38 protein-coding genes (1 of these 38 running past the window's edge) are annotated in these 57,671 nt (G+C 55.1%); 22 read left to right on the top strand and 16 right to left on the bottom strand.

The window, feature by feature from the left end; translation table 11 throughout:
• The 3 genes from CLV44_RS07885 to CLV44_RS07875 all read left to right on the top strand — a co-directional run.
• Nucleotides 1-946: the final stretch of a DUF4347 domain-containing protein gene (locus CLV44_RS07885; protein WP_106591571.1), read on the top strand. The gene continues 11,849 nt to the left of window position 1, outside the view; the window shows 946 of its 12,795 coding nt (coding positions 11,850-12,795); the start codon falls outside the window, past its left edge; it ends in the stop codon at nucleotides 944-946.
• A 303-nt stretch (nucleotides 947-1,249) separates the two neighbouring features.
• Nucleotides 1,250-2,227 (top strand): AraC family transcriptional regulator, encoded by a 978-nt coding sequence (locus tag CLV44_RS07880; protein ID WP_170069298.1) that lies wholly within the window; start codon nucleotides 1,250-1,252, stop codon nucleotides 2,225-2,227.
• Nucleotides 2,228-2,513: 286 nt separating this feature from the next.
• Entirely contained in the window at nucleotides 2,514-3,791 is a 1,278-nt protein-coding gene (locus tag CLV44_RS07875) for an O-acetylhomoserine aminocarboxypropyltransferase/cysteine synthase family protein (RefSeq protein ID WP_106591569.1), read from the top strand.
• 3 nt (nucleotides 3,792-3,794) lie between these two features.
• On the opposite strand, the gene CLV44_RS07870 is transcribed toward CLV44_RS07875, so the two are convergent.
• On the bottom strand, nucleotides 3,795-4,634 hold the full coding sequence (locus CLV44_RS07870; protein ID WP_106591568.1) for a LysR family transcriptional regulator: 840 nt from the start codon (nucleotides 4,632-4,634) through the stop codon (nucleotides 3,795-3,797).
• Between the two features lie 122 nt (nucleotides 4,635-4,756).
• Here CLV44_RS07870 and CLV44_RS07865 point away from each other — a divergent pair, with 122 nt between their 5' ends.
• Nucleotides 4,757-5,791 carry a YeiH family protein gene (locus tag CLV44_RS07865; protein ID WP_106591567.1) on the top strand — a complete coding sequence of 345 codons (1,035 nt, stop codon included), beginning with the start codon at nucleotides 4,757-4,759 and terminating at the stop codon, nucleotides 5,789-5,791.
• A gap of 78 nt (nucleotides 5,792-5,869) precedes the next feature.
• On the opposite strand, the gene can is transcribed toward CLV44_RS07865, so the two are convergent.
• Both can and hemE read right to left on the bottom strand, forming a co-directional pair.
• Nucleotides 5,870-6,532 (bottom strand): carbonate dehydratase, encoded by a 663-nt coding sequence (gene can, locus CLV44_RS07860; RefSeq protein WP_106591566.1) that lies wholly within the window; start codon nucleotides 6,530-6,532, stop codon nucleotides 5,870-5,872.
• 78 nt (nucleotides 6,533-6,610) lie between these two features.
• Nucleotides 6,611-7,675 (bottom strand): uroporphyrinogen decarboxylase, encoded by a 1,065-nt coding sequence (gene hemE, locus CLV44_RS07855; protein ID WP_106591565.1) that lies wholly within the window; start codon nucleotides 7,673-7,675, stop codon nucleotides 6,611-6,613.
• A 154-nt stretch (nucleotides 7,676-7,829) separates the two neighbouring features.
• Between hemE and CLV44_RS07850 the strand changes: the two genes are divergently transcribed.
• The 5 genes from CLV44_RS07850 (at nucleotide 7,830) to CLV44_RS07830 (ending at nucleotide 16,692) form a co-directional block, all read left to right on the top strand.
• Nucleotides 7,830-8,621: an AraC family transcriptional regulator gene (locus CLV44_RS07850; RefSeq protein WP_106591564.1), complete on the top strand. Its 792-nt coding sequence runs from the start codon at nucleotides 7,830-7,832 to the stop codon at nucleotides 8,619-8,621.
• A gap of 140 nt (nucleotides 8,622-8,761) precedes the next feature.
• Nucleotides 8,762-11,899, top strand: coding sequence for a bifunctional proline dehydrogenase/L-glutamate gamma-semialdehyde dehydrogenase PutA (gene putA / locus CLV44_RS07845; protein WP_106591563.1), 3,138 nt, complete (start codon nucleotides 8,762-8,764; stop codon nucleotides 11,897-11,899).
• Between the two features lies 1 nt (nucleotide 11,900).
• Nucleotides 11,901-12,602, top strand: a complete 702-nt coding sequence (locus tag CLV44_RS07840) for a delta 1-pyrroline-5-carboxylate dehydrogenase (RefSeq protein ID WP_106591562.1) — start codon at nucleotides 11,901-11,903, stop codon at nucleotides 12,600-12,602.
• Nucleotides 12,603-12,720: 118 nt separating this feature from the next.
• Nucleotides 12,721-14,211: a sodium/proline symporter PutP gene (gene putP / locus CLV44_RS07835; RefSeq protein WP_106591561.1), complete on the top strand. Its 1,491-nt coding sequence runs from the start codon at nucleotides 12,721-12,723 to the stop codon at nucleotides 14,209-14,211.
• A 126-nt stretch (nucleotides 14,212-14,337) separates the two neighbouring features.
• Nucleotides 14,338-16,692, top strand: coding sequence for a 5'-nucleotidase C-terminal domain-containing protein (locus CLV44_RS07830; protein WP_106591560.1), 2,355 nt, complete (start codon nucleotides 14,338-14,340; stop codon nucleotides 16,690-16,692).
• Between the two features lie 331 nt (nucleotides 16,693-17,023).
• On the opposite strand, the gene CLV44_RS07820 is transcribed toward CLV44_RS07830, so the two are convergent.
• From CLV44_RS07820 to CLV44_RS07805, 4 genes are read right to left on the bottom strand one after another with little or no spacing between them, the layout of a single operon-like run.
• Nucleotides 17,024-18,145 carry a glycosyltransferase gene (locus CLV44_RS07820; protein WP_106591558.1) on the bottom strand — a complete coding sequence of 374 codons (1,122 nt, stop codon included), beginning with the start codon at nucleotides 18,143-18,145 and terminating at the stop codon, nucleotides 17,024-17,026.
• 5 nt (nucleotides 18,146-18,150) lie between these two features.
• Entirely contained in the window at nucleotides 18,151-19,527 is a 1,377-nt protein-coding gene (locus CLV44_RS07815) for a TolC family outer membrane protein (RefSeq protein ID WP_106591557.1), read from the bottom strand.
• A gap of 4 nt (nucleotides 19,528-19,531) precedes the next feature.
• A complete protein-coding gene (locus CLV44_RS07810; protein ID WP_106591556.1) occupies nucleotides 19,532-20,857 on the bottom strand; it encodes an HlyD family type I secretion periplasmic adaptor subunit in 1,326 nt (441 codons plus the stop codon).
• A gap of 13 nt (nucleotides 20,858-20,870) precedes the next feature.
• Nucleotides 20,871-22,580 carry a type I secretion system permease/ATPase gene (locus tag CLV44_RS07805; protein ID WP_106591555.1) on the bottom strand — a complete coding sequence of 570 codons (1,710 nt, stop codon included), beginning with the start codon at nucleotides 22,578-22,580 and terminating at the stop codon, nucleotides 20,871-20,873.
• Nucleotides 22,581-22,811: 231 nt separating this feature from the next.
• On the opposite strand from CLV44_RS07805, the gene CLV44_RS07800 reads away from it, so the two are divergent.
• From CLV44_RS07800 to CLV44_RS07740, 13 genes are all read left to right on the top strand, one after another.
• Nucleotides 22,812-24,233, top strand: a complete 1,422-nt coding sequence (locus tag CLV44_RS07800) for a mannose-1-phosphate guanylyltransferase/mannose-6-phosphate isomerase (protein WP_106591554.1) — start codon at nucleotides 22,812-22,814, stop codon at nucleotides 24,231-24,233.
• Entirely contained in the window at nucleotides 24,230-25,393 is a 1,164-nt protein-coding gene (locus tag CLV44_RS07795; RefSeq protein WP_106591553.1) for a glycosyltransferase family 4 protein, read from the top strand. The genes CLV44_RS07800 and CLV44_RS07795 overlap by 4 nt, the downstream gene beginning before the upstream one ends.
• Nucleotides 25,390-26,166, top strand: coding sequence for an ABC transporter permease (locus CLV44_RS07790; RefSeq protein WP_106591552.1), 777 nt, complete (start codon nucleotides 25,390-25,392; stop codon nucleotides 26,164-26,166). The genes CLV44_RS07795 and CLV44_RS07790 overlap by 4 nt, the downstream gene beginning before the upstream one ends.
• Nucleotides 26,167-26,175: 9 nt before the next feature.
• Complete coding sequence (locus CLV44_RS07785) at nucleotides 26,176-27,402, top strand: ABC transporter ATP-binding protein (protein ID WP_106591551.1); 1,227 nt, start codon at nucleotides 26,176-26,178, stop codon at nucleotides 27,400-27,402.
• Entirely contained in the window at nucleotides 27,399-28,847 is a 1,449-nt protein-coding gene (locus tag CLV44_RS07780) for a methyltransferase domain-containing protein (protein ID WP_106591550.1), read from the top strand. Before CLV44_RS07785 ends, CLV44_RS07780 begins: the two co-directional genes overlap by 4 nt.
• The gene (locus CLV44_RS07775; RefSeq protein WP_106591549.1) at nucleotides 28,844-29,875 is read left to right on the top strand and encodes a glycosyltransferase family 4 protein; all 1,032 of its coding nucleotides are present in this window, start codon (nucleotides 28,844-28,846) and stop codon (nucleotides 29,873-29,875) included. The genes CLV44_RS07780 and CLV44_RS07775 overlap by 4 nt, the downstream gene beginning before the upstream one ends.
• A 12-nt stretch (nucleotides 29,876-29,887) precedes the next feature.
• On the top strand, nucleotides 29,888-32,275 hold the full coding sequence (locus CLV44_RS07770) for a glycosyltransferase family 4 protein (protein WP_106591548.1): 2,388 nt from the start codon (nucleotides 29,888-29,890) through the stop codon (nucleotides 32,273-32,275).
• Nucleotides 32,272-33,909: a DUF4214 domain-containing protein gene (locus tag CLV44_RS07765; RefSeq protein ID WP_106591547.1), complete on the top strand. Its 1,638-nt coding sequence runs from the start codon at nucleotides 32,272-32,274 to the stop codon at nucleotides 33,907-33,909. The genes CLV44_RS07770 and CLV44_RS07765 overlap by 4 nt, the downstream gene beginning before the upstream one ends.
• A gap of 13 nt (nucleotides 33,910-33,922) precedes the next feature.
• Nucleotides 33,923-36,136 carry a FecR family protein gene (locus tag CLV44_RS07760; RefSeq protein WP_170069297.1) on the top strand — a complete coding sequence of 738 codons (2,214 nt, stop codon included), beginning with the start codon at nucleotides 33,923-33,925 and terminating at the stop codon, nucleotides 36,134-36,136.
• Nucleotides 36,137-36,189: 53 nt separating this feature from the next.
• Entirely contained in the window at nucleotides 36,190-37,992 is a 1,803-nt protein-coding gene (locus tag CLV44_RS07755; protein ID WP_170069296.1) for a CHASE2 domain-containing protein, read from the top strand.
• Nucleotides 37,992-39,182 carry a hypothetical protein gene (locus CLV44_RS07750; protein ID WP_106591544.1) on the top strand — a complete coding sequence of 397 codons (1,191 nt, stop codon included), beginning with the start codon at nucleotides 37,992-37,994 and terminating at the stop codon, nucleotides 39,180-39,182. The genes CLV44_RS07755 and CLV44_RS07750 overlap by 1 nt, the downstream gene beginning before the upstream one ends.
• Nucleotides 39,183-39,517: 335 nt before the next feature.
• Entirely contained in the window at nucleotides 39,518-42,796 is a 3,279-nt protein-coding gene (locus CLV44_RS07745; RefSeq protein WP_170069295.1) for a DUF4214 domain-containing protein, read from the top strand.
• Between the two features lie 162 nt (nucleotides 42,797-42,958).
• Entirely contained in the window at nucleotides 42,959-43,771 is an 813-nt protein-coding gene (locus CLV44_RS07740) for a SapC family protein (protein ID WP_106591542.1), read from the top strand.
• Nucleotides 43,772-43,956: 185 nt separating this feature from the next.
• Here the strand turns inward: CLV44_RS07740 and CLV44_RS07735 are convergent, their stop codons facing one another.
• From CLV44_RS07735 to CLV44_RS07695, 9 genes are all read right to left on the bottom strand, one after another.
• Nucleotides 43,957-45,081, bottom strand: a complete 1,125-nt coding sequence (locus CLV44_RS07735) for a DUF4214 domain-containing protein (protein WP_106591541.1) — start codon at nucleotides 45,079-45,081, stop codon at nucleotides 43,957-43,959.
• Between the two features lie 17 nt (nucleotides 45,082-45,098).
• The gene (locus CLV44_RS07730) at nucleotides 45,099-46,313 is read right to left on the bottom strand and encodes a DUF4214 domain-containing protein (protein WP_106591540.1); all 1,215 of its coding nucleotides are present in this window, start codon (nucleotides 46,311-46,313) and stop codon (nucleotides 45,099-45,101) included.
• Nucleotides 46,314-46,356: 43 nt separating this feature from the next.
• A complete protein-coding gene (locus tag CLV44_RS07725) occupies nucleotides 46,357-47,721 on the bottom strand; it encodes an MBL fold metallo-hydrolase RNA specificity domain-containing protein (protein ID WP_106591539.1) in 1,365 nt (454 codons plus the stop codon).
• A 33-nt stretch (nucleotides 47,722-47,754) separates the two neighbouring features.
• Nucleotides 47,755-48,771 (bottom strand): DUF2235 domain-containing protein, encoded by a 1,017-nt coding sequence (locus tag CLV44_RS07720; protein ID WP_106591538.1) that lies wholly within the window; start codon nucleotides 48,769-48,771, stop codon nucleotides 47,755-47,757.
• 44 nt (nucleotides 48,772-48,815) lie between these two features.
• Nucleotides 48,816-49,898 carry an acyltransferase family protein gene (locus CLV44_RS07715; RefSeq protein WP_106591537.1) on the bottom strand — a complete coding sequence of 361 codons (1,083 nt, stop codon included), beginning with the start codon at nucleotides 49,896-49,898 and terminating at the stop codon, nucleotides 48,816-48,818.
• Nucleotides 49,899-49,978: 80 nt separating this feature from the next.
• Nucleotides 49,979-50,680: a Crp/Fnr family transcriptional regulator gene (locus tag CLV44_RS07710; protein WP_106591536.1), complete on the bottom strand. Its 702-nt coding sequence runs from the start codon at nucleotides 50,678-50,680 to the stop codon at nucleotides 49,979-49,981.
• A 13-nt stretch (nucleotides 50,681-50,693) separates the two neighbouring features.
• Complete coding sequence (locus tag CLV44_RS07705) at nucleotides 50,694-51,233, bottom strand: hypothetical protein (RefSeq protein ID WP_106591535.1); 540 nt, start codon at nucleotides 51,231-51,233, stop codon at nucleotides 50,694-50,696.
• Between the two features lie 18 nt (nucleotides 51,234-51,251).
• Nucleotides 51,252-52,178, bottom strand: a complete 927-nt coding sequence (locus tag CLV44_RS07700) for a SapC family protein (protein WP_106591534.1) — start codon at nucleotides 52,176-52,178, stop codon at nucleotides 51,252-51,254.
• A 206-nt stretch (nucleotides 52,179-52,384) separates the two neighbouring features.
• Nucleotides 52,385-57,671, bottom strand: a 5,287-nt coding sequence (locus CLV44_RS07695) for a choice-of-anchor K domain-containing protein (RefSeq protein WP_170069292.1), incomplete at its 5' end; no start/stop codon positions are given.

Below are 57,671 nucleotides of genomic sequence, written 5' to 3'. Positions count from 1 at the left end.
CAATGTTCAGCAGCTGGATAAACCTGATGAAGCTCCTGATGAACTGAACATGCCTCTTGGCCTAATCTCTTTCGATGCCAATATCGAAGAAATAGGTGCAACAGAGACTTTCAGCCTATATGTGGATGATTCAGTCACTGTGAATGGTTACTGGAAACAGAACGCAGCGGGCGAGTGGGTCAACCTGGCATCAGCCGAGTATGGCGGCAACATCGTGTTGGAAAGCGGCAAATTGCGTCTGGACTTTACCCTGACTGACGGGGGCGAGTTCGATGCTGACGGCATCGCCAATGGCGTGATTAAAGATCCGGGAGCACTGGGCTTTGGCAGCGATACACTCAGCGAACAGGTTCAAGCCTTGTATATCGCCTACTATCAGCGTCCAGCAGACAGTGCAGGGCTGGTTTACTGGACTGATTACCTGGCTGAACACAATGGCAATACGGAAGCGATGGTTGACGCCTTTGCACAGTCTGAAGAATCACGGGCCTTGTATGGTGATATCACGGATACCAGCGTGAACGGCTTTATCGGTGACCTTTATCAGGCATTGTTTGACCGCTCTGCCGACGCGACAGGCATGGCCTTCTACGCAAATGCCTTCATTGATGGCGCTTACCAAGACGGACGTCCCGCAACGGCAGGCACATTGATGTTGGACATCCTTCAAGGTGCCCAAGGTGATGATGCCAAAGCCATTTTCAACAAACTGGAAGCGGCTCAAACCTTCACCTGGTTACTGGACCCCGACGCAGATGGTAACGTGCTGGCAACCTTCGATGCCACTGATCTCAACAGCGTGCGCATGTGGCTCCAGGACATTACGGCAGAAGCCGGAGCACCTGGGATAGGTGATACTCATAGCCTGATTCGCAATGACGTTGCCGAAGCCGGTGAGCCGATCACACTGGTTGGCGCAGGGGGCGTCCACGAACTGGTGTTCTAATCTATATTTCTATTCATTCCCATCCATACCGAGGGGGCTCTGACGAGCTCCCTCATTCCATGCAATATCCGCAATCAAAACATCATAATAGTCACTACCATACGACCCCAGAGGCTTACAGACCCGGTCCACTTATCAGCCTCCCCTCTACACAAAATCACGTCAATACTCCGTATCCATACCTGCTTTCAATGAGGGAAATCTCTTTTGCGAGACCTTTCTCTTACGGCTATGCTCACAACCGGCACAGTGCTATTCATACTACACCGGCGCACCAAACGCCGTTGCCATACAGGAACAGGGATGAACCAAAACCAATCAGTTTTACCACCCGAATTTAATGCAGAGTGGGACTTCGAAGGTACGGAGTTTCCTCTACCTAATGGGGCGGGAACAGGCTGCATGCAAGTTGTCGAACTCACCCAGGGCGGAAAATTCTATTGCTCTGAGTTTCGCGTCAAGGCCAACTGCATCATCGATGCCTCGGCTGATGCAGGAAAAGCGTCACAACTGCTATGCTCTCAGGCGCTGCTATCCGGTCAACTGACTCTCGAGACGCCCGACGGTAACCAATATGCCAATACCCCCAATCGTTCACTTTTGATGCGGGTTTGCAAAAGTGGCGGACGCTTGCACCTGCCCGGCAATCAGGTTATTCGTCATATCGGCGTCACCCTACCCCTCGATAATGAAGGCCTATCCTGCCCAGAAATGGACCCAATCCTGTCTCCTTTTGCACAAGAGACTGACAACTGCTTGGTCCGCCCTGTGTATTGGCAGAAAAGAACACGTACGCTTGCGACCGAGCTATTCCAGCTTGCATCCAGAACAGACCAGCCTCTACACATATTAAAACGTGATGGTCTGGCGCGTTGCTTCCTTGCCAGTCTGCTTGAGGATTATGCCAGCCAACAACAAACCAGCCAGCTTGCTAAAAACAACATAAGCGTTTGGGAACAGCAAATAGCTGATCAAGTCTGTGATTACATGAGGCTTAACCTTTCTACGCCGTTAAGAGGCGATGGTCTGGCCGCACACTTTGGTCTTTCCCGCCACCGGCTAAACGAGATATTTCGTATCCTGAAGGGGCAGTCCGTCAGCGAGTACATACGTGAGCAACGGCTAACAACAGCCAGAGTACAGATTGAAATCGAAGGACTTCCCGTCAAGGTAGTTGCTCACAATGTAGGCTATCGTCATGTCAGTAATTTCACTAGCGCTTATCGACAGCATTTCGGTGTTACACTTGGACGCAGTCAATCCACTGCAGTTCAGTCCTGAGTGAATAGCCCCGAGTTTCTTGGACACTCTTTTGTTTCGCTAAATATCGCTTTTCAAATTCTACTGGCGATAGGCCCTCATTGAACCACTACAAGGACATTATGGTAGAAACCGATGAGCCGATTAAACTGGTTGGCGCAGGAGGCGCTCACGATCTGCTAGTGTAAGTCAAAATTCCCTCATCTTACTCGGCTGTCATGCGCAGCCGGGGACACTTCCCCCCTGTACCACCTCTCTCTAGTGCTAGAATGCACACTACGCTCAAGAACAACACAAAGGATAGATTATGAAACTGGAAACGCTTGCGCTGCACGCCGGCTACGAGACGGACCCGACCACCAAGTCCGCCGCCGTTCCCATCTACCAGACCACATCCTACGCGTTTGATGATGCCCAACACGGTGCCGACCTGTTCGACCTCAAGGTACCGGGCAATATCTACACCCGCATCATGAACCCGACCACCGATGTACTGGAAAAGCGCGTCGCGGCACTGGAAGGCGGTGTGGCCGCGCTGGCGGTAGCGTCCGGCATGGCTGCGATCACCTACACCCTGCAGACGCTGGCAGAGGCCGGTGACAACATCGTCTCCACCAGCGAACTCTACGGCGGCACCTATAACCTGTTCGCGCACACGCTGCCGCGCCAGGGTCTGGACGTGCGCTTTGTGCGCATGGATGATTTCGCCGCGCTGGAAAGCAAGATCGACGACCGCACCAAAGCGATCTACTGCGAGTCAGTCGGCAATCCGTCCGGCGGCATCGCCGATATCGAAAAACTGGCCGAAATCGCCCACCGTCACGGCGTACCGCTGGTGGTCGACAACACCGTGCCCAGCCCGGCATTGTGGCGTCCGATCGAACAGGGTGCCGACATCATCGTTACCTCGGCGACCAAATACATCGGCGGCCACGGCACCACCGTTGGCGGCGTGATTATCGATTCCGGCAACTTCCCCTGGGCCGAGCACAAGGACCGCTTCCCGCTGCTCAACGAACCGGACGTGTCCTACCATGGCGTGGTCTACACCGAAGCCTTTGGCCCCGCTGCCTTTATCGGTCGCGCCCGCGTAGTACCGCTGCGTAACATGGGCGCAGCCCTGTCACCGATGAACGCCTTCATGCTGCTGCAGGGGCTGGAAACGCTGTCGCTGCGTATGGAGCGCATCTGCGCAAACGCACAGACGGTTGCGGAATATCTGGAAAACCATCCGGAAGTGGTCTGGGTCAACTATGCCGGTCTGGAAAGCCACAAGGACCATGCTCTGGCGCAGAAATACATGGGCGGCAAGGCCTCCGGCATCCTCAGCTTCGGCCTGAAGTCCGGACGTGACGGCACGCGCACCTTCTATGATGCGCTGCAGATCTTCCTGCGTCTGGTCAACATCGGCGACTGCAAGTCACTGGCCTCCATCCCGGCGGAAACCACGCACCGCCAGCTCAACGACGAAGAGCTTAAATCTGCCGGTGTATCGCCGGAGATGGTACGCCTGTCGATCGGTATCGAGCATATCGATGACCTGATTGCCGATCTGGATCAGGCGCTGGCGCTAAGCGTACAATAAGCCTCAATTCTCTGGCGCACAGAGCGCCAGAAAACGCGCCACCGCCGCGGTGTCCGGCCGCTGGCGGTGGCGTAGCAGATAGAGCTGGCGACGGATACTGCGCTCCGGTGCCAGTACGACCAGCTCACCGCTTTGCAACGACTGCTCGACCACATGTCGGGACAGGCAACTGACGCCCAGCCCCGCCCGTACGGCGTTGTGAATCGCCTCGGAACTGCCCAGCTCCAGCACCGGCCGAATCACCGGTAGATCACTGAGCACATCCTGCTCCACCACCCGGCGCGTACCCGAACCGGCTTCCCGCATGATCCAGGGCAATGCCGCCAAGACCGCACCCTCATACTGCGGGGCCGCCACAATCACCATCTCATCCTGCCGCCAGGGCTCCATCAGTAGATCAGGATGCAAGGTCCGCCCTTCCACCAGCCCCAGATCCAGTTCAAACCGGAGCATGCGCTCCGCTATCTCGTCAGTATTGGCAATATCGATCCGCTCACAGGGCAGCACGCCATCAGCGGCACCCAGCAGGCGCGGCAGCAGATAGTTGCCGATGGTCGTACTGGCCCCCACTTTTAATTGGCCACCGCCGTGACGGAACAGCGTCTCCGCATCACGGGCCTGTGTCAGCAATAACAGTGCGCGTGGCTGCAGAGCGCGTCCGCTGGCATTGAGCACCAACCGTTTACCGACTCGATCAAACAGGCGCTCGCCCAGACGCGACTCCAGCTCGGTCAGTGCATTACTGGCCGCTGATTGTGACAACGCCACCGCCTCGGCAGCACGGGTAGTCGAACCGGTTTCGATCACGGCCAGAAACACTTCCAGCTGACGCAAGGACAACATGGCCACCTCCCTTGAATATACTTATCTATCGATAAAACTGGTTAATAATACCAAATCAATCCGTTTTAAACTTATAACCAAAAGCATTAAAGTGCCTTCATTGATTTAGAGGGAGGTGCCCCATGACAGCCATACAGCGTTTGAATCCAACCCCGTTACTGCCCGGACTGGCGCTGACTCTGGGACTGAGCTTGGCCGCCCTGCTGCTGGCGCAATTGCCGGTACCCGGTCTCGGTATTATCGGTCCTCTGACGCTGGCAATGCTGCTGGGCATTATTGCCGGCCATTTCACCACCGCACCGATCGAACAGCACAGCGAGACAGGATTGCAGTTCAGCCGTCACTACCTGCTGCGCGCAGGCATCATCCTCTACGGCCTGCGCATCAGCTTTACCGATCTGCAAAGCGCGGGCCTGAATGCGCTGCTGATCGACCTGGTCATCGTGGTGGGCATTCTGGCCACCGCCGCCTGGGTCGGCATTCGCTGGCTCAAACTGGATGCGCGCACCGCCGTGCTGATCGGCGCAGGCAGTGCCATCTGCGGTGCCGCGGCCGTGCTGGCCAGCGCCCCTACCATTCGTGCTCGCCAGCAGGCGGTACCGGTTGCCATCGCGACCGTCGTGCTGTTCGGCAGTGCCGCCATGCTGCTCTACCCGTGGCTGTTCACCCAGGAGTGGGTACAGGCCCTGTTCCAGCAGGGCGATGTCGCCTTCGGTCGGTTGGTCGGTGCCACCACCCATGAAGTGGCACAGGTCACCGCCATCGCCGCCACCCTGCCCGCCGACGCCGCACATACCGCCGTGGTCACCAAACTGATGCGGGTGATGCTGCTGGTGCCGGTACTACTGGTGCTGAGCCAGCTGTTCGGCCGCGATGACACGCAGGATACCGGTACACGCAAACTGCCGATCCCCTGGTTTGCACTGGTATTCATGTTGCTGCCGCTGGTCAACAGCTATCAACTGCTGCCCGAGGCCGTGCTGGCCGCGCTGCATCAGCTGGACCAGCTGTTCCTGGCCATGGCGATGGCCGCACTGGGCTTCGCTACCCGCCTCAGCGCCATCCGCGCAGCGGGCTGGAAGCCGATGGCACTGGGCGCACTGTTATTTGTACTGCTGCTGGTCGGCGGTACCGCAATGACGCTGCTGTTAAGCTAGGATGCTCATCCAACGCTGATCAAGTCCCCATAACGCAAAAAGCCCTCACGATGAGGGCTTTTTCATGTTGCCGCGAGTTTAGCTGAATGCGCGCGTAGACTCGACACGGTTAATCGCCTGATGCAACTCAGCCTCGGCATTTTCCGTACCGTCGGCACAGAACTCCAGATCGGTCAGACGACCATTCTTCAAGCTGTAGACCCAGCCATGGATGCTCAGCTCCTGGCCGCGATTCCAGGCGTTCTGCACAATGGTGGTGTTGCAGACATTGTAGGCCTGCTCCACTGCGTTCAGTTCGCACATCATATCGACCTGCTGCGGGGTATCCTTCCAGGGCCCCACCAACGCACGGTGCTTGTAATACACGTCACGGATGTTGCGCAGCCAGTTATCAATCAGGCCGTGTGACTTCTGCTCCAAGGCCGCCCGCACGCCGCCGCAACCGTAATGCCCGACCACCATCACATGCTTTACCTTGAGCACTTCAACCGCATATTGCAGTACCGACAGGCAGTTCATGTCGGTATGTACAACGATGTTGGAAACGTTACGGTGAACGAACAACTCACCCGGCAGCAGATCCACAATTTCGTTGGCCGGCACTCGACTGTCGGAGCAGCCGATCCACAGGTATTCCGGCGCCTGCTGGCCCGCCAGCGTCGGGAAGAACGTCGGGTCCTGCTCGCGCAAGCGATCGGACCAGCTACGATTGTTGGCAAAGAGGTTTGACAGTTTTTTCATGGTATTCGTCCGTAGAAACAACACAGGCAGCGATGGATCACACCGCTGCCTGTCAGACTCACTCGATAAACGAGTGCCTTAGCGGTGATACTGAGCGCTTAGCTCATGCACCGCATCGACGAAGATCTTGGCGCTTTCAGGATCGACAAACTGGTGAATGCCGTGGCCCAGATTGAACACATGGCCGTTGCCATTGCCGAAACGGGCCAGAATATCACCCACTTCCGTACGGATGCGATCAGCCGGGGCGTACAGCACGCTCGGGTCCATGTTGCCCTGCAGGGCGACCTGGTCACCGACGCGGCGACGGGCGTCGTCGATATTGGTGGTCCAGTCCAGACCCAGTGCGTCGGCACCGACCTCGGCCATGGTTTCCAGCCACTGGCCACCATTTTTGGTGAACAGAATCACCGGCACACGACGGCCGTCATGTTCGCGGATCAGACCATTGACGATCTGCTGCATGTACTTGAGCGAGAACTCCTTGTACATGGGACCGCTGAGCACGCCCCCCCAGGTATCGAAAATCTGTACCGCCTGGGCACCGGAACGGATCTGCTCGTTCAGGTAGGTGGTCACCGACTGTGCCAGCTTGTCCAGCAGCGCATGCATCACCTCGGGGGTGGCATACATCATCTTCTTGATGTGACGGAAATCCTTGCTGGAGCCGCCTTCGACCATATAGGTCGCCAGTGTCCAGGGGCTGCCGGAGAAACCGATCAAGGGTACACGGCCAGACAACGCACCCCGAATTTCGCTGACCGCCGCCATCACGTAATCCAGATCGTTGGCCGCATCCGGGATCGGCAAATCAGCCACATCGTTTGCGGTACGAAGGACCTTCTTGAAACGCGGCCCTTCGCCCTGTTCAAAATAAAGGCCCAGCCCCATGGCATCGGGAATGGTCAGAATGTCCGAGAACAGGATCGCCGCATCCAGATCGTAACGTTCCAGCGGCTGCAGAGTGACTTCGCACGCCAGTTCACGGTTCTTGCACAGACTCAGAAAATCACCGGCCTGGGCGCGGGTGGCCCGGTACTCCGGCAGATAGCGGCCTGCCTGACGCATCATCCAGACCGGGGTTACATCGACCGGTTCGCGCAGCAGGGCACGCAGAAAGCGATCGTTTTTCAGTTCAGCCATCTCGCCATCTATCCTGTAGGTAGGTGTTTATTTGGCGCTATTGTAACCGGTAAAGCAGGCAAATGCGCTCCGCCTGATCACATCGCCCGGCTTGCGCTGTATAATTAGTAGACTAAGGTTAACCCTAACCACGCCAACCCGGTTACCACTGCCCATGACCCGCAGCACAAAAGTTGTCAGCTTGCCGACCTCGGCCGACCATCACGACCATCAACACCATCAGCTGGTATTCGGCCTGGAGGGCGATACTGCCTTTGAACTGGCTGGACGCAGTCGTGAAGTGCGCATCGGCCACGGCTGTCTGGTGCCCTGCGCCACCGACCATGTATTCAGCGGTCTGGGCGATAACCGCATTCTGGTACTCGACCTGCCCACCGAAAGTCATGACCGCCAGCAACAGGAGCGCATTGATCGACTATTCCAGCAGGCCAGCTATTTTCATTGTCCGCCCGAACTGCAACTGCTGCTGCGTTCACTCAGCCGGGAGATCGACTACAGCCCACATGATCCACTGTTGCAGGAAGCCTGCAGCAATACCCTGATCTGCGCCCTGCAGCGCCAGCTGGATCATGCGCTGCCGGCACGCATTCAGGGCAAACTCAACCTGGAGCTGCTCGACGACTATATTGATATGCATATGGACCGCCGACTGCCGGTCGATGAACTGGCGGGCCTGTTCTGTCTCAGTAGCAGTCAGTTCTTCGCCCGCTTCCGTGACCAGACCGGCGCAACCCCCAGCCAGTACGTCAGTGAACGTCGTTTACATGCCGTACGTCATGCTTTAGTCCACGCTCCCGACTCGATCGCACAATTGGCCGGTCGCTTCGGTTTTTGCAACCAAAGTGCGCTGACACGCGCCTTCAGTCAGCGTTTCGAGGTATCACCGGCACAGTTCCGGCGTCAGCGGAGCGACCTTCCCTCGGAGGATCGTGCAAAAGATTCGTAGAACCTGACAAGACCGCTCCGCAACGGCTGTTATTAAATGCCGCCTCAGTGGGCAATCCTGCTCTCTGAACCGGCAAAACCCCAAGGTGCCCACCTGCCCCCCGGCAGCTTGACACCTGCGGAAGAGTTGAGGAAATGTCTATGTTCAAAGCGATCGATGCACTGCATCCGGGATTGATCGAGCAGCCGCTGTCGGCGCTCTGGGAGCAGATCTCCCCGCTTTACGCCATTGACGAGAGCCGCTGGCTCAGGGAACTGATGGCCCTTGCCGAACCCAGCGCAGAGCAGATCCGTGCGGCCGAGTCCTGTGCGACCCGCCTGATCGAACAGGTGCGTGCCGATGACGGCGCGATCCACATGATCGATGCCCTGCTGCTGGAATACAGTCTGGATACCCGCGAAGGCATTCTGTTGATGTGTCTGGCCGAAGCGCTGATGCGTATTCCCGATGCCGACACCGCTGATGCCCTGATTCGCGACAAGCTCAGCGTCGCCGACTGGAAAAGTCACCTGAGCAACTCCGACTCCCTGCTAGTCAACGCCTCCACCTGGGGCCTGTTGCTGACCGGTAAGGTCGTCTCCATGGATGAGCGCGAAGACGGCACACCGTCCGGCGTCATCAACCGCCTGGTCAACCGCATGGGCGAGCCGCTGATCCGTAAAGTGATGCAGCAGGCGATGAAGATCATGGGGCACCAGTTCGTACTGGGCCGCAGCATCAACGAAGCGATGAAGCGCGGCAGCAACTACCGCGAAAAAGGCTACACCTACTCCTTCGACATGCTCGGCGAAGCTGCCCTGACCCGTGCCGATGCCGGTAAATACCTGAACGACTACAGCCGCGCCATCGACTTTGTCGGCAACTACCACGACAAGAAGGCCAAGGGCCCGAAACCCAGCGTTTCGATCAAACTGTCTGCCCTGCACCCGCGTTACGAGCCGGGCCAGGAAGAACAGGTGATGGAACAGCTGTTCGAAACCGTGCTCAAGCTGATCCGTCAGGCCCGTGCGCTGGATGTGGCGATCACCATCGACGCCGAAGAAGCCGACCGTCTTGAGCTGTCACTGCAGCTGTTCCAGAAACTGTACCAGCACCCGGATTGCAAAGGCTGGGGCGGTTTTGGTCTGGTTATTCAGGCGTACTCCAAGCGCGCGCTGCCGGTGCTGATCTGGCTGGCAGCACTGGCCAAGCAGCAGGGTGACCTGATTCCGATGCGTCTGGTGAAGGGGGCCTACTGGGACTCCGAGATCAAACTGTGCCAGCAGAAAGGTCTGGACGGCTACCCGGTCTACACTCGCAAAGAATCTACCGATGTGGCCTACCTGGCCTGTGCACGCTTCCTGCTCAGCAACCATATCAAAGGGCTGATCTGGCCGCAGTTCGCCAGTCATAACGCGCATACCGTCGCCACCATCATGACCGAAGCGCAGCATGACCAGTTCGAATTCCAGCGTCTGCACGGCATGGGCGATGCGCTCTATGACCGCGTACTGGAACAGGCTGGCGTCGCCGTGCGTATCTACGCGCCGGTCGGCAACCACAAAGACCTGCTGCCGTACCTGGTGCGACGTCTGCTCGAGAACGGTGCCAACAGCTCCTTCGTTCACCGTCTGGTTGATGCCCGCTGCCCGATCAGCGACCTGATCGAACACCCCTGGCTGACCCTGAACAAGCGCAACCCGTTGCACAACCCGTACATCCCACTGCCGCGTGATATCTACGGCCAGCAGCGCGCCAACTCCCGTGGTCCGAACATCGAGATCGCCTGCGAGTGGGTGCCATTCAGCGAGAAAGTGAATCAGTGGCTGGAGCACCAGTGGCTGGGTGGCCCGATCATCAACGGTCAGCGGATCGAAACCGGTCGCGTCGTTGCAGTCAATGCGCCCTATGACCACCGCCACCACACCGGTCAGATTCACTTCGCCGAAGCCGCGCACGTTGCCGAAGCCGTACAGGTTGCCAGCGACGGTTTTGCCGACTGGCACACCACACCGGTGGGTATCCGTACCCAGGCGTTGATGCGCCTTGCCGATCTGCTCGAAGAAAATCTGGAAGAGCTGGTGGCCATCTGTCATCAGGAAGCGGGCAAGACCATTCAGGACGGTATCGACGAAGTCCGCGAGGCCGTCGACTTCTGCCGTTACTATGCCCTGCAGGCCAACGACCTGTTCAGCGCACCGCTGACGCGCACATTGGCGGATGGCAACACCCACCAGCTGATTCGTGACGGCCGCGGCGTGTTCGTCTGCATCAGCCCATGGAACTTCCCGCTGGCGATCTTCCTCGGTCAGGTCACCGCTGCACTGGCCGCCGGTAATACCGTCGTCGCCAAGCCGGCCGAGCAGACCAGTCTGATCGCCTGCCGTGCCGTTGAGATGATGCTGGAAGCCGGTATCCCCGGCAGCGCCATCCAACTGCTGCCGGGCACCGGTGCCCAAGTGGGTGGACCGCTGACCGCAGATGCACGCATCGCCGGTGTAGCCTTCACCGGTTCCACCGAAACCGCTCGCCTGATCAACCGCACACTGGCCGCACGCGATTGTGCGCCGGTGCCGCTGATCGCCGAGACCGGTGGCCAGAACGCCATGATCATCGACTCCACGTCGCTGCCGGAACAGGTGGTGCAGGATGCGGTGCAGTCCGCTTTTGCCTCCGCCGGCCAGCGTTGCTCGGCCCTGCGTGTACTCTGCGTGCAGAAGGATATCGCCGACCGCGTCATCGACCTGCTCAAGGGCGCCATGGCCGAACAAAAAACCGGCAACCCCTGCCTGCACAGCACCGATGTCGGCCCCGTGATCGACAAGGGCGCACAGCAGAACCTGTTGCAGTACATCGAACAGATGCGCAGCACCAGTACCCTGCTGGCACAGACACCCCTGCACGCCGATGCGGAACAGGGCACCTTCGTGCCGCCGACCGCCTTCGAAATCGACTCCCTTGAGCGACTCGGCCGTGAACAGTTCGGTCCTATCCTGCATCTGGTGCGTTACGACGCCCGCGATCTGGATAAAGTGATCGATCAGATCAACAACGGCGGCTACGGCCTGACGCTGGGTATCCATACCCGTAACGAAGGTACGGCAGCGCACATCGAATCACGTGCCCGTGTCGGTAACACCTACATCAACCGCAACCAGGTGGGTGCCACCGTGGGTGTGCAGCCGTTCGGCGGCCAGGGTCTGTCCGGTACCGGCCCCAAAGCCGGTGGTCCGCACTACCTGCTGCGCTTCACCCAACTGCAGCCGGCCTCATCTCAATCCGACCAGGTGGAGGGATAAGATGCATCATTCTGATACTAAGGACATTCAGGCCGCTGCCGTATGGGAAGCCTGGAACCGTCGCGGTTTCGCCGATCGCTGCCAGCTACTGGCCAGCGCACTCGACCACCTGCCGGCCCACGCCGACGCTGCGCTGACCGTACGTCTGGCTCAGCAACTGCTGGATGACGCCAAACCGCTGGGCGAGACTCAGCTCATGCCCGGCCCGACCGGCGAATCCAACGAGCTGTACCTGACCGGCCGCGGTGTCGCGCTGGTTCTGGGCACAGCGGACAGCACCGAGACCCTGGTTAGCTGCCAGCTGATCGCCGCACTGGCCTGCGGCAACGCGGTGGTCGTGCAGTGGAACGGCCATGAGGCCTGGCTGACACAGCTGGTCGAAGCCCTCTACACCGCAGGTGTTCCCCGTGCTGCACTGGCACTGGACACCAAAACACCGGAACTCGAGCTGTTCAGCATGGATGACCTGCGTCTGCTGGTTACCAGCTGCAAACCGGCACTGGAAATCGAGCTGAACCGGGCCTTGGCGATTCATGATGGCGTATTGATTCAGTTGGTGGCCGAGACCGATCTGCAGCATTCACCGCTGCTGACCAGTCCGGATTTCCTGCTGCGTCTGGTCACTGAAAAAACCCGCACGACCAACACCACTGCGGTAGGCGGTAACGCGACGCTGCTGGAACTGGGCAGCCGTACCGTCTAACCTGTCATGAACAACCGGTTGTTTCCGGTGTTCATTGTCGACCTGCCTCAGCTTCCGAGCCCCGCATGAGGCAGGCGCACAATAACAGACCCCTATGGGCTGCAAAGAGGCTTTTTGCATGATTGAAAACACCTATGCTGTATACGGCACCTTTATCGTTTATCTGATAATGATGCTGGCGATCGGCGTGATCGCCTATCAACGCACCGCCAACTCTTCCGACTACTTCCTTGGCGGTCGCTCTCTGGGTCCTTGGCCGGCTGCATTGTCTGCCGGTGCATCCGACATGAGTGGCTGGTTGCTGCTGGGCCTGCCCGGCTACGCCTTCGGTTCCGGCATGGAAGCCCTGTGGCTGGCCGGTGGCCTGCTGCTGGGCACCTGGGCCAACTGGAGGTTTACCGCCAAGCGTCTGCGCACCTATAGTATCGAAGCGGGCGACGCGCTGACGCTGCCGGAATACTTCGCCAACCGCTTCTACGACAAATCCCGTATGCTGCAGGTTATCTCGGCATTCTTCATCCTGCTGTTCTTCCTGTTCTACACCAGCTCCGGCCTGGTGGCTGGCGGTAAGCTGTTCGAGACCGTATTCGGTCTGGAGTACACCACCGCACTGATTATCGGCACTATCTGTATCGTGTCCTATACCCTTTTCGGCGGCTTCCTCGCCGTTTCCTGGACTGACCTGGTGCAGGGCCTGCTGATGGCCGCCGCACTGTTGATTGTCCCGATTGCAGCTATTCAGGCCGACGGTGGTTTCAGCGTCATGTGGGCTTCCATTGAAGCCAAGAACCCGGAACTGTTGACCCTGTTCAATGACGTCAACGGCGAACCGCTCAGCTTCATTGCGATCGTATCGCTGGCCGCCTGGGGTCTGGGTTATTTCGGTCAACCGCATATCCTGGCCCGTTTTGCGGCCTGCCGCAGCAATCGGGAAATCACCACCGCACGTCGGATCGCGGTAGGCTGGAGCGGCCTGTCCATGGCCGGTGCCATGCTGGTCGGTCTGGCAGGGATGATGTTCGTCGAGACCCAGATGGGCGGTGAACTGGCCGACGGTGAGACCATCTTCATGCTGCTGGTCAACGCCATCTTCCATCCGATCATCGCCGGTATCCTGCTGGCGGCCATTCTGGCGGCGATCATGAGTACTGCTGACTCCCAGCTGCTGGTGTCCTCATCAGCCCTGGCGGAAGATTTCTACAAGCAGTTGCTGCGCAAAGACGCATCGCAGAAAGAGATCGTCATGGTCGGCCGTCTGGCGGTTATCGGCCTGTCGATTGTTGCCATGCTGCTGGCCCTTAACCCGGACAGTACCGTACTGGGACTGGTGTCCTACGCATGGGCAGGTTTCGGTGCCGCCTTCGGCCCCGCACTGCTGATCAGCCTGTACTGGAAAAACATGACCCGCAACGGCGCACTGGCCGGCATCATTGTCGGTGCCGTCACCGTGGTGATCTGGAAGCAGCTGTCCGGTGGTCTGTTCGACATGTACGAGATCGTACCAGGCATCATCTTCGCCACTATCGCCATCTTCGCGGTATCGTTGATGGGTCGCCAGCCGGGTGAAGAGATCCACGCCCAGCATGAGCGGATGCTGAAAAACCTGTAAAACAGCACTAACCACAGGGTGCAGAATGCCTGCACCCTGTCTCCCACATAACTGTCACACATTTTTAAACTCTGCAGTGGAGGATGTAAGGTCTTAATTGACCCAACTTTCGGGAGAGTTCTGGAAATGGCAAACTACACGCTTCAGATTCTGCACGCTTCAGACATGGAAGGCGGCGGTGGCGATCTGCGTAACGCCCCTGCTTTCGTCTCTATTGTCGACTATCTTGAAGATCAAACCACCAACTCTCTATTCCTATCCAGCGGAGACCTGATTCTGCCAGGTCCTTTCATGTCGGCAGCGGGCGACCGTAGCCTACGCGAAGCTATTCAGCTGGCCAATGAAAAAATACTAGGCCTGGAACCTGGCACACTCAACAACTTGCGGGAAGGCGCCGGACGCGTAGACCTGACACTGGCCAATCTGCTCGAAGCCAGTGCCATTACACTAGGCAATCATGAATTTGATCTGGGTACCAGCGCATTAGCCGGGTTGATTGGCACCGAAATCCGCTCCGACAGCCTGGATGGTGTCCGCTGGCTGGGAGCACAATTCCCCTATCTCAGTGCAAATCTTGATTTCAGCGGTGACGACAGCCTCTCCGGTCTGTTTACCGACGATATTATTAATCACCAAGCTTTTTCCTCCACTATAGATGACTTGAACGCTGCCACATCAGCACCCAAGATCGCGCCATCAACCATCGTTGAAAAGGGTGGTGAAAAAATTGGCATTATTGGTGCTACTACCCAGATCCTTGAAAGCATTTCCAGTACCGGAGGTGTCCAGGTCAAAGGAACTGATGCCAATAATTTGCAGCTACTGGCACAACAGCTTCAAGTCCACATTGATCAACTGAAGGCCGAAGGGGTCAACAAGATCATTTTGATGTCTCACCTGCAGCAAATATCACTGGAAGAGGAGCTTGCAGGACTATTGGATGGCGTCGACATCATCATGGCCGGTGGCTCCAACGCTCTACTCGCCGATGCAGATGAAGCCCTGTTTCCAGGCACCGGACAAACCCCTTACCGGGACTACCCGATTCTAACCAAAGATGCTGCCGGCAATGATGTAGTACTGGTCAATACTGATGGCGGTTGGCGCTATGTAGGTCAGCTCAACGTCGAATTTGATGTCGAAGGCAACATCATTACCGACTCTATCAATGACGATACTTCCACACTCTACACTGCAACCGATGCCACAGCGGCTGAGCTTTGGGGTAGCGAGGAGGCCGCTTACGCCAAGGACAGCAAGGGTGCCATCGCCCAAGAGCTTGTCGGTGCTGTGGATGAACTGGTCACCGCCAAGGACGGTATCACCTTTGGTAGCACCGATGTCTATTTGCAGGGTGAGCGCACATTCGTCCGCACTGAAGAAACCAACTTGGGTAACCTGACTGCCGATGCCAACCTATGGTATGCCCGCCAGTTAGACAATGCCGTCATGGTTTCAATCAAGAATGGCGGTGGAGTCCGTGAACCCATTGGCACAACCTACGCGGTTGGTTCTGATGGTGACTACGAACTGCGTCCACCCCAAGCAAACGATGCCGCTGGTAAAAAGGAAGGCGATGTCTCACAGCTGGATATCGAATCGTCACTGCGTTTCAACAATGACCTCAGCATCCTGACACTGACTCGCGCCCAACTGCTGGCTGCTATCGAGCATGCGGTATCCGCCTCTGACGAAAACTCTACCCCTGGTCAGTTTGCCCAGGTCGCAGGTATTCGTTACAGCTTTGACTGGACACGAGAAGCAGGTGATCGTATTCAAAGTGCAGCTGTTCTGGATGAGTACGACCGAGTTCAGGATGTACTGGTTGTGAACGGTGAGCTGGTTGGGGACGCCGCCGCCACCATCAAAGTCGTCACTCTTGGTTTTATGGCGGACGGTGGCGACGGCTACCCCTTTGGCGAATTCCTGGAGCTGAATACCAATGCTGTGGAACGCATCGATCTAGTCAGTGCTGGCTTGGGCGACGGAACAGCCACTGAAGCGGCTGCAGGAACAGAGCAAGACGCTTTTGCTGAATACATGCAGAGTGCTTTCTCTGCAGTCGCATTCGCCCAGGTCGACACAAACAAAAGTGAAGACATGCGCATTCAAAACCTGGCATTCAAGGAGGATGAGGTACTGGCCAACAACACGGATGCGGTTGTACGCCTGTATGACACCCTGTTTGACCGAACGCCGGATACTGCAGGGCTTGCCCACTGGCACGAGCAACTGCAGCAAGGAGCCCGCATCGAAACAATTGCAACTGCGTTCATGGCCTCACACGAGTATCAGCAGGGACTGGGCAACGACCTTCTCGACAATGTGGAGTTTATCGACATCCTTTACCAGAATGCGTTTGGCCGCAGCGCTGAGACGGCAGGCGCGGAATACTGGTTATCTCAATTAGAAGAGCAACCCGCACTAAATGTGATTCTGGCAATCTCCGAATCACCTGAGCATGTGGATCTTCTGCTCTGACAAAAGCGACAGAATAAAAAACCGGCCTTAATGGCCGGTTTCGCTTTCACATTAAAATGTGGTCAGACTGATATCAGCCACACACAGGGAGTGGCCACCAGTATACCGAACACATTAGCAGTCATATCAATCCAACAGAAACCGGTACCCCAGTAATGATCCCAAATTTCTTTGAACAGACCTATCACTAACACTACAACTACCGCTGCCCACAAAGAAAACCAGGGGGCTGCCAATAACATCAATACGAAGCTGTAACCAAAATGTTGACGCTTGTCCTCCTCCCGGCAATGGAGCAGAACACGTCTGGATAAGCGCACCATGAACGACATCAGACAGTCTTCGCCATCAATTGATGATACAAAGCCAGGTAGCTTTCAGACATACGCTTGGCGGTAAAGAGCAGGCGGAACCGCTCATACGAGGCCTGCCCCATCCGCTCGCGCATATCTGGATCATCCCAGAGACTTTGCATGGCTGACCCCAATGCCTTTGCATCGGTGGGCGGGACCACTAATCCGGTCACTTCATGGTCATTGACATAACTGGTGCCGGTGCCAATTTCGCAGGTAATCAAAGGCAGATGCATCATCTGCGCTTCCAGCAAGCTGATGCCAAAGGCCTCTGAGCGCAAATGCGACGGGAACACAAATGCACCCGCTAACGAGAGCAAGGCAATTTTATCATCTTCATCCACTTGGCCTACAAAGTGGATATTCCCCGCACCCGCCGCTTGCTCTTTTAATTCGGCTGCCAGTTGTCCACCTCCGGCAATGACAACCGGTAACCCGGTTTGTATAGCCGCATCAACCAACCAGCCAAGTCCCTTGTAATAGCGCAGCGCACCTAAAAACAGAAAGAACCCTTCCCCGTAAAGACTACGGAAATACTGCTGCCTCAACTCGGACAGTGCTGGATAAAGTGTTTCACTGATCCCCAGAGGAATCATTGTTTTCGTATCCAGCTGCTTCAATACCGGGCTGCTGTGAATATACTTGGGCGAGGTCGCAACCACAGAATCCACTGAGCGCAAAAACTTCAGTGCCAAAGGTGCATATAACTTACCCACCTTTTTCTGACGTACAATATCACTATGATACGTCACGATCGCCGGGGGCATCTTGCGCAGCAATTTACCACCAAGATAAAGCAGATCCTGGATAGGAAAAGGGTAATGGAGATGGAGCAGATCCGCCCAGTCCAACAGCTTGCGAAACTGTTTAAAATAGACGAGCCCTACCGGCATTGAGGCGAATTGAAACAGCATGGGGCAAAAGAAAATCTCGGCACCACATTCCCAGCGTTCAATTCTGAAGGCACTGTTGCGTGTAAACACCAATACTCGGTGGTTAACACCGGCACTCACGGTGCCACGGGATATATTGGCAATAAAAGCGCCAACGCCACCAATTTCTTCTGGTGGCGCTGACTTGTACAGATGCAGTATGTTCAAGCCACTTAACCGGTAGTCTCAGCAGCATATTCTACTGTATGAATGTCTAGCAGAGTATTAATCTGCTGCAGGTCATCCTCTGACAAATTACCACTCCACCGCTTTAACACAACATAGCTAAGCAGGAAGCTGTATTGTGCCTCCAGCAGATCACGTTCTGCACTGTATTGCTCCCTGGCACGGTCGAGAACGTCTACCGCATTATTAATGCCATACAAAAAACTTTTTTCTGCTGCTTCACGCGCTTTTGCAGCGGACCGCAAAGCGACGGTGCCGGCCTCTACTTTGGACAGTGCGGATTGCGCATTCATGTAAGCAGTACGCACTTCCTTGAATACCTGACGTCGCGAAGACTCCAGTTCCTGCCGCGCAATCAGCATACTTTCATATGCTGCATCACTACGCGCGCTGGTAGACCCACCGGAAAACAGCGGAATCTGGATGCTGAGCGCAGCAACGTTCGACTCGGTTCTGGGTGAAGGTGCATTCTCGCTGCCAATGTTACTTTTCTGACTCGACAGCTGCATGGTGACCTTGGGCATATGCCCACCAAACGCCTCTTTTTTCGCTGCACGCTGAGCATTTACCGAGGCTTGCTTCGCCTGAATAAGGGGATTATTCGCAAGGGCAAGATCACGCCAGTGCTCATAATTTTCCAGCTCGAAAGTTGCGGCCAGTTTGGGCTGCGCGATCAGCCGTTCAAGCTGCTCATATACAGGCCGACCTATCACTTCGGCCAGTCCTTCCCGCGTTACCCATATACGGTTACTGGCTTCGATTTCATCTGAACGCAATCGATCCAGACGCGCCTCGATTTCAAGTTTGTCCGTAATCGAGGCCAGCTGACGTTTGTACAAAGACTGAATACGTTCCAGGTTACGCTCAACTGAGCGTTTTTCAGCCTGAATCAGTTCCAGGCTATCCTGAGCCGCCAACACATCAAAATATCGCTGAACCAGGTCTGCAGTCGCACCCTGAATATCATGCAGCCCCTGACTCGCGTACTGCTCACTCAGTGCTCGAGAGCGTTGGTAGCTTTGCCAAACAGGAGCGTCATACAGCACTTGAGACATGGATACTGAATATTTCTCGCCACCGTAGTAAGTCTCAGAAAACTCCGAAATGTAATTTGTCCGTGTCAAACGTGAGTCTGCACTTAGCTGGGGTAACAACCGGCCCAGCGCTTCACGCTCTTGATATTCCGCACGACGTGCAGCGGCTTCTGCCGACAGAATACGCGGATCTTGATCCTGCGCCTGCTGATACAGCAACCACAAGTCAGACGGTGCCTGTGCTGCTTCGGTCGCTTCTTCAGCTGACGCTGGTCCTGCCAGCAAAAGCGCTAGCGCGCAATAACCAGCCAATCGAGGTAACCTTCGCATATAATCAGTCCTCTATCAGTGAGCGGGCAAATGCGTTAGTCGCAGGCTGCACCAGATATTCAAGCAGTGTGCGCTCTCCAGTATTAATCAGGACTTCCGCCGGCATGCCCGGCACCAGCACCAAACTGCCCAAGTCCGTACGCCCGATCTCGGTCAATTCCACCCGAGCGAGGTAATAGGGCATACCGGTTTCTTCATTGGTAAGACGGTCAGCAGACAACTGGGTCACCCGGCCTTCGATAACAGGCGTAGTCGCAGACTTGAATGCACTGAAACGGATATCAGCCAGTTTGCCAACGCTTACTCGGTCAATATCGATGGGTGACACCTGCGCTTCCACAATCAAATCTGAAGCCGCTGGCACAATATCCAACATTGGCGCACCAGATTGCACCACTCCACCGACGGTATGTACGGTCATGCTCAACACCATACCGGCTTCAGGTGAACGAATAACAGTACGCTCCACTCGGTCCATCAATGCACGCTCACGCTCACGCAAGTCAAACACAGTTGACTGTACTTCGGACAATTGATTCACAACTTCAGTATGAAAATCTTTTTTCAGCTGCAAAATACTCAGCCGCGTCTCGCCCTGCTTCATTTTTGCCTGCGCGATGGAAGAGCGGTGATCAGCCATATCACCTTCCAACTGGGAAACTTGACGCTCCAAATCTCGCAGACGCTGCTTATCCACAAAGCCGTCACTTAACAGCTCAGCCAAATCCTTGGTCTCTGCTGCGTATGACTTCATCAACTCACGCTTGCTACTGATGACGGCTTCAAGACCACGGATCTGCTCCTGGATCTGAGTAATGCGCTGCTCCAGAACCTCGATCTCACCAAAATGGGAATTCATCCGCGCCTGAAATACCTGACGTTCGCTGTGAACTGACTCGATAATACGAGGATCATTATTGTCAAAATCTTCCGGGAATACGATTGCCTCTTGCTGGTCACGCTCAGCCTGTAAACGCGCTTCCAGCGCCTGAGCCGTAACCAACTGCCCGCGCACGATACCCAACTCCGCACGGGCTTGGGTATCGTCCAGCACCAGCAATACATCACCGGTATTGACCTGATCCCCATCCCGAACGCGAATTTCTTCAACGATACCACCTTCAAGATGCTGAATCGTTTTCCGGTAGGTTTTCACCGTCACAACACCCGTTGCCAACGCAGCACTATCCAACGGCGCAACAGCTGCCCAGGTACCGAACATGCCGAAAGTAACGAATATGATCAACAGGCCAATCAAACGCGGTTTTTTATCGGACACGCTCAGTTCAAACTGACCTTCGCGAATGGCTTTTAGTGTATCTGCACTCATGTTTCAACAATCCTCAGGCCTGTTTGGCAGCCACTTCGGCCGCACGCGATGCCTTATTCAGTTCAGCCAGAACCTGGTCACGCGGACCAAACATGGCAACCGTACCCTCTTTCATGACCATCAACTTCTGCACCTGAGACAGTACACTGGCACGGTGAGTGATTATGAATACAGTCGCTTTGGTTTCTTTAAGGTTCTGCAACGCAACCGCTAGAGCGGCTTCACCCTGATCATCCAAGTTGGAGTTGGGCTCATCCAGCACGATCAACTTCGGGCGACCATAAATAGCTCGAGCCAGCCCGATGCGTTGACGCTGACCTCCCGACAGAGCCCCTCCCGTCGCACCAATGACGGTATCGTAGCCTTCAGGTAAACGCAGGATCATGTCATGCACGCCTGACATCTGAGCGGCACGCACCACTTCTGAAGCATCAACTTCACCAAAACGCGCTATATTTTCGCTGATGGTGCCTTCGAATAGCTCTATGTCCTGTGGCAAGTAACCAATGTGAGGCCCAAGCTCGTCACGCTTCCAGTTGAATATATCAGCGCCATCAAGGCGCATTTTGCCACCAATAGTTGGCCATATACCCAAGATCGCACGGGCCAGTGTAGATTTACCCGCCGCACTGGGACCAATCACCCCCACCATTTCACCCGGCTCCACCTTAAACGTCACGCCTTTAACAACAGGTGATTTAGTGCCCGGCGGTGCAACCATGACATTCTCGGCTGACAGTTCACCCTTAGGTTCGGGTAACGACATCCGCTCAGGCTCTTCGCCCACAATGGCCAAAATCTCATTTAACCGCTGATACTGTGAACGTGCGCTGACAAACTGCTTCCATACACCAATCATTTGATCAATCGGTGCCAATGCACGCCCTAGCAAGATGGAACCTGCAATCATCAACCCCGGTGAAATTTCCTGCTGAACCGCCAAATAAGCACCCAGACCCAACACTAACGACTGGACAACAAGACGTGTTGTTTTGGAAACCGATGTCAGGATACCGGCGCGATCACTGGCAATACCTTGTAGCGCCAAAACCTTGCGATTCTTTTCCGCCCAGCGATCACGAATACGCCCCAGCATGCCCATGGATTCAACCACTTCAGCATTACGCAGATTCTTGTTGGTGAACTGAGTGGCGGCCATGTTTTCCTTATTGGCCTCAGCCAACATCTTACCGGTCGCTTTCTCGTTCACCACCGCCAAAACGGCCAAAATAATAACACTGATAATCGCCACAATGCCGAACCAGGGGTGGAACATGAACATGATAGCGATGTAGATGGGAACCCAGGGCGCATCGAAGAACGCGAATAGCCCATTACCGGTCAAAAATTGACGCAAGCCTGTCAGGTCGTTCAATGGCTGAGCGTTCGCCTGCATACCACCGGAGTCCAAAGCCTGCTTGAAACTGGCATCGTACAGACGATTACCCAACAAGGTATCAATCCGGGTACTGACACGCACCATGATGCGCGACCGCACCCACTCCAATGCCCCCATGGTGGACATTAAAAGCAACATCACTAACGTCAACATAATCAGTGTCGGTATGCTTCCACTCGTTACTACGCGGTCATATACCTGCAGCATGTAAAAAGCAGGCACCAGCATCAGTAAGTTGATAAACATACTGAACAGACCGACACTGACAAAACTGGAACGACAGGCAAGCAACACTGCTTCCAGATCAGTGCGTTTTTTTCCCATGGGGCACTCCAAAGCTTATAAACCTAACTGATGCAGCCGTATATGGGGTTTACCCCAACGCTTTGCAACGCTCAGGCCACGTTAATTACAACGGCATAAAATGTGCGCGGATATTAACACAGCCTACATACGGCCCGACACCCCGCAGGGCTTGGACTACGGTAGACTAACGTGGACTCATGCACGATAATGCGCGATGGCATAGCTTACTCTCAAAATCAGGATTATATAATGTTTACTCCGGTCATCATGGCTGGCGGCAGCGGCAGTCGCCTCTGGCCGTTGTCACGTCAAAGTTCACCCAAGCAGTTTCTCGATCTGGACGGTTCAGGCTCCAGCTTGCTGCAAAAAACCTTGACGCGTCTTAAGGGGTTAAATCATGCGGCACCACTGATTGTAAGCAATGACAGCTACCGCTTCATGGTTGCAGAACAACTGCGTCAGGCCAACATTGAACCTTTTGCGACAGTTCTTGAGCCGTGCTCCCGCAATACAGCACCAGCAATCGCCTTGGCAGCTTTACATTTACTGCAACAAGGCAATGACACCATCATGCTGGTCCTGGCCGCCGATCATCACTTCACCCGCCCGCAGGAACTGCATCAGGCCATCAATCAAGGCCTGCCGTTGGCAGAACAAGGCAAGCTGGTGACCTTTGGCATCAAGCCGACACGTGCCGAAACCGGCTACGGTTACATCATGACCGGTGCCACACTTGGCGAAAGTGCCTTCAATATTAGTGCGTTCGCTGAAAAGCCTGACTTAGCGACAGCTCAAGCCTATCTGGAAAGTGGGCAACATCTCTGGAACAGCGGCATGTTCATGCTACGCGCCTCGGCTTTTCTGCACGAACTGGAACGTCACGAGCCTGAGCTGCTGAATCATTGCAAGGCCGCAATGGCCTCAGGCACGCAAGATCCTGACTTCATCCGCCCGAATTCAGAACTGTTTAGCCTGTGCCCGGACAACTCCATCGACTATGCAGTCATGGAAAAAACGGATAACGCCTGCGTCGTTGCCATGGATGCCGGCTGGAGTGATATCGGCAGCTGGCAGTCACTATGGGAAGTCAGTGAACGCGATGACAATGACAATGTCGCGTTGGGCGATACGTTTCTGCATGAAACCCGTAATTCGCTGATACATGCACACCATCGTCACGTCGCCACGATCGGCCTGGACAATCACATTGTGGTTGAAACCAAAGATGCAGTCCTGGTTGCCCATAAGGACGACGCCCAAAAGGTCAAAGAGGTTGTCCAACACCTCAAAGCCAACCAGCGCTCAGAATATTCAAACCACAGTCATGTCATCCGCCCATGGGGGGACTTTGACACCATTGATGAAGGCCACCGTTATCAGGTGAAGCGTATTACCGTACAGCCGGGACAGCAACTTTCACTACAGCTGCACTACCACCGCGCCGAACATTGGATCGTCGTATCGGGTACAGCTCAGGTTGTCTGTGGTGACGAAGAAAAAGTACTGGCGGAAAATCAGTCCACCTACATCCCGGTTGGGGTAAAACACCGCCTCAGCAACCCTGGCAGAATTCCTTTGGAAGTGATTGAAGTACAATCCGGTCATTATCTGGGTGAGGACGACATTGTCCGCTTCACAGACATCTATGGCCGCTGTCCGGGCGATGCATGAAAATTGCAGTTAATACCTACTCGCTTCAGCCCTCACCGACAGGAATAGGCCGCTACACCAGCGGCCTATTACGTGAGCTGATCAACCACCCTGATGTTGAGGACATATGCGGCCTTAGCGCACATGGACTGCTGTCGCGCAGCGAACTATGCAATCTGCTTGACGGCATGGACAAAACGACAGAAGCCGGCACAACCTCCTGGCGTAAGTATATGGCCATGTTGCCCGGTGCACACAGCGCTTGGCGGTTATTGAAGGACGTACAAGCCTGGCGTGCAAGTCGCCTACTCGAAGGGTACTGCTACTGGGAGCCAAGCTTCATTCTTATGCCATTTGCCGGCCCCAGCGTGGCGACCATTCATGACTTGTCACACATACACCATCCCGAGTACCACCCCGCTTACCGGGTCAAAATGCTCAACAAAATGCTGCCGCAAACTTTTGCCAAAGCGACACGGCTGAATGCTGTTTCAGCTTTCACCCGGCAGGCATTACGAGAGGAAGGCATACAGAGTCCTATCGATTTGGTGCATCCCGGTGTCGACGACCAATTTTTCACTGTCTCAACGGCAGAGCGCCAACGTTGTCGCCTGCAGCTCAACCTGCCTGACCAGTACATATTATCGGTTGCCACTTTGGAGCCCCGTAAAAATCTTGAGCGGGTCATTAAGGCGTTTTTGTCTCTGCCAGAAAGCATGCGCATGGCTACTCCCTTGGTACTGGCTGGCACACGTGGCTGGCACAGTGATGCCATTGAGTCAGCCATTAGTAGCTTACAGTCCAGAGGGCAAGCCATTCGGCTGGGATATGTCGACCAATCACTGATACCAGCCTTGTATGCCAACGCGACGTTAACCCTTTATGTATCTCACTATGAAGGTTTTGGTATGCCGATCATTGAATCCATGGCTGCCGGTACAGCTGTACTCACTTCTGACCGCACTTCGATGCCAGAAGTGGCTGGGGGGCATGCATTGTTAGCGAACCCCGAATCTACCGACAGCATAGCCTCCCAACTACAAACACTGTTGGCCAACCAGGAACTGCGCCGCACTCTGGCTATGGACGGGCAGATCCATGCCAGTCGATATAGGTGGCAACACTCGGCACATCAACTGCTGAACAGCTTGGCGCAGGCGCAACAGGAGTACACGGCATGACACCCGCTTTGATACTCAACTTTGCCCGTCAGGATCTAAAAGACCGCTACGCTGGCTCCATGCTGGGCGGTCTCTGGTCATTTATCATGCCTTTGATCAACATCCTGATCTTTGCCTTGATATTCTCACAGATCATGGGTGCTCGTCTGGAGTCCTTCGGGGCTGAATTCTCTCAATACGGTTACAGCATTTATCTGATCTCCGGCATCCTGGCCTGGAATGCTTTTTCCTCTACGGTTGCACGGGTCACCAATGTTTTTCACGAGAAACGCAATCTGATTGGTAAGGTCAGCATTCGGCTGGATTTGTTGCCACTGTATATCCTGCTGACAGAAACCTTCATTTTTGGCGTGTCTTTTGTGTTTTTCACCGTGTTTCTGCTGATTATCGGTTATCCACTATCGAGCTGGTGGCTGCTGTTGCCGCTGTTGTACCTGGTACAACAGCTATTTGCCTATAGCCTGGGCTTCCTGCTGGCCATTTTCAGCGTGTTCATTCAGGACATAAAAGAACTGACCAATGTCGTGTTGCAGCTTTGGTTCTGGTTAACGCCTATTGTTTATGTCGTCAATATTGTGCCCGACAGTATTCGCCAGTTGCTGGCGCTCAACCCAATGGTTCACTTCATTTCAGCCTGGCGCAGCATCATTATTGAACACCAGCTACCTGACCTGTTGCCTCTGGCGATTCTGGGTGCTGCTGGCCTGGCTATGCTACTCACAGGTCTCTGGCTAATTGGCAAGCTGGAACGTGATATTCGTGACTTTATCTGAGGCCTAACGATGATCGAAGTACGCCAACTGAGCAAAAGTTTCCGGCTATACCGCAAGCCATCCGACAGGCTGAAAGAAGTCATTTTACGTCGCCGCTATCACCACCATCATCAGGCACTGGACGCTATCAGCTTCCAGCTGAAAAATGGTGAGACCCTGGGGGTGCTGGGACAAAACGGCGCGGGTAAATCGACCCTGCTAAAACTGCTGACCGGCGTATTGCTCCCGGACAACGGCGAGATTCTCATTCAAGGCAGAATCACGGGGCTACTGGAACTGGGTACCGGTTTTGACCATGCATTGACCGGCCTCGACAACATCATGTCCAACGGTCTGTTGATTGGCATGACACGGGCAGAAATTTTTGCCGCTCAAAATGACATTATTGCCTTCTCTGAACTGGGTGAGTACATCCATGAGCCGGTGCGCACATACTCGTCCGGCATGGTCATGCGCCTGGCATTTTCCATTGCCATTCATGCCAACCCGGCATGTTTCGTTGTCGATGAGGCCCTCTCTGTAGGAGATGGCCATTTTCAGCAAAAATGCATGCGCAAAATCCGTGCCTTTAGAGACGCCGGGGGCAGCATTGTATTTGTCTCCCACGACCTGAATGCGGTCAAGATGCTGTGCGATCGCGCGCTAGTATTAGACCAAGGCAAAATAGCCTACGAAGGCGATTCCGATGAAGCCGTAAACTATTACAACCGCATCATGGCCCGGCTGGATGAACAGGAGCAGGTGCTGCAGGAGCAGTCACGTTCGAGTAACAGTTATGGTACCGGCGAAGCACTGATTCAATCTGCCAAACTGATCGGCCGCCGTTCGGGTTGTGACACTATTGCCGCAGGGGAAGATGCCGATATTACGCTTGAAATCGAAGCCTTTGCAGCCATATCGTCCCTCTCTGTCGGGTTCATGATCCGAGATCGCTTTGGACAAGATATTTTTGGCACCAACAGCCATCTGCTCGGCCAGGACATTGCCCTCAAAACAAGAGACATATGCTCTTTGAGCTTTGCCTTGCCCGTCAACCTGGCACCCGGCAAATACACCATCACGCTGGCACTGCACTCCGAGGACAACCATCTGGAGCACTGCTACCATTGGTGTGATAATTTTATCCGCTTTGAAGTAGCTGGCAGCCATCTTCCCATGTTTTCCGGCATTGTCGCACTGCCCACCCAACTGGAATACTCAATCAGGCCCTTAGCAGGGGCGCAGGAAGTTTCATGAACAACCAGCCGCAAACCACAGAGCAACTGCTCGATGCCATCCGTCGTGAAGCCGCTCAACTGGAATTAAACACACAGCCTGAGCCACAGCCCCTGTCCGCCGAGGAATATTCAGGGTCTATGTCATTCGAGCAGAACCTGCGCCTGCCCGCCAAGCCCGTATACCACTACCGGGAGTTCTTACCGTTCGATGACGAGGCTTTTGTGCAGAACGCATTCCTCTGTATTCTGCAACGTGAGCCCGATTCTTCAGGCTTGCAAAGCTATTTGGACAAGCTGCGCAACGGTATGGAAAAACAAGGCGTTTTGGCCGAGCTAAGCGGTTCAGAAGAGGCACAACGCTACGGCGTGCGCATTCGGGGTCTTAAGGGGTATCGCATGATTGCGCGCTTACGCCGCGTTCGTGCGCTGCGCCCCTTGGCACACCGTGCATTGGGCCTGTATCGCCGCATCTGTGAACTGCCCAACAGTGAAGAAATGAGTCACTATCGGGCCAGCGTACTTCAGCAGTTGTCACAAATGAGTCGTCAACTACGACAGGCCGAACGTACGGTTGACGGCTGTCTACATCAACTGGAACAACACAACCTGAAACAAACCGAGCTGCATCAGGGTATTCAACAAGAACTCTCTACGGTTAGGAAACAGTCCGCTAATTTGAGTCACAAGGTCGCTTACCAGCAACAAGCCTTAGCGGCCTCAGCAACATCCACAGGCACGAAAAGTGATTCCCAGAGTGTAGCATTGACATCAGCAGTAGTTGATAACATGGACATTTCGGCTTTCTACGTCGCCTTCGAAGATGCCTGTCGCGGCACACGCGAAGAGATACGGGCCAAAATGACACCATGGCTGGCATATTTACCCAAACCTGAGTCAGGCGGCAACCGAGTACTGGATATCGGCTGCGGTCGCGGTGAGTGGCTGCAACTGCTGGGCGAACAACATTATCTTGCCACTGGATTGGACATCAATCCGGTCATGGTCAACAGCTGTCTGGAACAGGGGTTGGATGTATGTGCCGAAGACGCACTTGCCTGGCTACGGGCCCAGCCGGATGCAAGCCTCTGTGCCATCACCGCCTTCCACGTGATTGAACATGTGCCTTTCGAACTGCTGCTACGCTGGACAACCGAAGCCCGTCGCGTACTTCAGCCCGGTGGCGTACTCATTTTCGAAACGCCTAACCCGGAAAACCTGCTGGTCGGCAGCCACACCTTTTATCATGACCCGACACACCGCAACCCGATCACTCCAGCGCTGCTTGAATTTCTGGCCGAGTATTGCGGCTATACCAATAGCGAATTGGTTCGCCTGCACCCCTACCCTGAAGATGCTCGCGTCAGCGGTAATGATCCGCTCACCGAGCGCGTGAACGGCCACTTGTGTGGCCCTCAGGATATTGCACTGGTTGCACGCGTCCCAGCCATGGAGCTTGTCGAATGAAGCTGCTGCTGACCGCATGTCAGGTGCCGTTTATGCACGGCGGTGCCGATTACCACATAGACGGCGTAACCGAAGCCTTGCGGCGCGCAGGTCATCAGGTAGAGCAGGTACGCTTCCCATTCAAGTTTAATCCAACCAGTTCGATTGAGCAGCTCATGGCCCACTGTGAGCAACAGGACTTCAGTGAATTCAACGGGGTACAAATTGACAAGGTAATAAGCTTGCAATTCCCCGCCTACGGTGTTCGCCACCCGGACCATAGAGTCTGGGTAATGCACCAGCATCGGGCCGTTTATGAGCTTTTCGATCAGCAGCCCAATGCGCGTCAGCTGGAAGCCTTTAAGAGTAAAGTTACAGACTACGATAAGCGGGTACTATCACGTGCCTCACGCCTGTTCGCCAACTCAGCCAACGTGGCCGCACGACTGCGCACATACAATGGCCTCACTGCCTTGCCACTTTATCATCCACCTCACGGGGCTGAGCACTTCTATTGTTCCGACGACTGGGAGTACATTTTTTATCCCAGCCGACTGGAAACCTTGAAACGGCAGTCACTACTGATCCAGGCCGCCAAACACATCAGTGCTCCTGTGCGCATTTTACTGGGGGGAACCGGCGGACAGGAAGCCCAGTACCGAGCCGAAATAGAACAACTGGGTGTACAGGATCGCGTCCACCTGATCGGCCGGTTCAGTGAAGCAGAAAAATACACGCTTTACGCACGCGCATTGGGTGTGTTTTTTGGCCCCTATGACGAGGACTACGGTTATATCACGCTAGAAGCGATGCTGTCCGGCAAGCCCGTCATCACCTGCACCGACTCTGGCGGTCCGCTGGAGTTTGTCCGCGACGGCGAGACAGGTTACGTCCGCGACCCCGACCCCGAGCAGATCGCCGAAGCCATTGATCGCCTCTATGCCGACAAGAAAGCTGCTGCCGCCATGGGCGCTGCCGGGCGCGAGAGCTACACGCATCACAACATCAGCTGGCAGCAGGTCGTCAACAGTCTGCTGGCCGACAACTAAGCAGGATCCAGGATGAAAATTGCCCTGATTGCACCCAGCCCCGTGCCCTTCACCATCGGCGGCGCCGAAAAACTCTGGTGGGGTATGCTGGAACATATCAATCAGCACACCGGCCACGAAGCAGAGCTGATCAAAATTCCCTCCCCCGAGCGGAACTTTGGTGAGTTAATACGTAGCTATGAAGCCTTCAGCCAAATGGATCTGAGCCACTTCGATCGTGTAATCAGCACTAAATACCCCGCCTGGATGGTAGACCACCCCGAACACTACTGCTATTTGCAGCACAAGTTACGTGGCCTGTATGACACCTATCATTTCTGCGGCCAGCCCGAAAAACTGGAGCCCAAAAAGTACCCGGCGGCCTATCAGCCATTAATACGCCTCTTACTGCAGCCACCACAGCGCCAGCAGTTGCCGGAGCTGTTTGCACAACTGAAAGTGCTTGAACAGCATGCTAACCATGACCGATTTTGCGCTTTCCCGGGACCATTAACCCGCGCCGTGGTACATCATCTGGATGCGATTGCACAACGACCCGGTGCAATTCGTCACTATGGTGCCATTTCCTACAACGTAGCCAACCGGCGTGATTATTTCCCGGATGGAACTGAAGTTCAGGTGGTTCACCACCCCTCAGACCTGAAAGATATCCACGGCGGTAAATACACCCATATTTTCACCGTAAGTCGTCTCGACGGCCCCAAACGCCTCGACTTGCTGATTCAGGCGTTTCGCCAACTCCCTGACGATATAGAATTGCGCATTGCCGGTAGCGGACCTGAAGAGAAGAAACTTAAAGCACTGGCAGAAGGTGATCCACGGATACGCTTTCTCGGCCGTATTACCGACCGTGAAATTATTGATCAGTACGCCGACGCCCTATTTGTCCCCTTCATGCCGTATGACGAAGACTTTGGCCTGATTACCATCGAAGCCATGAGTGCCGGAAAAGCCGTATTAACAACGACGGATGCCGGTGGTGTGAACGAATTTGTTGAAAACGGGGTCAGTGGCTTCAGCGTGGCCCCTGATGTTGAGTCCCTGAAAGCCGCGATGGCCAAACTGCTAGCAGACCCGGCTGCGACCAAACAAATGGGTGAGCAAGCCCGCGACAAAGTCGCGCATATCAGTTGGGAAGCCACCTTGGCTCCCTTGCTTGCCCCCGAGCCTGAAACGCCCCCCTCGGTTGTAACCCCTGAAAAGAAAGGGCGTAAAAAAGTTGTTGTTACCTCGACCTTTCCTGCCTGGCCACCTCAAGGTGGCGGCCAAAGTCGCCTATACAACATGTACGCCCAGCTGTCTCAAACGATGGACGTAGCGCTGGTATGCACAGGCACGGAGCAGCGCCACATGCGCCTTTTGCCTGATTTGACCGAACATGTCATACCCGAGTCTTTTACCCAAAAAGTACATGCCAAGAAGCTCCAACATGGCCGCAAAGTCCCCCTGGGCGACATTGCTGCCATTGACGGCATTCTCAAGAACAGTGCCTACATGACGGTTCTGGAAGATCAGGTCCGCGATGCAGATCTGGTCATTGCCTCGCATCCTTATCTGTATCAGGCCATCCGCGCGGTCTGGAAAGGCCCTATCGCCTACGATGCGCACAACGTGGAGGCAGACATGAAGGCCGCCGTTTTGGATGGGCAGAAAAATCCAGAACCCCTGTTACAAAAAGTACGCGACACCGAGGCCGCCTGCATTCACGAAAGTGAATGGCTGGTTGCTTGCAGTCAGGATGACCTGAACCGCTTCGCCGCACTGTATGGAAACATCCAGTGCCCGACGGCGGTAGCAGGAAACGGTGTCGACCTGAGTCTGACTCGCTATTACCGCGTGGACGAGCGTCGCATAAACCGAACCAGGCTGGGCCTGCACCCAGATCAGGAAGCCCTCCTGTTCATGGGCAGCTGGCATGGCCCAAACCTGGACGCCGCCAAACTGATTCTACACTTGGCACAAGAGCGCCCTCAGCACCAGTTCTGGCTACTGGGCAGCCTATGCGGCCACCCTGACTTCCAAAAACTGCCCAACAATGTCATTCCGCTAGGCATGTTGCCTGAAGCAGAAAAGCAAATCGTTATGGCAGCCGCTTCGGCTGCGCTTAATCCTATGATGTCAGGTTCGGGGACCAACCTGAAAATGCTCGATTACGCTGCCTGGGGTTTGGACATCATCAGCACACCTTTTGGTAACCGTGGTATCGGCTTTACCAACGAAAGCGAAGTCAGCCTGGCGGATACAGCGCGCTTCGCACATACGCTTGATGCTCTGTTTGCACTGACAGATGATCAGCGTGACCAGCGCACACAGGCCGCTCGCCACAAGGTTGAATGCAGCTTTGACTGGCAGGCCTGTGCAGAACCCATGGTGAATCTGGCCAGCGACACGCTTGCATGAATGTCACGCCAACCGTTTACACCCTACAATGGTTCTCCGGCCTGCTCAGCACCTACCGCTGGGCAGGCAACACCCTGACTTATAGTTTTCCATCAGGCACCGCACAGCACACTCCTGATTACAGCAGTGATGATGAATGGTCCAGCTGGTATGCACTCAATCAGGCACATCAGGATGCGTTCAGGCAGCTGGCCCTACAGGTTAGCCAACTGACCAACCTGAACCTGCTGGAAGTGAACGATGGCAACAACTACGGCGACCTGCGCATTGCCTTTAATGACGCGATAGCGCCAGGCACAGCAGGCTACGCTTATTACCCCCGGCCCTATTACATCGACGGCACCGATGCCAGCGCTGCATCCGGTGATATCTGGCTCAACCAGAACACCTGGCAAGACACCGCTACACCGGGTACCTGGCTCAACCACACCATGATGCACGAACTGGGTCATGCACTAGGGCTTTCGCACTCTTTCGAGGCGGACAGCGGTTTCCCCGAAGTTCCCACCGCGCAGGACAGTTATCAATATACCGTCATGTCCTACAGTGGACATCCCGACCAAACCCTCGCACTTCCCGTCAGCTTCCAGTTACTGGACATTGCTGCCCTGCAATACCTGTATGGAGCCAACACAGACTTCAATGCGGACAACACCCTCTACCGATTTGATCGCGAGGTTCCACTGCAAACGTTATGGGATGGCGGTGGTGACGACACGCTGGATTTCAGTGCATTGAACAGCCCCATAGTCGCCGATATGAATGGAGGTGGTTTCATCAGTGCTGGGCATGTAACCAACACGCGGGGTGAAACACTCACCGGCAACAACAACCTGTCACTGGCGTATGGGGCCGAGTTTGAACACCTCATCGCCACAGCGGGCAACGACCTGATTACCGGTGCTCGGCACGATAACATCATCGAACTGGGAGCCGGTGCCGATGCCTACCTGTGGCAAGGTGGCCACGACCACATCTTCGGCGGCAGCGGCCAGGATCTCATCCAGCTCGACATACCCGTCACTCGCTGGGCACTGGATACCCGCAACGGACTCACTCTGGACCGGCTATCGCTTAAACTTGACGGCAGCTGGGACAATGCAGTGACCTTCTCGGATGTGGAGCTGATCCGGTTTGATCAGCTGATCTACACTCCTCATGAGCTGATGTTCAACATTTCCGGCAACGCACAACTGGTGTCGCCCCATGCACCCTGGAGCAGCGATATCCTCACCGACACGCGTTTGATTTCAGCTGATGATGCCCAACTGTACCGCGCCTATCTGGGCATTATGGGCCGCACACCGGACAAGGCCGGTTTTGACTGGTGGGCGGATCAACTGGCACAAGGCAGTACGTTGACGGATATGACCGCCGGATTTTTTGCATCTCCCGAGTTTCAAACCCGAGCCGACCGCAATCGCGACGCCAACATCAGCCCCGAAGAGCTCCTGGATGAACTGTATGGCAATACATTAGGCCGCAATCCTGATCTGAGTGGCTATAACTGGTGGCTGAATGAGCTATACTCGGGTGTCCGGACGTCCGACCAGGTCATGCTGGCCTTTACCCAGTCCGACGAATACATTGACGCCAGCTTGCAAGTTGTCGGCCTGCAACTCTGGCTCACCTGATCAGAGGTTATCCATGCGCGCACGAATGTCTCACTTGTCCATGCTGCTGATGATCCTGGCCATAAATTTGGGCATGGCCGGTGCCGCCAACGCCAAATCGGCGGCAGGCACCGTCATTTTGGCCACTGGAGAAAGCTGGCGTCTATCGACCGAAGGTCGTACCCCGCTGAGCCGCAAAGCGAGCGTCTATGCAGGCGATCACCTGATCACGGCTGAGGGCAGCATGACATTGCGCATGCAAGACAATGCCATCGTCAACCTCCAGCCACATTCCAAGATGATCATCCACGCGTACCAGCCTGCCACTGCAGAGGAAGAGGCGGCCATCCGGTTTGAGCTGACGCAAGGCACGGTACGCACCCGCACAGGCAAAATCGGTGAAGATGCCCATCACCGCTACCGCCTGGATACGCCGTTTGCTGCTCTCGGTATTCGTGGTACAGACTACACCGTCAATCTCAATGGAGATGCGCTGAGTGTTTACGTCTACTCTGGCGGCATCCGTCTGGCGCCCTTTTCCGACACTCTCGGCTGCATACAGGGCAACCTCGGTGCCTGCAGCACACCTGAATCCGCCGACCTGAGCGCCAATGATAATGCATGGCTGCACCTGCAACGCGGCGACAGTATCGAACGTATCAGCGGCACGCCCGATTTTATCTCCAGCATGCAAAGCCCGCCGGTTTTTTCTACAGGCCTGCACGATACCCACGGTAAGGTGCTGACCCCCACGGCGACCCATGAGCAGGTGCTTGAATTTGTTGAGCGCGATGACGTCTTGCCTGAAAATGACCAGACAGCACCGCCTTCAACCGCAAAACCCGGCATGGATTTGGAAGGGCTGCGTGATGTCCTGATGCTAGACCCGTCCGGCGACACCGACGGTGACGGCCTTTCCGATGAATATGAATTAGCCAACAACCTCAACCCATGGCTGGCCGATATGGATGGCGACGGGCTCAGAGACGACATAGACCCGACCCCCAATCAAGCCAACACGCATCTGTTCAAGGTGGATAACCGTAGCGACGCTTTTACCGAGTCCCAAATCAGGGACTACCTGCGCCACACCACCCTGAAGCTTGACGCCTACGACCCGGTGGCCAGTCATAGCCTCTACAATCTGCAGCTTAAGCTGCGTCAAACCCTAACGCTTAACGGCTGGTTCGATCTGGACCAGCAACGGCTCTGGGGCAAAACCGGGTCTATTGAAACGCTACTGGCCGCACGCTATTGGCCCGAAGGCCTGCTGTGGGAGGCCCTGCCTGAAAGCTTCGGTCAGTTAGGCGCCAGTGCCGAAGGCATTGAATGGCTGACCGCACTCAGAGCAGACCAGGTATCTCTTTGGCAACTGGAGCAAGACCGCCACAGTATCTGGTTTACTCCGGGAAGTGGCCCTGCAGGCGAAGGTACCCAACAGTTCAATACCCGCTGGGTACAATCCCTGGGCAACCCGGCCGGGCACGGCTCAATGGCCAAAATTCGCAGTTTCAAAGCCGATGCCAACGGCCGTTTTCAGATTGAGATCGGCACTCAGCGCTTCAACTACAACTTGCGTGGTGCCGTGGGTGAAGCCGGAATGTTATTTGCCGAGAATGATTACCTGAGCGTCAAGGGCCATTGGCAAGGCAACACCCTGGTCGTGCTGATTACTGAAAAAAGCTCACACCAACAGTGGATGTTCGGCCTGCAGCAGACCGGGATGGATGACAGTCCATTACTGGCTCAGTGGCAAACACGCAATACCAACGGCGTCACTTGGGGACATTGGGCCGACTTTGCCCACTTGGATGAAGACAAGCTGGCTCAGCTCTCCCGCCATGGCAAAACCCTTGCTTACAACCGTCACTATGCACTCGAAGTAATGCCGGCCAACAACCTGCCACAAAGTGGCCGTGTGCAGTTTGCCTTGAGTGATGCATCGGCCGTTTATGCCAGCAAGGATGGGCTGCGCCCCGCCGAAGTGATCAATCCAATGTTACAGGTCGACTTTGACCAGAAACGCTTTGTATCACGGTTTGACGTCACTGCGCCGGGGCTGGATAACGCCATCGCCATTCAAGGAGCGGGCAGTTTTGATGACAACGGCCAGATGCACAGCGACAGTCACCTTTCCAATGCTCAACTTGAAGGTGGTCTGGGGCCGAACGGTGACAGTGCCTCACTCCTGTTTGAACGTGATCTTGACGATGACGGTTATGTGAGTGGCATCACCCACTGGCAGTGATGCGGCATTCCACGGGTATCAAATTACTGGTACTTCTGTGCCTGCACGGGCTGATGGCGACGCTTTACTTTGCCTGGCCCGAACAGGCCAAACGCCTGGAAGCCCCGCTTGACGATTGGCGAATACGCCTATTACAGCCCGACAACACCGGCCCTGATCCCCGCTTGGCGCTGATCGATATTGATGATGCCAGTTTGGCCCAAGAGGGCCGCTGGCCCTGGCCTCGGGCTCGCATTGCCAAGTTAATACAAACCTTGCAAGCACATGAACCGGCCTTGATCGGCGTGGACATCCTGTTCCCCGATCAGACCGGCCAGTCCACAACGCTGGCTGACGCACTGAGTGCCGATAACATCACCACCAGCCTGGTCTGGACGACCAGCGGCATACCCGCACACGGTGCTCTGCCTGAAAAAATCCGCTGCCTGAACGACTGCGAAGCCCTTCCTCGAATCCGTAGCTGGATCAATAACACGTCCGCATTGCAAGGACACGAGCAAGCTCATATTAGCCCTATCACCGATAGTGATGGCACCGTGCGCCGCGTATTTCCATTGGTATGCCATCAAGCTACCTGTGTGGAAACGCTGGCACTCAGTCTGATGCGTCAACTACTGGGCAGCACACCTGCGTACCAGTTACGACAACAGCACTCTGGCATAGCACTAACCAGTACAGATAACCTGCTTACAGTGCCGCTGGAACAGGACATGAGCCTGCGGATTCCCTGGTACAGCCCCAATGGCAACGCCATCCCCTGGGTCAGCGCCAAGGACGTACTCAATAACCACCTGCCTGACGACTTTTTAAACGGTAGAGTCCTGATTCTGGGTTCCAGCGCAGTCGGCCTTCATGACCGTATCAGCACCCCAACTGCACCGGACTACCCTGCGGTTGAAGCGCATGCGTTGCTCCTGCAAGGACTACTGAACCAGAATTTCTGGTCTACCCCCACACACGGGCATCGCTGGGCCTGGGCGATCGGTCTGGCCATCGCCCTGTTGCTAACCCGCGTCATCACCCGGCAACGCCCGCGTGCAGCACTCGTCATCGCTTCGATCGCCGTGGCCTGCTGGGGCCTGTTTGCACTCGCACGACAACAACACGGCGAGTTCTGGCCATTGGTCCCGGTCCTGGCCACAACCGCAGGCACGTTACTGGTGCTGATTCCCTGGACAAGCCTTGACGCCATCCGTGCGCGTGACATACTCCAGCGCCAATTCAGCCATTACGTTGCCCCCCCGGTACTCAACCGCATCCGCCAGCATCCCGAACAGGTGATCGGCATGGAACCTGAGCGCCGTATCATGACCGTACTCTTTGCTGACATGCGAAATTTTTCCGCGTATGCCGCGCATATTGACCCCGAGTATCTGGCCAACGTGCTGCAGATCATCATGGACAGACTGACATACGTCATTCACCAACACGGAGGTACGGTGGACAAATACATCGGCGATGCTGTTATGGCTTTTTGGGGCGCTCCCTTGGCCGATACCGAACACGCCCTGCACGGCACCGAAGCGGCGGCGGCGCTCTGCGCCGAGATGGACCGTGTAGCAGCAGAATATAACCTGCCACTCAAACTCAGTGTCGGTGTGAATTCGGGGGAAGTTGTGGTGGGGGAGTTTGGCTCCAGCCATCGCCGCAGCTACACCCTGATTGGTGCGCCTGTCAATCTGGCCGCCCACCTTGAAGCTGCCACGCGCCAAACACCCTATGCCATCCTGCTGGGTCCCGGCACCTGCGCACTACTGCCTCCAGCTATCGGCGGCGCACCCGTTGAGTTGCAGCTATCCAGCCAACCCGGCACCACTCATGCGCGTGGGCTGCTCCCCATCGAGGCCACGCATTGATGACAGCCCCGAGCCGCGTCCTGCTAACGATCCTGTTGTCGGCCCTGTCCCTGCAGGTTTGGGGGGCCTCCTGTTCCACGGCACAACAAACGGCATGGCAACATCAGACAACCGAATACCGCCAACAGCAACAATGGGCGCAAGCCCACACGACCCTATTACAGTTAAGCCATTGCCAACCCCAACGGGGCGACCTGCGCATTGAACTGTTACGCCTGGCGCTGAGCAGCGGCAACTACGCAGCGGCCCTGCGCCACCGCCAGTGGCTGGTTGAGAACCAAGTACCGCCCGCCCTGCTGCAACTGATGGACGCCTGGATTGAAGAAGCCCGATTCGCCAATAGCCAACCGACAGATCAACACACGCATAGTCTCAGCCTGAAACTGAGCCGGGGCTATGACAGCAATGCCAACGATGGCAGCCGTCACGACACGATCGGTATCAATTTTAATGGGTTACCACTGACCTGGAGCCTGGATACCGCCAGTCAGGAGCAGGCCAGCACCCTGTCGGCGTTCAGCCTCAACTGGCAGCATCAAGGTACCCGTACCTGGAACCTGGGCGGCAGCACCCGCCACTACGACAAACTGCAGCAAACCGAATTTCGGCTATATGGGCTGCTTAACCAGCCCATTCCCTGCCCCGCCGGTTTGAACTGCACCCTTGATCTCTCATTGAACGGATTAAAGCAGGAAGAACAGAAGCAACTGCAAACACAATTGGGCGTGAGCATATTGGGCCGCACCCAGCGCACATCGGCCTATGTACGCCACACCAGCGACAGCATCGCCCCCGACAGCCAAAGTGTTGGCGTGCAATGGCTGGGTCGCCAGTCGCCCAGTGTTATGTTGCTGACCGGAGTCGAGTTTGACGACCCCCTGGAACCCCGTGCCGGTGGTGCCAAAACCAGTGTACATGTAGGTACACGCCTGACCCCGATCCCCAGCCTACCACTGGAGTTGAATCTGCTGCACCTGCGCGAATTTGAACAGCAAGCCTATTCGCCGGCGTTCTGGGGCGACGACCGCCGCAACCGCCGCCTTAGCCGTGTCGACGGACGCTACAGCTGGCGCCTTAACTCAGCGCTTGCACTTAAAGCCCAGCTACAGTGGCGTCATACCAACAGCCCCATTGAACTGTATCAACAGACGGGTTGGCTGGCAGAACTGAGCATCACCAGTACACTTTAGTCCTTGTGCGAGCCCTTGTGCGCAGCCCACTGTTTTATAGTAAGATTGCCCGTCCAGTGCAGAGGGACACAGCACGCCGTATCTACCTCTGTTGCCATTCAAATATGTAAAGGTGTGATGGCGGTCACATAATATGGCCAGCCAGTCTGCTTCAATGCAACCATCTTAATTGCACTTGGGCAGGCAACCGTTGTCACCCACATGTAATGTTTTGCAGGCACAGTGCCCGCAAAAGGCAGTGTGTATTGGCCACACGCTGTTTCGTACACACAAAGCATAGACGCTTTGTCATATATATGACCAAGTGGTTAACATCATTAATGGAGCAATACTACATGGCTACACAAGCAAGTTTGGATCAGATCCAGAATCTATACATCGCTTTTTACGGTCGTCCGGCTGACGCTGCTGGTCAGACTTACTGGGCTGACGAACTGGAAGCTGCTAACGGCGACCTGTCTGCCATCATCAACGCGTTTGCTTCTTCTGAAGAATACCAGCGCAACTACGGCGATCTGGAAGCTGCAGAGCTGGTTAACGCGCTGTACCAGCAGATTCTGGGCCGTGACGCCGAGCAGGAAGGTCTGGACTTCTACGTTGCTGAACTGGCTGCGGGCACCATCACCGAAGGTGAAATCGCTCTGGCTATCCTGAACGGCGCTCAGGGTGATGACACCGCCGTACTGGAAAACCGTAAAGCAGTTGCTGATGCGTTCACCGCTGAAGTTGAAGCTGCTGGCAAAGCATACGGCGAAGAGCAGGAAGCCGCAGCTAAAGCAATCATTGCTGCTGTTGATGCCAACACTGACGTAGCTAACGTAAATGTAGCCGGCACTGTAGCGGGCTTCCCGGACGCTACTGATACCGGTACTCCTGGCGTTGAAGGTGAAACCTTCCAGCTGACCGATGGTCGCGAAGGTTCTGGCCGTGACGTGCTGACCGGTACTGACAACGACGACACTTTCCTCGGCCTGGTCGGTCAGAATAGCGAAGGCGCTGTTGCCAACGCTTTCTCTACTGGCGACTGGATCGATGGTGGCGCTGGCCGTGACACCGTCAAGGCCTCTTTGATCAACGATAACGAAGTTGGTGAAGCTCCGAGCAACAACCAGGCTCCGCGTCCGATCACTGAAAACGTTGAAGAAGTCTACATCGAAGCACTGGAAGCCGTAACTCTGGACGCTACCCGCATGGAAGGCGTTGAAGAGTTCTGGTCTGACTTCTCCCGTGGCGACATGACCTTCACAGGTGTGAACCTGCGTGGCGATAACGTAGACATCACCAAAGATGTTACCTTCGGCATCAAAGACACCATGCACGACACAGACTTCACTGCTCTGTTCGACAGCCTGTCTCTGACCCGTGAAGCGTCTAACCCGTCCAACTCTCAGCTGCTGGTTCGCATCGCCGACGTTAGCACTGAAACTCCGGACGCACCGCTGACCAACGTTAACCTGAACCTGAGCTTCAACCTGGGCGGCACCACTATCTCCCTGGAAGACGTTCAGTCTACTGACGGTTCTTACGCTGGCCTGGTAGAAGCAATCCAGAACGCACTGGCACTGGAAGGCTACGCCAACCTGACTGTTGAGCTGTCCACTCCGTACAGCGACGTAACCGTTGCTGGCAACACCGTTACTCTGCCGTTCGTTGCTCAGGAAATCCTGATCACTGATCCGGCTGGCAACGCGTTTGACAGCGTAAACTTCACCCAGAGCGCCATCGAATCCGTTGCTGACGGCTTCCTGGTAGCGGGTAATGCACAGCCGGTTGATCCGTCTGAAACCAGCAACCTGATCGAATCCAACCTGGTACTGGATAACGCCGGTAACGGTTCTTTGGCTGGCGACGTCGTAATCGGCGGCATGTCCAACTCTGACCTGGGTGTTGAGCGTTTCAACGTTGCCGTTGATCGCGACAGCAAAATCAACTCCCTGAACACCACTAATAACGCGCTGCAGGAAATCCACATCGGTTCCATGGGTGTGAACGGTGACCTGTACATCGGTGGTACTCAGGCTGAGCTGAACGAAATCGACGCCAATGCCTTTGCCGGTGAGAACCTGAGCCTGGGCGAAGAGTCTGAAGTCGTTAACCTGGACTTCCTGGATGCCAGCGGTACTGCTGCAAACATCACCTTTGAAGCTGATTACAATGGTAATAACCGTAATTCCAGCGAACAGGGTTTTGTAATCAACACCGGTTCTGGTAATGACACCATCACAGCTTCTGTAGATGGTACCTCTACTTCAGGCAGCACCCTGACCAGCCTGACTGTCAGCTCAACTGGCGGTAACAACACAGTAACTCTGTCTGATACAGATACTGCTGGCCTGCAGGGTGTAGCTGAAGTCAACTCAGCAACAGTTACTCTGGGTGCCGGTAACGACACTGTAACTGGTGGCGCTCTGAACCTGACCGCTAACACCGGTGCTGGCGATGACGTGATCTACGCTGAAAACACCGGCGCCAAGACTATTGCAACCGTTAACGCTGGCGTATGGTCTACTGCTGCTGGCGACACCGTAATGGGCACTGCGGCTAACGTTGGTGCAGACGAGCTGCTGTACGGACGCGACGTGCGCGTTACTCTGTCTCTGCCGAGCAACGTTGGTACTACACCGACAACAAACATAGCTGATTCGTTTGTAGATGGCCTGGAAGCAGTTGCCAGCATCACCGCCAGCAACGGTTACCTGACGACTGAACGTGACCTGTACGAAGCAGTTGCCAAAGCAATCAATGAAGACGCCGTACTGAGCAAGCTGGCATCTGCTGCTGTTGACAGCAACGGTCACCTGACTGTTACGTACCAGATCGACGGCCTGAGCGTTGTTGCTGAGAATGTTGTTCAGTTCGAAGTGCTGGGCGACTGGGCTGACCTGTCTGCCGCTGCACAGAACAACATCGTTGACGCGCTGAAGAGCGAGTACAGCGACTCTTCTATCGATGCTACCGATGCCGCAAACGGTTACGACGCTGCAGATGCAACTGCTGGTAACGTAGCAGTGAGCACTGCCGGTACTGATTCTCTCGTAAACGGTGGCACCAACACTGTCAATGCTGGTCTGGGTAACGATGTTATCGTCCTGAGCTCTGACGATACTACAGTTGATACTGTTGTATTTGACGGCCAGTTCGGTACCAACACCATCGTTCACTTCGATGCATCCAATGACGTACTGGACTTCTCTGCATGGTTGAACAACACCCTGTCAGCTTCCGGTTCTGTTGAGTCTCAGGTACGTGTAACTGGTACAGCTGTCGATCTGACCGCTGGCACTGGCGCCTTCGGTGAAAACCAGGTTGCAGTAACCACCTTCACCGTCCTGGATGGTGCAGCAACTGCTGCATTGGCCTTCAACACCCTGTCTGCTGATCAGGTAAAAGCCGCACTGAACGAAGCGGGTGGCTTTACATCAACTGCAGGTAACGTTGACGGTACTACTCAGCAGTCCATCCTGATGGTTGAAAACGTGGATAACCTGGGTGAATACAAAGTATTCCAGGTAGCATCTGATGAAGCAGCTGGTGATAACTTCACCACCGTCACCCTGGTCGGCACCGTTGACTTTGGTGAAACTGTTACTGCAGTTGATGCCAACATCCTGTAACACCCGACTAAAGCCCTTGCGGCTTGATCGTCGAAACCCTCAACGTGCTCTGCACAGGTAAGGGTTGAACTGAGAACCCTCGGTCTTCGGACCGGGGGTTTTCGTTATCTACCTGTCGTAAAATGACACGCTGAATCACATCCAACACCCACAAGGTGATGTATGACCCACTATGTTCCTCTGAATAAAACCGATCACGCCACCCACGGCTGGCGTAAAGCCGAGTCACTGAGCTTCGCGGCTGAACAGTCCGCTGTTGCGGTCCTGCTGGATGAGCTGCCCCACCTGCTGCCAACGCTGCCACTGGCGTTTATTCGCCATGCCACCGATGATGGCGCCGGCCGTTACGAGTTAATGGCCCTGCTGTCGGTAACGCCCAAGCTCAATCTGTTTGTGGCACCCGATGGCCGCTGGCTCGGCGGCTATCTTCCAGCTGAGTTCAGGGGCTATCCGTTCCGGTTGATTCCTGAACAGTCATCTGGCCAGCGCGTACTCTGCTTCGACCAGGATAGCGGTCTGTTGAGTGATCAACCCGCCGCAGACGGTGTGCCGTTCTTCGATGCTGACGATAACCTGTCACCATCCATGCAGAATGTGCTGAGTTTTCTGAACACGTGTGAACAGAGCCGCAAACAGACTCAATACGCGGTGGATACGCTGACCGAACACGGACTGATGACCCCCTGGCCGATCAAGTTGAATACCGGTGAAGAAAACGCACACGAAGTGAAGGGCCTGTTCCGCATTGATGAAGCCGCCCTGCGCAGTCTGAGCGGTGACGCCTTGCAGACATTGGCCCAATCCAATGCGCTGTCGCTGGCATATGCTCAACTGCTGTCACAGCACCGCCTACAGGGCTTGAGCAAGCTCTATGACCTGCAGGCACGCGCCAAACAGGCGCAAACCCCATTGTCAAAAGACGATGTGGAAGGAATGTTCGGGGCACAGGACGACACCCTGAAGTTCAATTTCTAAGCCAAGGCAATAGCGATGCGTTATGTACTGATCACCGCCGCAACCCTGCTATTCACTGGCTGCGGCGGCGTGCCGTTTGTACCCTGTATATAGGGTCACTCGATAAGGCGGATGAGGTTGATACTCCTACGTACCCCAACCTCACACGCCATCTTCCGGCGCAATTGACCGGCAATGCCTGGCAATCAGATAAACCAGTCTCCCACACTATCCTGCTGCAACTGGGGCAGCCAGCTTTCGGCCTGCTGCTGGTTCTCCGGCGAGTCGGCAAAGCGCAGCAATACTTCGGCTGCAGACATGCCGAATGCCATTTGCGTCTCCCAGTACCGCTGCCCGGACGACTCCGGCACACGGTCCAGTACGTTGAAATACAGTTGAGTGATATAGTCCGAATACTGCTCAGGGTAGCCACCAAACTCTGGTGAATACAGGAAACCCTGAGCAATCGCGGTCATCGAGGTGCCCGCCTCCAGCCGATCAACCCAGTAGTTCAAGCCGGCGTCATCCGGCCGCCGGTTCAGGCCTGCTTCGTACAGCAAGGCAAGATCAATCACCTCGTCCCGGCCGGCACCGCCGCCCTGCCAGGATAAGGCGTCTATGCTCGGGACATGGCGTGCAATCCAGTCATGGTAGTAGGCAATACTTTGGGCAAAACCGACTTCACCATAGCCACCATCTACAACCGTACCGTTGTACTCCACCATGTGCGTCAAAGTACCGGCGAGCTGGCCGCTGACAAACAGGCCGCCGCCGCTGTCCCCTTCACCGATGAAACCTTCGCGCCTGCCCAGGCCGGTGTGGTCCAGACCAAACTGCTGGCCCAGAGTATCGCCGTAGAGACTTCCGGTGTCGTAATCAAACGCCAGCCCGGATGTGTCAGCAAAGATACCCAGGTCGGCGGTCGTTGCATCCACCGTGTTGTAGCTGACCTGCAGCAACGGCACACCGGTCCAGAAACCGTAGGAGTCCGAGGCCTTGCGCTCGCCATAGCCTTCCAGGCTGACCATGGTGCCGGGGCGCACCTCGTCGGTGAATAATGAATATACGCGAGTGTCGCTGGGTGCGCTTCCGCTAAGCTTAACCAGTGCCAAATCCGCTCGTCCACTCGATGCGTCATAGCCTTCATGGGTGATAATCTGCGCCACCTGACGAGATGAATCAAACATCCCCCGTTCAAATATGACGTCCCACTCCCAGGGAGCCACGCCTTCCACCACATGCGCTGCCGTCAACAGCCAGCGGTCATCAATCAGGACCGCCGAGCCCCGATACACATCACTTTCTATCCGTACTACGCCACTGTAGGCCATGGTAAATCACTCCTTGTTCAGAACAGATCAAAACTGATGATGCCGCCGGTGATCTCCAGCATGTTGTCCAGATTTTCCGGTGACTCCGAGAAGTCAGCCAAAACCCGGTCCCAGGTTTTTTCGGGGTTGGTATTCAGCTGCTCCAACCACCAGTCGTAACCGGAAGCATCCGGCTCGCGGTCCAGAATATTAGTGTAGAGCCGGTGCAAGAAGTCGTCGTTGCTCGGCGCAAAGCCATACAGCTCCTTGAATTCGATCGAGTCGATGAAGCGGGCTGCGGCTTCCTGCAGATTCATGCCGTGGTCCATCTGCCGAACCCAATAGCCAAGGCCTGCTTCATCCGGCGTACGGTCGAAGGCGGCCTGATACAGGCGGTAGGCCTGCCCGGCCACGCCATCACTGCCGCTATCCCGGGCCAGCATGCCATCGTCGAAGGCCAGGCGTTGAATATTGACCAGCGTATCCTGACCGTCGCGACCTGTCTGATTGTCCGTCACCAGAAACGCGCCCTCTCCCTGCGCCTGGATCTGATATTCATCACGGTTGCCCTGAAACACCGCCGTATCCGTGCCCGCGCCGCCTTCCAGCCGGTCGTTGCCGGCAAAGCCCTGCAGGTAATCATTGCCCTGGCTGCCCTGCAGGACGTCTTCACCGCCGAGCAGTTCTGACCAGCTGTCGACGGTGTCGTACGCCCAGCGCCCTTCGATTGTCAGCTGGTGCCCGTCTACCTGCGCCTGATGACGTACATAGTCACCACTGCCGTCGGTCTGGCTTATCAGCGAATCACCCGTCGCCAGCCCCAGCGTTTCCGTCAGGTTGAGTGCCTGCATACTGCCGTCACGGCCATAGTTGATGATGCCGCGCGCACTGATGGTGCCAGCAACGGAGCCAAAGTCCAGTTGACTGAGCGTGCCATACACCCCCAGCTCGCCGCCCATGCGCAGGTCACCCGCAGCCGTGAACTCGCGCCCCGTACCCTGCGTGACCACTCGGTTGACCACTATGTCGCCATAGTTGCTGGCGTAGAAGTTGCGTCCGCTTACGCTGGCGGTTCCGCCTCCCCAGACATCAACGCTCAACGCGGTGTTGCTGGCATCGCGCACGGTGCCAAACATGACATCATCGGCCGCTTCCCAGAACTGATCGTATACCCGGTCCAGCCCGTCATGCAGCGTTTCAAGCTGACCTTCCCAGAAGTTCAGCCCCCAGTGTGTTGCCGTTACCTGTGCCATCCTGGCCTCCTGTTATTGATTCACAAGGGTGTGACATCGGTTGTCATGATACGTCGGGGATATGCACGCGTGGCACGCCCCGTTGTCGCAGGTGCTGTGCCAGCGCCTCTTTGGCGCTGCGCTCGCCATGCACCAGCCGCACCTCCGCGGGCGGCACGGGGATGGCCTGCACGAATCCGATCAGGTCATCCTGACCGGCATGGGCCGAATAGCCGCCGATCTGATGCACCTGCGCCTGAATCGAGTACCGCTCGCCATCCAGTTCGACCCAGCCATTGCGTGGCCCATACTCCAGGATGGTGCGCCCCGGTGTGCCGGCCGCCTGATAGCCGACAAACAGCACATCATTGCGGGCGTCTTTCAGCAGGGCTTTTAGGTAGTTCACCACCCGGCCACCGGTACACATGCCGGACCCCGCCAGCACCACACAGGGCCGCTGTGAGCGCGCCAGATAATCAACGGCCTTCAGGTGGTCTGTATGGGAGTCGATCACGGTGAGCTGATCGAACGCCAGCGGATGCCGACCAGCCTCCAGCCGTGCGTGCGCTTCGGCATCCCAGAACGGCTTTAACTGGCGGTACAGTTGGGTAAAGTTAGCTGCCAGTGGTGAGTCCACCACCACTTCAAGGTCATGCCAGCCATCAGCAATAATCGCCTCCAACTCGTAAAGCACGTCCTGAGTACGGCCAATACTGAAGGCCGGGATCAATACCGTACCGCCATCCTGTAACGCATGTTCCAGCACCGCTTGTAACCGTTGCCGCCGTGTCGCCCGATGTTCATGGTTGCGATCACCATAGGTGCTTTCCAGAATGAGCCGGTCGGCCCGTTCAGGTGCCTCCGGCGCAGGCAACAGTGGCGCATCCGGTGCACCCAGATCACCACTGAACACAATCCGCTCGTCGCCGGCTGGCGTCACGGCATGACATTCCACATACGCCGAACCCAAAATATGCCCTGCCCGCTGCAGCCTTACATCCAGTGCATATCCGGTTTGCTCCAGCACCAGCGGATACCATTGATTGTAGGGCACAGGGACCAGCCGGGTGCGTATCAGCTCCAGTACCTGCTCAATCAGACGGCGGTTGCGGGTAAAGCCGATCTTCAAGGCATCTTCCAGCATAGCCGGCAGCAGCAAGGCCGAAGGCTCCGAGCAGATGATCGGGCCATCAAAACCCGCAGCCAACAGGTAGGGGATGCGCCCGACATGATCTATATGGACGTGGGTCACTACCAGTGCCCGAATATGCGCCACAGGGAAGTCAATCAGCCCCGCATCCTCGGCTCCATGGGCATCGCTGCCTTGCAGCAGACCACAGTCAATCAGCACGCCCGCCTGTCCCAGCCGCAGCTCATGGCAAGAACCGGTGACGCTTTCAGTGGCACCATGGTGTTTAATCTTGATCATGCAACAATCCTTGTTTTGTATGGGCCTGTTAGTTTATTCAACCAGCTGTATTCGACTCCAGTCGCCGTTCAGCTGATCCAACATCCGTTCAAGTGCCGGGCTGCGATAAGCGGCTGTGCGATCATCCCAGCGCTGCTTCACGCTGGCATGCACTACCGGTTCGACCTCGCGCACCCATCGGCGACGCATGGCACGGTAAAAACCTCTGTATTCGTTATGCTGAGGGCCGGCATGGTTCGGTGCCAGATGTGCAGTAAAGTGAGGCGCCAGCAATAGCCCGTACGCGGCAGCCTCACGTGTTAGCCACTGGGCAGCATGATCACCAAGAGAGTGGTCCGGGTAGCTGCCGCCAATATCGCTGTGAACCCCCGCAAACCAAACCTGCTGCAGGTCTATGCCTGGCGCGGTTGTCCACAGTGCGGGCTCGAAGTCTTGACGGTTTTCATCAATGGATACAGCATGGCGGGCATGGTTGATAATGGCACTGGGCTGGGTGTCGTGAAACAGGTAGTGGTCTGTGCCCAGTGTCCCGAGAAACGGGGCTGGAATCCCTAGTGAGCCGACCGTGTCCAACACGCCAACAAAGTGTATGCGGCTGATATCCGCCACGCAGTACTGGTGACGAAAGGCGGCAGCCTGCTGGCGGGCAGGGGCTGAACGCGTGCTGCGCCGACGATATAATCGGTAGGCGTCGCCAATACGCTGCGCCTGCTCGCGTCGGAGGATGCCGCTGTTATGAATCAGTCCAGCCAATGAACGTACAGTGTAAGCGCCCCGGCTGAAACCAAACAGATACAGCCGGTCACCGTCGTCATAGTTGTGTACGATAAAGCGGTAGCAATCGAGTATGTTTTTGTCGATACCTTGCCCCGTAAGGCCAGCTCCGATGGTGTTACCATCTGAGCCGAGCCCCCAGTCATAATACACAACCTGTTGATGGCCGGAGCTGTCGTGCGGCGCAATGCCTCTGGCAATACGCAGCACATGGGTGCCGGTGTCCGACTCCGGCGATTGCCAGGTGCCGTCCGAGCAGATGATGATATTTTTCATATATCCAGTCCTTGGATGGTATGGCTCCGTGAAGCATTGTCAGCTTATTTTACGTAGCGTTTCCTCAACGCCAGGAATGGCTCTTCAAGGGTATGGTATGACAGTTTTGCAAATGCCAGACTCAACCCGCCGACAATAATCAGATTCAACAGCAGGTTGGGTAAAAAGCTGCTGGTTACATGCAACGGCCCGATCAGTTCGCTCCAAAGCCATAATATCAATGCGTGCATCAAGTACCAGGAGTAGCTCACCTGCCCCATGGTCTCGAAACAACGTGACAATAAGCGAGGGAGCGCTTTCGTACTGCACAGGTAGGTCACCACCAAAAAGGCCCATAGCAAGGCCTCTATACTGGGCCAAATAACCCACCAGGCGTCATGCTGCAGTTTTGCTTGATAACTGAACTCGGCCGCCATCAGGCCAACGCCTCCCCATATCAGCAAGGCGGCAAACAAGGGCCACAGCACACTGGTCAGCCTGCCTTTGCTCTGACAATGCTGATAAACCATGGCGGCCAACATGCCGATCAAGAATTGATCAAAACGTCCCAGCAGCGTGGAATAATACATGTGCTTCGGGTTTTCACTAATGAAGTAAGCCCCCAGCTTGAACAGCAATACAATCAGGATAAGTCTGGGTAAATATGACAGACCCTTGTTCACAGCCGCCAGTGCAATGAATGGAAATACCGCATAGAAGGTGAATTCCACCGAGATGGTCCATGCCGCCCCGGTTATAAAACTGCCGGATGTTGGCGCTGTCCCCAGGTTGGAAAAGAAAATGTAGAGAATATCAGCTGCACGAAATTCATTGCGGCCAATGGATATGGAGACAAAAAAAACAAACAGGAATAATGGAAAGATGCGCAAGAAGCGATTGCGCATAAAGTCCATATAGCGAATCTCTCCGGCCTGCAGCCTGATCAGCATGAAAATAAAACCCGACAGAACAAAGAACAAACCAATGCCGGTATGCCCCTCAACCATGAGCCCCAGATACCAGGCGTCAGGATTGGGCTGCCAACCGTGGTAGAAGTGATGGTAGAGGTGATAGACGAAAACCAGCAATGCTGCCATTCCACGCAGGTGGTCAAGGCGTGGCAAATAGGCAATATTGGATGACTGCATGTGACGTAATCCCGAGATTGTACAGTGCGTAGGCAGTGGAATGGCTATTAAAGGGGAAGGTCTTGCACCGGGGCGGGAAACTAATCCCTGCCTTCCAGTACACGTTTTTCAAGTTTGGGCAGGTCCATGATCCAAACGATACGTCCCTTTTTGTTGATCACGCCGGATTCATGAAGCTGGCTCAGCACGCGTGAGACTGTCTCCCGACTGGTGTTGGTCAAACTGGCCACTTCGCGTTGGGATGGGAAGTCGAGCACTTTGAAACCCTCAGGGGTCTCTTCATAGTTGGAACGTAACAACAGCGCACATACACGGCTATGTGCCTGCTGGTATCCCAGCAACATGATTTGCTGGTTACAGCGCCGTACCAGCTGGGTAAGCCCAACCATCATCCTTGCCGAGACACTGGGTTCGTTTACCATCAACTCCAGCGCGGGCTTGCGCGGCAGAAAGGCAACCAGTGACGCTTCGACAGCCAGTACGGCCGCAGACCGTGGTTGCCCATCGATCAGGGACAATTCACCAAAGTGTTGTGTGGCTCTGATGAGCGAAAAACCGATCTCTCTACCACTGCTCGAATAGGCTACAGCCTTGAGTTGGCCCTTCAATAGCAGCCCCATGGCATCGGAAGGATCGCCCATCCCCAGCACGGTTTCTTCTCGCTGAACCTGCCGCACACGCAGCCGAGACACGATCCAGAGCAAACGTTCTTCGCTCAATTCCTGAAACAATGGGCATTGCTGCACATAGCCCAAGATGAGGCGCTGTTCTTTTTCCGTCATGGATATAGCACTCTCAGTGCATCAAAGATACAGGGGATTCCAGACGCATCCGTTGCGCCTGTTTCATCCAGTCGGGCCAAACATCCGGCCATTGTGCCTGCTGCCAGTGTTTGTACAACACTCCCAACCAGATACGGGCGTGCTCTTCTTGCAGCAGTAGAACCGCCTCATTGTCCGGTAACGCAAACACGATACGCAACACTTTGTCACGCGGCTGAAACTGGAGTGCATGTACCAGGCACGTCAACGTAGCCGTATCGGCCGGCACTCTTGCTAACGGTTGGCGATGCTGTGCAACCAGTTGGCGATTGACCTGCCGTGTGGAGGATACTGCAGCGGGAGGTGCGTCAGGAGCAGGCTGCCCAGGGCCGGGCATCGCTTCGACTGCAGTGCCTGATTCATGGCGCCCTACCCATTCAATCAGATGTGGCAGCAGCCGTCGCAACAACCGCTGAGTCAGCCACAGATTGACACCACCAACATCAGACTCGGCGCTGATCAGGAAACGGTCTTCATTTTCGACAAATTGTGTCGTTAATCGGGTCAGCTGCATGGTGATTATCCAGCTTGGTCAAATCCATTTTCTTAGCGTATCAACTGAACGCTGGAGCAGACCTGCCAGTTCCGTTAGCTGGCTGCTGTCCCGCGCCTCGACCGCCAGTGTATGACGGGCTTGCTTGATGATATCACTGCGCTTGCGACTTTTCAGATCATCCAGGCTAACACTAAAGCGATCACAAACAGTACGAGCCAACTCATGCACATTGGCGGGTGCAACGGTACCGGTATTGGCTTTCGTGTTGGCCGCAGCGGTTGGCATGTGCGCGTGTTTGAACAGGCGGCGGCACGATTGCTGATGAACATACAGCAAAGTTCTCAATGCCGGTGACAGGGATTGCTGTTTGATAACGGCCGTATCAGGACACGCCAGCAGGCTGACGCGGGCGCGAGTACCATCGGCACGTAGCAGCGAGAACGTGACCGGCTGCAGTACGTTCAATGCTAACAGTTCCTGCATGATCGGTTGAGTCTGATCAAACGCCTGCTGTATCGGTGCCAACGCTTTGATAATGCCCTGCAAGCGACGCGTAGGCTTGCCTTTGGAGGTAATGATTTTTTCACCGTTCCCTCTGAAGTGGGGAGCGGTCGGATACACTGCCAGACTGCTGCGCTTCTGGTCACGATGGAAACCGAACGGATACAAACGTAGCACATCGGGCAGTATTCCGCCCTGCCAATGCATCTGGGTGCTGAAGGCAGATCTGTCCTTTGATTTAAGCAACATGCAGGGCATGGCCCCGCCATTTGGCAAAGGATAGAACAGGATGGGAAACTGGCCTGCCAGGCGGCTGGCTTCTTGATTATGCACAGGGACATAAAGCCAACTCGCTGCAAAGGCAAAATTGTTGGCTTTATGAAAGCGCAAAGATCGATGTCGTTCCAGTGACAGGACCTCTGAACGCCCGGTATTTGGCTGATTATTGTCCGGCGTACTCAATGCTGTTCCCCCACCATTTACTTACCCTTTTTGACGCGAAAAGGATAACGGTTGGGTGCTGTGGAGTCCAGCAAAGTGGAGGGATCCCAGCTAAATATGAACTGAAAGCAACCCAGCCAAGGCAAAACCATGCAGTTCAACTGGGCGGGACTACTTTTAAAAAAAGAGCCGGCACTATGGCCGGCTCTCGTACACCCAAGGCGGTGTTAGAAGTCTGATGAAGTATTTGGTGTACCCACCAGGTTGTCCATCAGAGCGGCATTGTCGACCAGGCCATCCGCACTTTCCTGCGGCGGACTTTGTGGCTGTACGCCGCCATCACTTTCACTGCCGTCTTCAGTGGGTTCATCGCCACCCAACAGGGCACCAAGGCCTTCCCCTTCCTGTTCCTCTTCGAGCAGATCTCCGGCATACAGGATTTCACCCTCTGGCTGCTCAGACTCTGGGATATTTGCTTCTGGTTCTTCTGATTCAGGCTCTGCAGAGATGCTGTCCTCCTCCTCTTCACCACCCCTATCGCCCGATTCAGATTCTTCAGTCGCACCGAAACCGAAGATATCACCACCGTCATCAATCAGGCTGGCTTCGGCGTCGTCATTATCGGACTCTTCATCTGCAGGCGCTTCTACTTCTTCGCTTGCCGGTTCAGAGAGTTCATCGTCAGAAAGAAGTGCCTGCAGCTCATCCCAGGTCAAACTAAAGCCTGCTTCTTCGAAGGTGATCACACCATCATTTCCGATCAAGGCAGAGTCGAACTGGGCTACCCGCTCATCACCGGCAAAGATCGACAACACATCACCGGCATCATACTCAAAGGCGCCGGTATCCAACTCACCTTTGATACCTGAACTGGTCTGGTAGGTCAGACCTGTTACAGGCTCAGTGGCCAGCGTTGCGGACTGAATGGAGTCATCCATATGCTCATCGAACTCGGTCATGCCGGCATACTGCTCCAGCATCTCGCGAACATGCGCCATGGCCTCTTCTTCAGACACATACGACTGACCCAGCTGCTCGATCAGAGCCTTGAGCTCAGCTTCCGTCGCAGTTTTCAGATTCAGACTGGTATCCGCCAACGCTGCATGGGTCGCAGCACTGATGCTGATACCGTTGGCCGCATTGCCATCTGTATCCAGAGACTGCAGGAAGACGGCCATGTTTTCGACATACTCGTTGTTCAAATCCGAGCGGTCCACATTGGCCAGATCCTGCAGGAACACCTGCCCTTTAGCGAGGTCATCAGCGGAGGCGGTACCCACCACGACATTACCCACCTGGAAGGTCACGGAATCGCCTTCACGGTATTCGAAGCTTCCGTTTTCATCGGTCATGCCATTGAGGCCTGACGATGTGAGGTAAGCCACACCGGCAACGATGCCGTCGACCAGGGTTGCGGTAACCGTGTTCTGGTGACCAGTACTGTTTTCAGTTGAGGTAACGGAGATCGTAATGCCTTCCAGCTCCGCATCTGTCAGCTGACGGTTAGATAACAGTTTGACATCACTTTCAGCTTCGCCACTGGCATTCAACGTCACCGTATAGGTGCCATCACTATTAGCGGTTACACCTGTGCCCGTAATTGAAGTGCCTGTGGGCAAGCCGTCTACGCTAATGTCGCTAAGAGTTTCGGAGTTATCCAGGTCAGTCAGTGCCGCTGACATATCGAGGTCGTACTCGTAGGTACTAACTTCAACCGTCACTTCTGCACTGAAATCCGAAATTTTGAAATTGCCATCCGTTCTAGTAACTACAACAGTGTCAAACTCTGCTAGCCCCGTGAAGGTATGAACACCATCATCCAGACTATCCAGATCAATGTTTGTGCCTACGGTATTTCCATCTTTCAGGAAACTTATATAACCATCATCGTCATTGGACCCACGTACCTTATAGCTACCAATAGTTAAGCTAAAACCAGTCGCGGTTCCACCCAAATTGTATGTATGAGTGCTATTGGTCCGTGACAGCGAAACATCCTCTGCTTCAATAAAGGCTTGTGTCTCAACTTCAGACCCGGTTTGGGTTCCTTGATCAACGCCACCATCAAGCACCGGCTCAGATGCTGTCGTATCCAAAGCGGTCACTTCAATATTCACATTGAAGGATGCTTGATCACCATCTTCGTCTGACACGGTTACTGAGAACTGCTTGGCTGTAAGCCCTTCCGAGAACTCACCCGGTTGTACGCTATAGCTGTACTGTCCGGTAGTGAAGTCGAATATCAGGGTTCCCTGACCGTCAAGCTCGATTCCTTCGCTTGGGAATTCAAAAGTACCGTTACTGCCATCAACCGTGTACGTCGTACCATAGAGAGTGATGCTGTCGATACTGATAGCACCATCACCGCCGGATACGTTATCGGACACATCGCCACTTACAGAGGCGGAAGCAGTATTGGTCAGGGTATCAACTAGCTGCGTTTCATTGGTAACAATGATCGGTGATTCGCCTTCCTGTACCTGAACAATATCCAGATAGGCTTCAGATACATTCGATCCAATGCCAACCACATAAAGCTTGTCGACATTGCCTTGCAGACCAGAGTCATTGCCTTCAATAAACTCTCTCCAGTCCTGGATTGCCGAATCACTGTCACTGTTGACTGCACTGGCGTTGTCGTTCGGGTCACCATCAGACAGGAAGTATCCAATCGTCTGATCCGCTGAGTGGCCAGTGAAATCCACTGTTTCGGTTGCGTTCAATGCATCCAGATAGTCGGTACTGCTACCGATATTGATGCGACTGCCATCTGAGTACACGCCATCATAGAAGCCACTGTCATTCCAGTGCACTTCCAGACCATTAACATAATCAATGGCTTCACTCACACTCATCCAGCCAACATTCACTGCGCTGGAAGCGAACAGCGTCAGGTTCACTTCAGTCTCACCCATGGCCTGATAGGCCTCAAAGGTAGAGATAAGCGACTCTTTAGCGATTTCGAAACGCGTTTTGTCTGCACCCGATACGTAGTAATCCATGGAACCGGAGACATCGAGAGTAATCAAAAGATTGGTCGTGGTTGCCCCGACTTCCAGGCCCACGGTTTCGTCTTCACCTTCCGGCAGCAAATCAGGTGCCTGTGGCGCACCAACAGCATTGATATTGATAGCCAGGGTGGACTCAACACCATCACCATCGGCATCAGTCACTGTATACGTGAAGCTTTCAACAGGATCATCACCTGGACTCAGTGCGTCATAGGCATCCTGATTCAGCTGGTAGGTGTAGTTACCTTCGCCATCAACGGTCAGTACACCGTAATTACCCTGAATCACACCGTTGTCAATGTCATCCCACTCGACTGCACCTTCATCCGCCGGGCCATCAGCGCCAAAGCCATAGTCAACCTGGCCTCTCACTTCAGGAGCATCCGAAGAAACAAGCTGTCCCATCAATTGGAAGCTGTTTGAAGCGTTTTCGTTGGTGTAGACAGTATCCACCACATTACCGCTACCATCGACGAAGCCTATGATTTCGAAGTTATAAGTTTCGGTAGCACCTTCAGCGGTGGTGATAGTGATCGGTACAATTGTGCTTGCGTTGCTAATGGTAACGATGTCTCGAGGGTCAGAACCACTATTAGACGTCTCATCATGCTCGAAACTGATTATATGATTAACCGTTGCAACATATCCGTTAATCACAACGTTAAACGACAAGTTCAGATCTACTGAGCCAATCGCATTACCTGTATCAGTCGGGAAATTATTGTGCGTAAATTCACCGATTTCGAACGTAGAATTCACTTCAACGTTCTGGTTATTGATCAGACTATTATTGTCATCGAAGGTGTAGTTTGAGGGGTCCCAACTAATGACATCATCCTGACCCGGAGCACCATTCTCAATTTCTTGAGCGTCCGAATTTCCGCCTTGTGGATTGGACCAGGACGTCTGCAGACCACCAACTTCTACGTCATTGATTTGAACTTCAAGAGTGTTCGAATCATTGTTTTCAGCTGGCATATCGTCTTCGATAGTGACCGAAACAGTACCCGTATCTACAGATGTATTACTGCCATCAGAAATCGAGACATCAAAGTCAAAGCTTAAGGTGTCTTCCAGGCTGTTCACACCATGATCGACTGGCTGACTCAGTGAAACGGTGTAACCGATGCTGCCTGGAGGAGTATCACCTGCAACATTAATGCTTTCTTCACCACCATTCAGTTCAACTCGGATCACTTCAGTGCCGGCGGCAGTAGAACCAAAGGCGACTGCTTCATTGCCCGGCTCGTACGCCCAGCTTATAGGCTCACCACCAGACTCAAGTCCTGTTGGCAGGCTGCTCAAGTCAATTGCAACAGTCAGCGCCGCTGTGCCATTGCCAGTAATTGTGAGAGAGCCCGAGTCACTGGCATCGTTTGTCTGATCGGTGTAACCCGTTCCGGCGTCAGTATCTTCCAAGCCCACTTTATCCTCAGCCGGGATATCGAGGCCTTCTTCGGACACTACAACTGAGCCATCGCCAATGGTCGGAATCGAATCATTATCGATAATCGTGGTTTCAACAGTGTCGTCGTTGTACTCGATCGCTTCGTACTGAGTGGCGTTGCTGTAGCTGCCGTTGTCCAGCGATACGGTGAAGGTCTCACCGTTATCGGCAGAGGCATCATCAACAGCGCTGCTGTTGAACACTTCACCAATGTTCACCGTGCTGCTCACCACATTCGTGTTGTAGTCATCATCACTGGCATCGTCATTAGTAAAGGTGACGGTAACGCTGCCACTCGGCTGATCAGCTTCGGCCAGCGGGATACCGTCGGCATCAACTGCCAGGACAACGTAACCGGCGCTGGTCGGACCATTCGCGACGTCTTCGTACATGCTGTTGGCCGACGTCAAGCCGCCTTCTCCGTCCAGACCGAACAGCTGGAAGGTGTAGGCAACGTCGTTGTCGTCGTAGCTCGGCGGATCTTGCGGATCGTCGTTGTCCGTTTCATCCACAATGGTGGTTTCAACGGTGTCGTTGTTGTACGCGATCGCCTCGTAGGCCGCCGCTTCGCTGTAGTTGCCTTCCAAAGCTACGGTGAAGGTCTCGCCGTTATCGGCAACGGCATCATCAACAGCGCTGCTGTTGAACACTTCACCAATGTTCACCGTGCTGCTCACCACATTCGTGTTGTAGTCATCATCACTGGCATCGTCATTAGTAAAGGTGACGGTAACGCTGCCACTCGGCTGATCAGCTTCGGCCAGCGGGATACCGTCGGCATCAACTGCCAGGACAACGTAACCGGCGCTGGTCGGACCATTCGCGACGTCTTCGTACATGCTGTTGGCCGACGTCAAGCCGCCTTCTCCGTCCAGACCGAACAGCTGGAAGGTGTAAGCAACGTCGTTGTCGTCGTAGCTCGGCGGATCTTGCGGATCGTCGTTGTCCGTTTCATCCACGATGGTGGTTTCAACGGTGTCGTTGTTGTACGCGATCGCCTCGTAGGCCGCCGCTTCGCTGTAGTTGCCTTCCAAAGCTACGGTGAAGGTCTCGCCG

The sequence above is a fragment of the Marinobacterium halophilum genome (assembly GCF_003014615.1).
Classification (GTDB): Bacteria; Pseudomonadota; Gammaproteobacteria; order Pseudomonadales; family Balneatricaceae; genus Marinobacterium; species Marinobacterium halophilum.
Note: the sequence above shows the minus strand (reverse complement) of the source record. Positions and strands in the feature narration are given on the sequence as shown.

Bases quoted from the DNA above. Each gene is read 5' to 3' on its own strand.
- CLV44_RS07880 (WP_170069298.1), top strand. From the start codon at position 1,250: ATGAACCAAAACCAATCAGTTTTACCACCCGAATTTAATGCAGAGTGG.
- CLV44_RS07875 (WP_106591569.1), top strand. From the start codon at position 2,514: ATGAAACTGGAAACGCTTGCGCTGCACGCCGGCTACGAGACGGACCCG.
- CLV44_RS07870 (WP_106591568.1), bottom strand. From the start codon at position 4,634: ATGTTGTCCTTGCGTCAGCTGGAAGTGTTTCTGGCCGTGATCGAAACC.
- CLV44_RS07865 (WP_106591567.1), top strand. From the start codon at position 4,757: ATGACAGCCATACAGCGTTTGAATCCAACCCCGTTACTGCCCGGACTG.
- can (WP_106591566.1), bottom strand. From the start codon at position 6,532: ATGAAAAAACTGTCAAACCTCTTTGCCAACAATCGTAGCTGGTCCGAT.
- hemE (WP_106591565.1), bottom strand. From the start codon at position 7,675: ATGGCTGAACTGAAAAACGATCGCTTTCTGCGTGCCCTGCTGCGCGAA.
- CLV44_RS07850 (WP_106591564.1), top strand. From the start codon at position 7,830: ATGACCCGCAGCACAAAAGTTGTCAGCTTGCCGACCTCGGCCGACCAT.
- putA (WP_106591563.1), top strand. From the start codon at position 8,762: ATGTTCAAAGCGATCGATGCACTGCATCCGGGATTGATCGAGCAGCCG.
- CLV44_RS07840 (WP_106591562.1), top strand. From the start codon at position 11,901: ATGCATCATTCTGATACTAAGGACATTCAGGCCGCTGCCGTATGGGAA.
- putP (WP_106591561.1), top strand. From the start codon at position 12,721: ATGATTGAAAACACCTATGCTGTATACGGCACCTTTATCGTTTATCTG.
- CLV44_RS07830 (WP_106591560.1), top strand. From the start codon at position 14,338: ATGGCAAACTACACGCTTCAGATTCTGCACGCTTCAGACATGGAAGGC.
- CLV44_RS07815 (WP_106591557.1), bottom strand. From the start codon at position 19,527: ATGCGAAGGTTACCTCGATTGGCTGGTTATTGCGCGCTAGCGCTTTTG.
- CLV44_RS07810 (WP_106591556.1), bottom strand. From the start codon at position 20,857: ATGAGTGCAGATACACTAAAAGCCATTCGCGAAGGTCAGTTTGAACTG.
- CLV44_RS07805 (WP_106591555.1), bottom strand. From the start codon at position 22,580: ATGGGAAAAAAACGCACTGATCTGGAAGCAGTGTTGCTTGCCTGTCGT.
- CLV44_RS07800 (WP_106591554.1), top strand. From the start codon at position 22,812: ATGTTTACTCCGGTCATCATGGCTGGCGGCAGCGGCAGTCGCCTCTGG.
- CLV44_RS07795 (WP_106591553.1), top strand. From the start codon at position 24,230: ATGAAAATTGCAGTTAATACCTACTCGCTTCAGCCCTCACCGACAGGA.
- CLV44_RS07790 (WP_106591552.1), top strand. From the start codon at position 25,390: ATGACACCCGCTTTGATACTCAACTTTGCCCGTCAGGATCTAAAAGAC.
- CLV44_RS07785 (WP_106591551.1), top strand. From the start codon at position 26,176: ATGATCGAAGTACGCCAACTGAGCAAAAGTTTCCGGCTATACCGCAAG.
- CLV44_RS07780 (WP_106591550.1), top strand. From the start codon at position 27,399: ATGAACAACCAGCCGCAAACCACAGAGCAACTGCTCGATGCCATCCGT.
- CLV44_RS07775 (WP_106591549.1), top strand. From the start codon at position 28,844: ATGAAGCTGCTGCTGACCGCATGTCAGGTGCCGTTTATGCACGGCGGT.
- CLV44_RS07770 (WP_106591548.1), top strand. From the start codon at position 29,888: ATGAAAATTGCCCTGATTGCACCCAGCCCCGTGCCCTTCACCATCGGC.
- CLV44_RS07765 (WP_106591547.1), top strand. From the start codon at position 32,272: ATGAATGTCACGCCAACCGTTTACACCCTACAATGGTTCTCCGGCCTG.
- CLV44_RS07760 (WP_170069297.1), top strand. From the start codon at position 33,923: ATGCGCGCACGAATGTCTCACTTGTCCATGCTGCTGATGATCCTGGCC.
- CLV44_RS07755 (WP_170069296.1), top strand. From the start codon at position 36,190: ATGGCGACGCTTTACTTTGCCTGGCCCGAACAGGCCAAACGCCTGGAA.
- CLV44_RS07750 (WP_106591544.1), top strand. From the start codon at position 37,992: ATGACAGCCCCGAGCCGCGTCCTGCTAACGATCCTGTTGTCGGCCCTG.
- CLV44_RS07745 (WP_170069295.1), top strand. From the start codon at position 39,518: ATGGCTACACAAGCAAGTTTGGATCAGATCCAGAATCTATACATCGCT.
- CLV44_RS07740 (WP_106591542.1), top strand. From the start codon at position 42,959: ATGACCCACTATGTTCCTCTGAATAAAACCGATCACGCCACCCACGGC.
- CLV44_RS07735 (WP_106591541.1), bottom strand. From the start codon at position 45,081: ATGGCCTACAGTGGCGTAGTACGGATAGAAAGTGATGTGTATCGGGGC.
- CLV44_RS07730 (WP_106591540.1), bottom strand. From the start codon at position 46,313: ATGGCACAGGTAACGGCAACACACTGGGGGCTGAACTTCTGGGAAGGT.
- CLV44_RS07725 (WP_106591539.1), bottom strand. From the start codon at position 47,721: ATGATCAAGATTAAACACCATGGTGCCACTGAAAGCGTCACCGGTTCT.
- CLV44_RS07720 (WP_106591538.1), bottom strand. From the start codon at position 48,771: ATGAAAAATATCATCATCTGCTCGGACGGCACCTGGCAATCGCCGGAG.
- CLV44_RS07715 (WP_106591537.1), bottom strand. From the start codon at position 49,898: ATGCAGTCATCCAATATTGCCTATTTGCCACGCCTTGACCACCTGCGT.
- CLV44_RS07710 (WP_106591536.1), bottom strand. From the start codon at position 50,680: ATGACGGAAAAAGAACAGCGCCTCATCTTGGGCTATGTGCAGCAATGC.
- CLV44_RS07705 (WP_106591535.1), bottom strand. From the start codon at position 51,233: ATGCAGCTGACCCGATTAACGACACAATTTGTCGAAAATGAAGACCGT.